Annotated in this window: 49 protein-coding genes (1 of these 49 cut by a window edge); 30 read left to right on the top strand and 19 right to left on the bottom strand. The window is 63.0% G+C overall.

Annotated features, from left to right (window positions below):
* The first annotated feature begins 624 nt into the window (after positions 1–624).
* The 10 genes from AC6CH8_RS12275 (at position 625) to AC6CH8_RS12230 (ending at position 9,044) form a co-directional block, all read left to right on the top strand.
* A complete protein-coding gene (locus AC6CH8_RS12275) occupies positions 625–1,080 on the top strand; it encodes a hypothetical protein (protein ID WP_498190813.1) in 456 nt (151 codons plus the stop codon).
* A gap of 90 nt (positions 1,081–1,170) precedes the next feature.
* Positions 1,171–2,037, top strand: coding sequence for a COG1470 family protein (locus AC6CH8_RS12270; RefSeq protein ID WP_498190811.1), 867 nt, complete (start codon positions 1,171–1,173; stop codon positions 2,035–2,037).
* Between the two features lies 1 nt (position 2,038).
* Entirely contained in the window at positions 2,039–2,554 is a 516-nt protein-coding gene (locus AC6CH8_RS12265) for a hypothetical protein (RefSeq protein WP_498190809.1), read from the top strand.
* Positions 2,551–3,804: a hypothetical protein gene (locus AC6CH8_RS12260; protein ID WP_498190807.1), complete on the top strand. Its 1,254-nt coding sequence runs from the start codon at positions 2,551–2,553 to the stop codon at positions 3,802–3,804. The genes AC6CH8_RS12265 and AC6CH8_RS12260 overlap by 4 nt, the downstream gene beginning before the upstream one ends.
* A gap of 159 nt (positions 3,805–3,963) precedes the next feature.
* On the top strand, positions 3,964–5,028 hold the full coding sequence (locus tag AC6CH8_RS12255; protein ID WP_498190805.1) for an FUSC family protein: 1,065 nt from the start codon (positions 3,964–3,966) through the stop codon (positions 5,026–5,028).
* Between the two features lie 97 nt (positions 5,029–5,125).
* The gene (locus AC6CH8_RS12250; protein WP_498190803.1) at positions 5,126–5,623 is read left to right on the top strand and encodes a MarR family winged helix-turn-helix transcriptional regulator; all 498 of its coding nucleotides are present in this window, start codon (positions 5,126–5,128) and stop codon (positions 5,621–5,623) included.
* Between the two features lie 79 nt (positions 5,624–5,702).
* Complete coding sequence (locus AC6CH8_RS12245) at positions 5,703–6,104, top strand: hypothetical protein (RefSeq protein WP_420179392.1); 402 nt, start codon at positions 5,703–5,705, stop codon at positions 6,102–6,104.
* Positions 6,101–7,063, top strand: a complete 963-nt coding sequence (locus AC6CH8_RS12240; RefSeq protein ID WP_498190801.1) for a serine/threonine-protein kinase — start codon at positions 6,101–6,103, stop codon at positions 7,061–7,063. Before AC6CH8_RS12245 ends, AC6CH8_RS12240 begins: the two co-directional genes overlap by 4 nt.
* A 73-nt stretch (positions 7,064–7,136) precedes the next feature.
* Positions 7,137–7,397, top strand: a complete 261-nt coding sequence (locus AC6CH8_RS12235) for a GlsB/YeaQ/YmgE family stress response membrane protein (protein ID WP_091463889.1) — start codon at positions 7,137–7,139, stop codon at positions 7,395–7,397.
* Between the two features lie 393 nt (positions 7,398–7,790).
* Positions 7,791–9,044 (top strand): hypothetical protein, encoded by a 1,254-nt coding sequence (locus AC6CH8_RS12230; protein ID WP_498190799.1) that lies wholly within the window; start codon positions 7,791–7,793, stop codon positions 9,042–9,044.
* 45 nt (positions 9,045–9,089) lie between these two features.
* On the opposite strand, the gene AC6CH8_RS12225 is transcribed toward AC6CH8_RS12230, so the two are convergent.
* Positions 9,090–9,845, bottom strand: coding sequence for a ZIP family metal transporter (locus AC6CH8_RS12225; RefSeq protein WP_498190797.1), 756 nt, complete (start codon positions 9,843–9,845; stop codon positions 9,090–9,092).
* Between the two features lie 208 nt (positions 9,846–10,053).
* Here AC6CH8_RS12225 and AC6CH8_RS12220 point away from each other — a divergent pair, with 208 nt between their 5' ends.
* The 3 genes from AC6CH8_RS12220 (at position 10,054) to AC6CH8_RS12210 (ending at position 11,925) form a co-directional block, all read left to right on the top strand.
* Positions 10,054–10,662: a TasA family protein gene (locus tag AC6CH8_RS12220; RefSeq protein ID WP_364307671.1), complete on the top strand. Its 609-nt coding sequence runs from the start codon at positions 10,054–10,056 to the stop codon at positions 10,660–10,662.
* A 101-nt stretch (positions 10,663–10,763) separates the two neighbouring features.
* Positions 10,764–11,519: a signal peptidase I gene (locus AC6CH8_RS12215; RefSeq protein ID WP_498190794.1), complete on the top strand. Its 756-nt coding sequence runs from the start codon at positions 10,764–10,766 to the stop codon at positions 11,517–11,519.
* The gene (locus AC6CH8_RS12210; protein ID WP_420179386.1) at positions 11,512–11,925 is read left to right on the top strand and encodes an Hpt domain-containing protein; all 414 of its coding nucleotides are present in this window, start codon (positions 11,512–11,514) and stop codon (positions 11,923–11,925) included. The genes AC6CH8_RS12215 and AC6CH8_RS12210 overlap by 8 nt, the downstream gene beginning before the upstream one ends.
* Before the next feature lie 15 nt (positions 11,926–11,940).
* On the opposite strand, the gene AC6CH8_RS12205 is transcribed toward AC6CH8_RS12210, so the two are convergent.
* The gene (locus AC6CH8_RS12205; protein ID WP_429330822.1) at positions 11,941–13,239 is read right to left on the bottom strand and encodes an MFS transporter; all 1,299 of its coding nucleotides are present in this window, start codon (positions 13,237–13,239) and stop codon (positions 11,941–11,943) included.
* A gap of 212 nt (positions 13,240–13,451) precedes the next feature.
* Between AC6CH8_RS12205 and AC6CH8_RS12200 the strand changes: the two genes are divergently transcribed.
* Both AC6CH8_RS12200 and AC6CH8_RS12195 read left to right on the top strand, forming a co-directional pair.
* Positions 13,452–14,192, top strand: coding sequence for an IclR family transcriptional regulator (locus tag AC6CH8_RS12200; protein WP_476117650.1), 741 nt, complete (start codon positions 13,452–13,454; stop codon positions 14,190–14,192).
* 117 nt (positions 14,193–14,309) lie between these two features.
* Positions 14,310–15,497: a 4-hydroxybenzoate 3-monooxygenase gene (locus AC6CH8_RS12195; RefSeq protein ID WP_498190791.1), complete on the top strand. Its 1,188-nt coding sequence runs from the start codon at positions 14,310–14,312 to the stop codon at positions 15,495–15,497.
* 132 nt (positions 15,498–15,629) lie between these two features.
* On the opposite strand, the gene AC6CH8_RS12190 is transcribed toward AC6CH8_RS12195, so the two are convergent.
* On the bottom strand, positions 15,630–17,528 hold the full coding sequence (locus AC6CH8_RS12190) for an HNH endonuclease signature motif containing protein (RefSeq protein ID WP_498190789.1): 1,899 nt from the start codon (positions 17,526–17,528) through the stop codon (positions 15,630–15,632).
* Positions 17,529–17,645: 117 nt separating this feature from the next.
* Here AC6CH8_RS12190 and AC6CH8_RS12185 point away from each other — a divergent pair, with 117 nt between their 5' ends.
* Positions 17,646–18,104 (top strand): VOC family protein, encoded by a 459-nt coding sequence (locus AC6CH8_RS12185; protein ID WP_420179381.1) that lies wholly within the window; start codon positions 17,646–17,648, stop codon positions 18,102–18,104.
* Between the two features lie 42 nt (positions 18,105–18,146).
* Here AC6CH8_RS12185 and AC6CH8_RS12180 read toward each other — a convergent pair whose 3' ends face one another.
* Both AC6CH8_RS12180 and AC6CH8_RS12175 read right to left on the bottom strand, forming a co-directional pair.
* Entirely contained in the window at positions 18,147–18,767 is a 621-nt protein-coding gene (locus AC6CH8_RS12180; RefSeq protein ID WP_091463864.1) for a hypothetical protein, read from the bottom strand.
* Positions 18,768–18,857: 90 nt separating this feature from the next.
* Positions 18,858–19,742 (bottom strand): helix-turn-helix domain-containing protein, encoded by an 885-nt coding sequence (locus AC6CH8_RS12175; RefSeq protein WP_498190787.1) that lies wholly within the window; start codon positions 19,740–19,742, stop codon positions 18,858–18,860.
* A 199-nt stretch (positions 19,743–19,941) separates the two neighbouring features.
* Here AC6CH8_RS12175 and AC6CH8_RS12170 point away from each other — a divergent pair, with 199 nt between their 5' ends.
* A complete protein-coding gene (locus AC6CH8_RS12170) occupies positions 19,942–21,333 on the top strand; it encodes an MFS transporter (protein WP_498190785.1) in 1,392 nt (463 codons plus the stop codon).
* 95 nt (positions 21,334–21,428) lie between these two features.
* Here AC6CH8_RS12170 and AC6CH8_RS12165 read toward each other — a convergent pair whose 3' ends face one another.
* Together AC6CH8_RS12165 and gad are read right to left on the bottom strand one after the other, a co-directional pair.
* Entirely contained in the window at positions 21,429–22,286 is an 858-nt protein-coding gene (locus tag AC6CH8_RS12165; RefSeq protein ID WP_498190783.1) for a class II glutamine amidotransferase, read from the bottom strand.
* 21 nt (positions 22,287–22,307) lie between these two features.
* The gene (gad, locus tag AC6CH8_RS12160; RefSeq protein WP_498190781.1) at positions 22,308–23,708 is read right to left on the bottom strand and encodes a glutamate decarboxylase; all 1,401 of its coding nucleotides are present in this window, start codon (positions 23,706–23,708) and stop codon (positions 22,308–22,310) included.
* Between the two features lie 444 nt (positions 23,709–24,152).
* Here gad and AC6CH8_RS12155 point away from each other — a divergent pair, with 444 nt between their 5' ends.
* Together AC6CH8_RS12155 and AC6CH8_RS12150 are read left to right on the top strand one after the other, a co-directional pair.
* Positions 24,153–24,986: a PRC and DUF2382 domain-containing protein gene (locus tag AC6CH8_RS12155; protein ID WP_498190779.1), complete on the top strand. Its 834-nt coding sequence runs from the start codon at positions 24,153–24,155 to the stop codon at positions 24,984–24,986.
* A 113-nt stretch (positions 24,987–25,099) separates the two neighbouring features.
* Entirely contained in the window at positions 25,100–25,300 is a 201-nt protein-coding gene (locus AC6CH8_RS12150; RefSeq protein WP_420179374.1) for a hypothetical protein, read from the top strand.
* Here the strand turns inward: AC6CH8_RS12150 and AC6CH8_RS12145 are convergent.
* Positions 25,269–27,128 carry a glycoside hydrolase family 15 protein gene (locus AC6CH8_RS12145; RefSeq protein ID WP_498190777.1) on the bottom strand — a complete coding sequence of 620 codons (1,860 nt, stop codon included), beginning with the start codon at positions 27,126–27,128 and terminating at the stop codon, positions 25,269–25,271. The two genes, AC6CH8_RS12150 and AC6CH8_RS12145, sit on opposite strands and share 32 nt — an antisense overlap.
* 98 nt (positions 27,129–27,226) lie before the next feature.
* Positions 27,227–27,892 (bottom strand): TetR/AcrR family transcriptional regulator, encoded by a 666-nt coding sequence (locus AC6CH8_RS12140; RefSeq protein ID WP_498190776.1) that lies wholly within the window; start codon positions 27,890–27,892, stop codon positions 27,227–27,229.
* Positions 27,893–27,985: 93 nt separating this feature from the next.
* Between AC6CH8_RS12140 and AC6CH8_RS12135 the strand changes: the two genes are divergently transcribed.
* The 3 genes from AC6CH8_RS12135 to AC6CH8_RS12125 all read left to right on the top strand — a co-directional run bounded on the left by AC6CH8_RS12135 (position 27,986) and on the right by AC6CH8_RS12125 (position 30,383).
* Positions 27,986–29,029, top strand: coding sequence for an NAD(P)-dependent alcohol dehydrogenase (locus AC6CH8_RS12135; protein WP_498190774.1), 1,044 nt, complete (start codon positions 27,986–27,988; stop codon positions 29,027–29,029).
* 89 nt (positions 29,030–29,118) lie between these two features.
* Complete coding sequence (locus tag AC6CH8_RS12130; protein WP_498190773.1) at positions 29,119–30,015, top strand: SDR family oxidoreductase; 897 nt, start codon at positions 29,119–29,121, stop codon at positions 30,013–30,015.
* A gap of 107 nt (positions 30,016–30,122) precedes the next feature.
* Positions 30,123–30,383 carry a DUF6458 family protein gene (locus AC6CH8_RS12125; protein WP_091463835.1) on the top strand — a complete coding sequence of 87 codons (261 nt, stop codon included), beginning with the start codon at positions 30,123–30,125 and terminating at the stop codon, positions 30,381–30,383.
* Positions 30,384–30,474: 91 nt separating this feature from the next.
* Here AC6CH8_RS12125 and AC6CH8_RS12120 read toward each other — a convergent pair whose 3' ends face one another.
* The 3 genes from AC6CH8_RS12120 to AC6CH8_RS12110 form a co-directional block, all read right to left on the bottom strand.
* Complete coding sequence (locus AC6CH8_RS12120; protein WP_498190771.1) at positions 30,475–31,272, bottom strand: ZIP family metal transporter; 798 nt, start codon at positions 31,270–31,272, stop codon at positions 30,475–30,477.
* Between the two features lie 102 nt (positions 31,273–31,374).
* Positions 31,375–32,280: a carbon-nitrogen hydrolase family protein gene (locus tag AC6CH8_RS12115; protein ID WP_498190769.1), complete on the bottom strand. Its 906-nt coding sequence runs from the start codon at positions 32,278–32,280 to the stop codon at positions 31,375–31,377.
* On the bottom strand, positions 32,231–33,874 hold the full coding sequence (locus AC6CH8_RS12110; RefSeq protein WP_498190767.1) for an APC family permease: 1,644 nt from the start codon (positions 33,872–33,874) through the stop codon (positions 32,231–32,233). The genes AC6CH8_RS12115 and AC6CH8_RS12110 overlap by 50 nt, the downstream gene beginning before the upstream one ends.
* A gap of 133 nt (positions 33,875–34,007) precedes the next feature.
* Here AC6CH8_RS12110 and AC6CH8_RS12105 point away from each other — a divergent pair, with 133 nt between their 5' ends.
* Complete coding sequence (locus tag AC6CH8_RS12105; protein ID WP_498190765.1) at positions 34,008–34,652, top strand: TetR family transcriptional regulator; 645 nt, start codon at positions 34,008–34,010, stop codon at positions 34,650–34,652.
* Here the strand turns inward: AC6CH8_RS12105 and AC6CH8_RS12100 are convergent.
* The 4 genes from AC6CH8_RS12100 to AC6CH8_RS12085 form a co-directional block, all read right to left on the bottom strand.
* Positions 34,645–35,238, bottom strand: coding sequence for a histidine phosphatase family protein (locus AC6CH8_RS12100; protein WP_498190763.1), 594 nt, complete (start codon positions 35,236–35,238; stop codon positions 34,645–34,647). The two genes, AC6CH8_RS12105 and AC6CH8_RS12100, sit on opposite strands and share 8 nt — an antisense overlap.
* Positions 35,239–35,348: 110 nt before the next feature.
* The gene (locus tag AC6CH8_RS12095) at positions 35,349–36,977 is read right to left on the bottom strand and encodes an amidohydrolase (protein ID WP_498190761.1); all 1,629 of its coding nucleotides are present in this window, start codon (positions 36,975–36,977) and stop codon (positions 35,349–35,351) included.
* On the bottom strand, positions 36,974–38,197 hold the full coding sequence (locus AC6CH8_RS12090) for a serine hydrolase domain-containing protein (RefSeq protein ID WP_498190759.1): 1,224 nt from the start codon (positions 38,195–38,197) through the stop codon (positions 36,974–36,976). The genes AC6CH8_RS12095 and AC6CH8_RS12090 overlap by 4 nt, the downstream gene beginning before the upstream one ends.
* Entirely contained in the window at positions 38,194–39,654 is a 1,461-nt protein-coding gene (locus AC6CH8_RS12085) for a purine-cytosine permease family protein (RefSeq protein ID WP_498190757.1), read from the bottom strand. The genes AC6CH8_RS12090 and AC6CH8_RS12085 overlap by 4 nt, the downstream gene beginning before the upstream one ends.
* A gap of 111 nt (positions 39,655–39,765) precedes the next feature.
* Between AC6CH8_RS12085 and AC6CH8_RS12080 the strand changes: the two genes are divergently transcribed.
* From AC6CH8_RS12080 to AC6CH8_RS12065, 4 genes are all read left to right on the top strand, one after another.
* On the top strand, positions 39,766–40,404 hold the full coding sequence (locus AC6CH8_RS12080; protein ID WP_498190755.1) for a TetR/AcrR family transcriptional regulator: 639 nt from the start codon (positions 39,766–39,768) through the stop codon (positions 40,402–40,404).
* A gap of 37 nt (positions 40,405–40,441) precedes the next feature.
* Entirely contained in the window at positions 40,442–40,648 is a 207-nt protein-coding gene (locus AC6CH8_RS12075; protein ID WP_498190753.1) for a ribbon-helix-helix protein, CopG family, read from the top strand.
* The gene (locus AC6CH8_RS12070) at positions 40,645–41,019 is read left to right on the top strand and encodes a type II toxin-antitoxin system death-on-curing family toxin (RefSeq protein WP_498190752.1); all 375 of its coding nucleotides are present in this window, start codon (positions 40,645–40,647) and stop codon (positions 41,017–41,019) included. Before AC6CH8_RS12075 ends, AC6CH8_RS12070 begins: the two co-directional genes overlap by 4 nt.
* A 210-nt stretch (positions 41,020–41,229) precedes the next feature.
* Positions 41,230–42,627, top strand: a complete 1,398-nt coding sequence (locus AC6CH8_RS12065) for a serine/threonine-protein kinase (protein WP_498190750.1) — start codon at positions 41,230–41,232, stop codon at positions 42,625–42,627.
* Between the two features lie 80 nt (positions 42,628–42,707).
* Here AC6CH8_RS12065 and AC6CH8_RS12060 read toward each other — a convergent pair whose 3' ends face one another.
* Positions 42,708–44,186, bottom strand: coding sequence for a polysaccharide deacetylase family protein (locus AC6CH8_RS12060; protein ID WP_498190749.1), 1,479 nt, complete (start codon positions 44,184–44,186; stop codon positions 42,708–42,710).
* Between the two features lie 109 nt (positions 44,187–44,295).
* Positions 44,296–45,525 carry a GAF domain-containing sensor histidine kinase gene (locus tag AC6CH8_RS12055; protein ID WP_498190747.1) on the bottom strand — a complete coding sequence of 410 codons (1,230 nt, stop codon included), beginning with the start codon at positions 45,523–45,525 and terminating at the stop codon, positions 44,296–44,298.
* Positions 45,526–45,603: 78 nt separating this feature from the next.
* Between AC6CH8_RS12055 and AC6CH8_RS12050 the strand changes: the two genes are divergently transcribed.
* On the top strand, positions 45,604–47,019 hold the full coding sequence (locus tag AC6CH8_RS12050) for an MFS transporter (protein WP_498190745.1): 1,416 nt from the start codon (positions 45,604–45,606) through the stop codon (positions 47,017–47,019).
* Between the two features lie 22 nt (positions 47,020–47,041).
* Here the strand turns inward: AC6CH8_RS12050 and AC6CH8_RS12045 are convergent, their stop codons facing one another.
* On the bottom strand, positions 47,042–47,680 hold the full coding sequence (locus AC6CH8_RS12045) for an isochorismatase family protein (protein WP_498190743.1): 639 nt from the start codon (positions 47,678–47,680) through the stop codon (positions 47,042–47,044).
* A 133-nt stretch (positions 47,681–47,813) separates the two neighbouring features.
* Here AC6CH8_RS12045 and AC6CH8_RS12040 point away from each other — a divergent pair, with 133 nt between their 5' ends.
* On the top strand, positions 47,814–48,755 hold the full coding sequence (locus AC6CH8_RS12040) for a GlxA family transcriptional regulator (protein ID WP_420179356.1): 942 nt from the start codon (positions 47,814–47,816) through the stop codon (positions 48,753–48,755).
* Positions 48,756–48,891: 136 nt separating this feature from the next.
* Positions 48,892–48,952 carry the 5' portion of a DUF7793 family protein gene (locus tag AC6CH8_RS12035; protein WP_498190741.1) on the top strand. The gene runs 347 nt beyond the window's last position, so only the first 61 of its 408 coding nucleotides appear in the window; it begins with the start codon at positions 48,892–48,894; the stop codon falls past the right edge of the window.

Here is a 48,952-nt window from a genome sequence, read left to right as displayed (position 1 = left end):
ACTGGCCCACATCGAGTCCTCCGGCACCACCCGCCAGGAAGCCTCCACCATCCTCGCCGCCCACGGCTAAGCACCACGCACAGCATCACCAAGAAGCATAAGGACTCCTCATGCTCCCCACGCGTGGTGAAATCGTCCCTACCGGCGGCATTGGGGCAGTAGTACGACGGCGGTTGGTTGCCTCTCTGAGGTGACTGGCCGCCGTCGGGGGTTAAGTGCCGCAGCGTTAGGTAATGAAACCGAAGCAATCGAACGCCAGCGCAGTTTTTGCTCAAGACAGGCACAATGTTCGCGCAGTGCACCAGGAGAGCCGGTCATGTCCGGCTCTTTTGGCTCCGCAAGCGCCCTGAAGCCGCCTCTCCGAAACTGAGTACACACGGCCTGTCCTGACTGCGGAAACTGGTCGGCACCCAAGTAGACCCCTGCCGAAAACTGAGTACTCGCCTGTGGGATGAGCGTATTCCCGACCCCTCGGTCGGGCGGAAAAGTGGGGTACATCCGAGAGTAGCCACAGCTCCGCGCTTGGTTGAACTATTGGGGCATCGCTTCATCCGACAACACCGATCGGATGCTGGGGGTTGCGATGCGGCTCCCCGGGACGTAGATCAACCAAGGAGTCTTATCATGCGCAAGCTTTCCAAGAAGAGCCGGATCACAGCAGCAGTCGCCGGCGTGGCACTGGTGGCAGTTGGCGGCGGAGCTGCCTACGCCTACTGGACCACCACGGGTTCGGGCAGCGGCGAGGCCACCAATGCGGCTGGCGGCGGAACCGTCACCCTCCACGCTGCGTTTGACGGCGGGCTCGCTCCGGGCAACCAGGTGAATGTGGCCTACTCGGCAGACAACGCCACAACCTCCAGCACGGTAGTGGGCGATCTCAGCGCCAACGTCACCACCAACGTGGCTGGTTGCCTTCCTGCTTGGTTCGAGGTCACTGCTGTCACCACCAACACCCCCGTGGCAGCAAATTCCACCGGGACCTCCGTGGGCAGCGGCGTGCTGAAGTTCAACGACAGCACCACGGCCAACCAGGACGCCTGCAAGGGCGCAGTGGTGACGGTCAACGTCACCAGCCTGTAGCACCTGCCGAGCCGGGGACCACCTTGCGAGTGGAGGTCCCCAGCCCGGCCGTCCCCGTTGCCTGCACGTCATCGCCTGAAAAGAGCCTCCATGGACCCCCGACCAAAGAGCGCCGCGTCACCGCACCTGACCGGGCCGTTGCACAGCGCCGGCCTTCCACTACGGGCGTTGTTCCTGGTGCTGGTGGTGGCGCTCATGCCCATGGTGACGCTGGCCGCTAGCGGCGGGCAGGACAACGCCGTGGCGAATGCAGCCAACGTATCCAAAGGGATCACGGTGACGCTGTCTCCCTCCAGCCGCACCGTGGACCAGGGGCAATCTGCCAACTACACGGTGGCTGCCTCATCGGTCGGAGGCTTCACCGGTCAGGTGACTTTCTCCGTCGTCGGCCTTCCAACAGGAACGGCGGCCGCGTGGCAACCGTCGTCGGTGGTCCTCTCCTCCGGCAGCACAGCCCAGGCGACCCTGACCGTGACCACGGCCCCTAACACCCCTGCAGGAAAGACTGGCTTCACGCTGAAGGCAACAAGCGGAACAACCCAGGCGTCATCGCAGGCGCAACTGCACGTGCTGGAAGCCAAACGGACTTTCGATGTTTCCGGCTCGGTTGACGGCATGCTGGCTCCCGGAGTCTCCAGGCCTCTGGACCTGCAGATTTCCAACCGGAGCAACAAAAGCATCGCGGTAACCAACCTGACCGTGGTTATCAGCCAAGTGGTCAGAACCCCCACCGCAGTCGCTGCCAACCTGCCCTGCAGCACTGCGGACTACAAACTCAGCCAATACTCCGGCCAGTATCCGTTGACCGTGGTGCCGGGCACCCGCTCATTGTCGGCCCTGGGTGTTTCCCAATCGGCGTGGCCCCGAATCCAGATGCTCGACACCGCCCAGCTCCAAGACGGTTGCAAAGGCGCGACCCTCAAGCTCACGTACTCAGGCACGGGACAGGCGAACTGACATGACTGCGACAGTCCGAACTCCCCGCATTCCCGGCAATGGACGGCTGGCCCGAACAGCCGCCGCCACCGTTGCCCTCTGCGTCCTGGGCGGCGCAGGGACCGCTTACGCGTACTGGGCTTCGACGGGCACCGGAAGCGGATCAGCAACGAATGGCACCATGCAGGCCGTCACGGTGGACGCCCTGGTCCCGGGCGATACCCTGCAAACCAGCTTGGTCCCCGGCGGAACTGCCGATGTCATTCTCCGTGCCACCAATCTCAACGCCCACGCCGTCACCATCTACGGCATTGCGGCGAATGGTCCCGTGACTGCCGATGCCGCACACCCCGGGTGCACCACCACCGGGGTGACGTTTACGCCCCCGCCAACACCGTTGACGCCACCGGTAACCATCCAGGCGAATACGTCCATCCTTTTGACGCTCCAAGGGACGGCCAGTATGAGCGCGGGTTCGCTATCTGTCTGCCAGGGCGCCCAGTTCAACGTTCCCGTGACGCTGGAGGTTCGGAAGTGAGCAAGCATCGCCGGTCAAAGGGCCCAGGGACCACTTTTGGCCTCTGGAACAGAATTGCCGTGATCGTGGCAGGTATTCTCCTCGTCTCATGGGGAGGGCCGGCCGCCACCGCCTTCTGGGGCTCGATCAGCGGGGGCCCCGGAGCCGCCAAGGCCGACACCGTAGCCCAAGGCTCCAAACCCGTCACCACTGTTTCCGGGGGCAACGTGACGGTCACCTGGGCAGCCAGTACGACGGCGGCAGGACGGTCCGTGACCGGCTACAGCATCGCCCGCTACGCCACGGCGACGGCGGGTACCAGGATCGCTGCGGCAGGCACGTGTACTGGAACAGTCGCCGCTCTTATTTGCGCGGACAGCAATGTTCCTACCGGCACCTGGTACTACACGGTCACGCCGTTGCTATCGTCATGGCAAGGCGCGGAAAGCACGCGGAGCGCCGCGACGGCCGTGGACGCCACAGCGCCTGGAGCTCCTGTTATCACTGCTCCTGTTTACGTTTATTCCAGCAATGTGGACAACGTTCCCGTCAGCGGCACCGCCGAACCCGGTTCAACCGTGGTGCTCACGGTCACTGGTGCCGGGGCCCAGCCTTTGACGGCAACCATGACGGCTAATGGGTCCGGAAACTGGACGGCACCACTCCTGAACATGAGCGCCTTCAACGAAGGAAATATCAATTACTCAGCCCGTGCAACGGATGCAGCCGGCAACACCAGCCCTGCAGGTACGGCAGATTCCACGAAGGACGTGACTGCACCGACGGTGACCGGGGTTCGGTTGAACAACGGCGGAGCCACGGCCGGCAAGGTTGAGGCAGGCGATTACGTAACGCTGACATTCTCCGAGCCGCTCAAGGCCAGCACCATCTGCAGTACCTGGACCAGCCCCGCCAGCACCCAAACTGTGAGCGGCAACGGGAACAACCGGGTTGTGGTGAATGTCAGTGCCAACGACGCTCTCACCGTGACCACCAATAGCTGCCCGGTGCTCAGAGTAGGCTCGGTTGCCCTCGGAGGAGACTACACATCGAGCAATTTGAGCTTCAATACAGCTAACAGCGGCGGCATTTTGCACTGGAGCTCGACATCCCAAACACTCACCGTCACTTTGGGTGGAGGGAACGCTGGAGGGGCGACCCTTACTTCGACCACTATCTTCCCGACTTACACCCCGGCCTCCGGCCTGACTGACGTCGCCGGCAACCAGCTTGGCACCTCGTCGGTACCAGGAACCCCGTCCGGCTTCTGATCTCAGGAATTTGTCCGGAGATAGTGCCCCTCGCACACGTGATGAGGGGCACTATCTGTACCTAATACCGGGGCAGCCCTAAAACCCGGGCGTAACCTTGAAGCGGACGCCAGCGCCGCCGTCGTACGTTTGATCCTGCGACGAAAGGCGAGCTGCCACTTGAAGGCTGTAGCGGAAATGTTCACGATGGGTCCTGGGAACAAGGACCACCATCCCGCACTCCGCTGCGCAGTAGGTGTGTTTGTTCCGCTGATTACCTTGACCCTGCTGGGTCGACTGGACCTGGCAGTGTTCGCCTCCTTCGGTGCGTTCACGGGGATTTATGGCCGGAACGAACCCCACAGCGTGCGTTTCCGGAGCCAGTTGCGCGCCGGCGGTTTCATGCTTTTGATCGTTCTTCTGGCCACACTCATGGCCCGTTTTGCGCAGGCCGCGGGCATGGAAGGTGCAGCTTATTCCTGGCTCCTGACGGCTGCCACCACTGTGGTGGCCGGTGTCTGCTCCGTGGTGGTGGCCGCTTGGCGGCTCCGGCCCGGCGGCTCGCTCTTTCACATTTTTGCCTTCGCTGCCATTGCCTCCATCGCCGCGCAACCTCCCCTCTGGGAAGCAATGCTGGTGGCGGTGGGGACCACAGTCTTTTGCTTGCTCATCGGCATGTCTTCGCGCGTGCTCAGAAGCCACCGGACACCGTGGAAACGGCCTCCGCGCATCCGTCACACCGCAGCTGAGCGCCGGGCGATCTGGCTTGAGGGCGGTGGTTATCTCGTTGCAGCAGGCCTGGCGGGGACCATCGCAACGTTGGTTGGGGAGCGACTCGGGTTCGGGCACACCTACTGGGCCATGGTGGCGGCCGTGGTTCCGTTGGTGGGCCACTCGACGCGTCACAGGGTCAGTCGTGGCATCCAAAGGATCGCGGGAACCGTGATCGGACTGGCGCTGCTGGCCGGCATTCTCTGGCTCAACCCTGCACCGTGGGCCATGGTCCTGGTCATTGCTGCGTGCCAGTTCGGGGCGGAGATGTTCATCGCGCGCCAGTATCTGGTGGCGCAGGTTTTCGTGACGCCGCTGGCCTTGATTGCCACGCTGTTGGCCGCGCCGGTTGATCCGGCTTTGCTGCTCCGTGACCGCATCATCGAAACCGTCATTGGTGCCGCCGTCGGAGTGGCGGTCGTAGTGGCACCTGCTGTTTGGCGGCGTCTGCGGGCGAGTGGCCCGGGTGCATAAGCTCTGATGCCCAGAGGTTCGGTCCGCATCGCCTCGTCATATCACCTAGGATCAATTGGTTAGACAATCGAGATACATGTCTACCAGAGGATTGTTGATGAGCGATAAAAGTGAACGACAGGGCTATTGGTACGGCTTGGAGAGCCGCAAGCAGATGGGTGCCGTGGACGTCCTGAATGCACTCAGGGACTACCGATCGGCCGAAGCCGACATGCGGCGCCGAACCCAGGCTTCCATGGGGATGGGCGAAACGGACCTCATGGCGCTCCGCTATTTGCTGGAGGCCGAGCGCGCAGGCCGGGATGTGGGGCCCAAGGAATTGACTGTCCGCTTGGGGATTACTTCCGCTTCCATGACCTCGCTGGTGGACCGGTTGGTCAGGTCGGGCTATGTCACCCGGGAGCCAAATCCTGCCGATCGACGAGCGCTCATTCTCCGACCAACTCCAGGATCGGACCAGGAGGTCCGCAGCACTCTGGGCGATATGCACGGGCGAATGATGGAGGTTGCGGGCACCCTGAACGCTGAGGAATCAGCGGTGGTGGTGGACTTTCTTAGGCGTATGCGAGAAGCGATTGACGCCGTTGCCACCTGATCTCGACTGGACTTAAGTAGTAAGTACACATATAACTAGATAGCCAAGCTACTTACTAGGGAATGTGTGGGAGAGAACGATGACAGTCGCGCTGCGTGAACCAAGCTCCACACCAGTGGCTGAAAATACCGTGGACATTGTCACGGAACAGGCTATCCCCCAGGGACCCGTGCACTGCGGTTCCCATATGGCTATCTCCGCCGGACCATCCTACGACTCCATGCAGTGGGTTTCTGTAGAGCCGATCTGGCCGGAGTGGGCCTGCGGTTGCGGCTTTCGCATGGATATTGACGCACTGGACCCCGTCAGCGGTGTCTGGATCGCGGCTCTCCGCCGGCAGAGCCTGCAGCATGAGCTCGCCGTGGCCCAGAACACCCTCGAGCTGGCGTTCAAAAAGGCGGTCGACGGCGGTGTCGATCCTCGCGCTCTGGCCGACCTGACCGGAGTGCCTGCCACCGAAGTCGAATCCCTCCTTCAGTGACGCTCCTTGAACGGGCGGCTGTCCGCGCTGATCGCGGGGCCGCTGGAATTGATCGTCAGGGCGCCGGAGCTGATCGTGGGACAGTAGCTGACCACCACGCAGTAGCTGCCAACCAGGTGCACCCCGAGGTGGTGCTTGGAGGACGCTACCGACTCGGCGCCCAGCTGGGTGGAGGTTCGGAAGCGTATGTCAACGAGGCCCGGGACCTGCTCTCAGGCAAATCGGTAGCGGTGAAAATCTTCAGGTCAACGGACTCCATGGACAACGCGCCCTTTCGGCGGGAGCTGGAAATCCATGGACGGTTGCGGCACAGGAATATCGTCAAGGTCCTCGACTCCGGCGACACGACAGGAACCGGGGACACGCCAGACGCCGGGGGCGTCGGCAGCCAGAAAGGCCGCAGCTTCGTCGTGATGGAGCTGGTAGGCGGCAAGGACCTGCGTGGGTTCCTGCAGGATAATCCCGCCTCCCCGGAGCAAACGGCGGCCTGGATGACCGATATTGCCCGCGCCCTGGCCCATGTCCATCGCAGGGGAATCGTCCACAACGACATCAAGCCCGGCAACATCCTGGTGGACTTCGCGTCCGACCCGCGCGGTCTTGGAATCGCGAAACTGGCGGACTTCGGAATTGCCCTCAACGGACGCCACGCTGCGCCCAACTCTTCCTCGGGCACACCGCATTACCTCAGTCCCGAAGAGGTATGCGGCGGAACGTCCACAACCGCCAGCGACATTTACTCGCTGGGCCTGGTTGCACTCGAATGCCTGACCGGAACCAAAGCGTTCCCAGGCCCTCCCCTCGAGTCCATGGTGGCAAGGACTCTGGGGGAACCCCGAATTCCCGGCACGGTGCGGCGGCGCTGGTCCATGGTGCTTCATGCCATGACAGACCCCGACCCTGCCGGCAGGCCGTCTGCCAGCCAAGCTGTCGGCATGCTCCGACGGCTCAGCTGGTAGCCAACAATCAGGCAGATAGCGGCATGCGTCCTTATGCCGAACTGGGGCCTCCTTATGAAAGAGAGAATGAAAAATGGGAATCATCGGTTGGATTATTTTGGGTTTGATTGCCGGCGCCATTGCAAAGGCCATCATGCCCGGTAAGCAGGGTGGCGGCTGGATCACCACGATCCTCCTCGGCGTCGTGGGCGCCGTTCTGGGTGGTTGGATCGGCAGCGCGCTCTTCAAGGTGGGCATCAACGAGTTCTGGTCGCTGTCCACCTGGCTGCTCGCGATCGGCGGCGCACTGCTGGTCCTCATTATCTGGGGACTGGTCACGCGCAAGAAGGCATAACTGCCTGAACACTAAGAGGCCCCGACGCTGCTGCAGTTTCTGCAGGGTCGGGGCCTTTTCGCTGCGTTTTAGAGGGCTATCCGGCCGAGTAGCCGAGTGCTTGGTCGATGAACAGGCGGGCCTCCAATCCCGTGGCACCCTTGGGGTGCTCCCCTTAGAGTGAGTGATGGGCGGGGCCTCACGTTCCCTGGGAGCAGCCGGGGGACCGCGGTACGGGTGAGTGCGTGCTTTTAGGACTCGACGACGGGTGGCCCGCAATGCGGTCACTGGTCAGAACCCGGCGTGCACCAGCCCGTCGGTCACAATTCTCCCGTAGCTGGACGACTGCAGATGACATCCAGGGGTCGGTTACGCTGCTCAAAGCCACGCCACTCCGCACGCATAGGGCCACCAATGACGCACTCTTTTGCAGCTGACCACGCCACCCCGCAGAAGGGAAGTTCGCCCAAACCTTCGCCCGAACCCAGCGTCGAACCCAGCGTCGAACACAGCGCCGCCGGCACCGCCTTGGGAGCCTTCGGAATGGTGGCCGTCGTCGGTGTATTCGCGCTTCTCCTTCACACGCTGGCTCAGCATTCGCCGCGGAGTGGTCCCGGCTACGCGGGATGGTCGCAAGACGCCGTTGACACCCCGTTGGGCGCCGTGCGCTGGTTCCTGGGCGACATGACAGAGCCACTGTTCTACAAGTCCGATCTCGCAGCGCTCGGATTTCTCGCGGGCGCCGCGGTCGCGTGGTGGGTTGGCCGACGAGGTGCGAAATGGGCGGGCTCGCTTGGCTATGGGACGGGCCTTTGGCCTTGGGTCCTGGTATCCGCGTCCATGAGTTTGATTCTGTCCAACCTGGTGTTCGGCTGGATGCTCGACGACGGATGGCAGCCAACGTTCGTGCCTTTCGTTTGCGTCGCGCCCGCCCTGGTCCTGATGTACGGAGCGGGTTGGCGGGCCTGCATCACCGGCGCGGTCCTGGGGGCGGCCACCACCACACCCTTGGCGTTGTTGTTCATAGTTACCGTCTCAGAACCGCTCGGCCTGCCACCCGTGGTTGGGAGTGTCCTCGCAATGTCGGTGGGTTCGGTCATCTCGTTCCTGGCCGCCCGGCGGATGCCGTGGCTTGTCCTGCGGGAGCCGCGACCGGCTACGCAACCAGAGTTGCCGCCGTCGAGCTTCAACCGAAACTTGGCTGGCGACGCCGCCTGGGCTGCGCGCAGGGTGCTCAAGGACTTCACTGAAACGCATTTTTTCGCCAACGAGCTCGCCGCCGCCTGTTTGATCCTGGCTGTGGCGGCGGCATTTGTCCTGAACCCGGCGCTGCCGTCGTACGGGACGGGCCTGCTCCCTCACATACTGTTTGCCCAAGCGTTGACCTCGGCCATCGGCGTCACGCTGTGGCGGGGCTGGTACCGCGACGGCGGGTGGGCGGCCACCTACGCGTCCGTGGTGTCAGTGGCTCCTGCGGCAGTCCTCGCGTATGGCGGCTCCTGGACGGGAATGGTGGGCGGCGCCGTGGTGGGTGCGGTCCTCGCACCGCCTCTGGCCAGGGCAATTTCCGCGCGGTTGCCGGCCGGCTTCCATCCGGTCATCGGCAATACAGCGGCCATGGCCGTCTCGACGGCGATTGCCTTACCCGTGATTGGGCTGCTGCCCTAGTTTGCCCGCGACAGTTCGCTCGTCCGGCTGCCTCTTTCGGACAGCTCAGCCGCCGACGTGGTGAATTGTAAAGGCGCTCAGGAATCCGACGGCGGCCGTCAGTCCCGTCAGGTTGTGGTGCTCCTCAAAGGCCTCGGGAATCATGGTGTCGGCAAGCATGGCCAGGATTCCGCCTGCAGCGATGGCGGTGATGAACGCGATGACGGTCTCCGGAGCGTTTTCCAGAGCGGTGTACCCCAGGAGCGCGGCAAGCCCGCTGAACACCGCGATGCCGGCCCACGTGCCAAAGACGTATGCGGGGCTGCGTCCGGCCTTCTTCATTCCTGCTGTGCTGGACAGGCCCTCCGGAACATTCGAAATGAAGACTGCGGCGAGCATGGCCGGACTAACTGCCCCTCCGGCGAGGAGGCCGACCCCCAGAACCACCGATTCCGGAATGCCGTCAATGAGTGCACCTACTGCGATGGCAGTGCCGCTCCCAGGGGAGTCCTTTTCTGAGGGCTGAGCTCCGCCGGAGCGCTTGCGATGCTTGGCCCCGGCGCGGGCAAGCAGGGCATTGGAGCCCACAAAGATCAGTGCGCCCAGGAGAAAGCCCAGGACCGTGGGGAGCAGCCCGCCGCCTTCCCCGGCCTCGTCCACCAGTTCGAAAGCCAACGCAGAGATCAATACCCCGGCGCCGAAGGCCATCACTGTGGACACGATTTTGGGCGGCACTCTCCATACCCATGCGATACCCGCCCCGAGGACCAGCGCACCGCCGGCCAGAGTTCCCCACATCAAGGCCTGTAACCACATTGGCATTCGTCTTGCCCTCCCATCAGCCGTTCGTGTGCATCAAGAAGTGTTGCACATGAGGTCTGTGTGGCTGCTGAAAGTCTTGATGATTTCCTGAGGAAGAGCAGGATTTGTTCTTGATCCGGGCCCTGCACAGTAGTTCTTGTCAGCCAGAGAGGCTGGAAAACGAACGGCCGGCCGGACCACGGTGGCCTCCCGAAAGGACCATACTCAGATGGCCATCAGCCTCAAGACCACCTCCGGTAAGATCCTCGCGTCCGTCGCACTGGTCGGCACCGCAGCCGCAGTGGCAGGCATGGGCACCTACGGCGCCTTCACCTCCTCCACCTCCGCCTCCCAGGCAGTCACCGCCGGCACCGTCACCATCGCCCTCGGAACACCCGGCCCGGCCAACACCCTCAACGTCCCCGTCGCAGGCCTGCTCCCCGGCGACAAGGTCGAAAAGCTCGTCACCCTGGCCAACACCGGCAACTCGGACCTGAACAACGTCACCCTCACCACCTCCGCCGGGACCACCGCGTCCCTGCTCACCACCGATGTCACCAACGGCCTGCAGCTCACCATCGAAAACTGCTCCGTAGCCTGGACCGGCGCCGCAGCCCCCTACAACTGCACCGGCACCAAAACCACCGTGGTGGCCCCTTCACCGGTGATCGCCGCGAACAAGGTCCTGAACAACCTCACCTCCCTGACCTCGGCCAAAACCGACAACCTCAAAGTCACCACCGCGTTCCCCACCACCGCGAACAACGACTTCCAAGGCGCCACCTCCACCATCGCCTTCGCCTTCACCGGCACCCAACGCACCGAAACCACCAAATAGACACAGCAACACAACAGCCCCGCCGGGCCTGGTCGGGCGCCCCCCTGCCCGATCAGGTCCGCCGGTAAAGCCCTACCCAACAACGAAAGGAACGCCAGGCAATGAGCACCATCACCAGCATCAACGAACCCGCAGTCCAGGGCCGGCGTTCCGCCGCGCAGGCCATTGAAACCGCAGCACCAGTTTCTGAGGCGGATACCGCGGTGACGCCCGCCTCCGCGACCCGGCCCAACGCCGTCGTGATTCCACCGGAACCTGCCGCCACAACTACGGTCAGCGGCAAGCCGAGTGGTCTTCGACGGGTTGCCGGCAAGGTGGTTAGGGGAATCGGCGTGGGCATGCTGGTCCTTGCTGCCGTGGTGTTCCTCTTCCTGGCCATCGGGCCGCGGGTCTTCGGTTACCAGACCTCAACCATGCTGACCGGGTCCATGGCCCCGCTTATCAACCCGGGAGACGTCGTCGTGACCGTCCCCACGCCCGTCTCGGACATCAAAGTAGGCGACGTCATCACCTACCACATCCCCGTCGAAGACCAGCGTGTGGAAACCCACCGCATTACAGAGATCACCACCACCGCAGACGGCGGCTTCGCGGTGCAAACCAAGGGCGATGCCAATAACGGCATCGACCCCTGGATCGCCACCCTCCAAGGCAAAACCGTGGACAAGCAGATCGCCACGATCCCGCACGTCGGCAACGCCATCCGCGCCCTCCGCGAGCCGATCGTCATGAACACCCTCATGTACGGCGCACCCGCCATCCTGGTCATCGGAATGCTCGGCTCCATCTGGACTAAAGAGCCCACCAAGTCATCGCCGGAAGACGCCGCAGCACCTCAGGCAGCAAGCGGTGAGTGAGGACCCGGTCCCCACGCCGGCGCCGATGACACTGGAACCGTGCAGGCTGCAGGCGCTGGCTGACGAGTTGGGAGATTCCACGCCAGTGCTCCGCTTTCTCTCTACGTACCTGTCCATGCTGCCTGACCGGATTCGCAGTATCTCCAGCGGCCTGTCCACGCACGACGTCAACGCGAGCATGGACGCCATCCTGAGCCTCAAGATCGCCTCGGGCATGGTTGGCGCCCTGGAAACAGAGGGCCAGTGCCGAGCCATGGAAATGATGATCCGCGAAGACCACTTTGATTCCGCCGTTCAGGCGTTCACGGCGCTTCAAAACTCGACGGACCGCTGTTTTGCTGCAGGACCGCAGTTGCTGGGGAAGGCGCGGGAGTCGCTCTGCTCCACGCCCCGGACTAGCTTTTAGCGCTCAAGGTGCCGTTCAGCGCTCAGCCAGGACGCCGGTGTCGGCGGTCCGGACCTCATGCGGCACGAGGAACAGCGCGGCCACGGCCAACACACCGGCGGCAGCGAACACGTAGAAACCGGCAGGGTAGGCAATGTTCGCAGCGACCAGGGTTCCCGTAACTGCAGGTCCAACGATCGCGCCGAGCCGGCCCACTCCTGCGGCGAATCCCAGCGCGGTTCCGCGGAGCCGGGGTGGGAACAGCTGGCTGACCCAGGCGTAGACCAGCACCTGCGAGCTGAAGACAAAAACGCCGGTGACAAACACGGCAGCGTTGAGGAGGAACTCATTCGGGATCTTGACGCTCAAAATTGCCAGGAACACCGCGGACAACCCGAACCACATCAGCACGATCTTCTTTGTCCCGTGTTTGTCGGCCAGGATTCCGGCAACGAACAGGCCCGCGACGGCACCGAGGTTCAGGACAAGCAGCAGCGTCAGGCCAGTGCTCACGGGGTATCCGGCGGCCGCCATCAGCTGCGGCAGCCACGTGTTTAGGCCGTAAACCAGCAGCAGCCCCATGAATGATGCGATGCCAATGCCCACGGCAACCATGGGATAGGGCTTCTGCAGGAGGTCGCGGAAGCCGGTCTTTGGTTTTGTGCCCGTTGAATGCTCGACGGCGGTTGTTGTGTTCGCGGGTTCACGCGCCTTCAGTTCGCTGGACTTGGCGGGGCCGGTCTTGGCGGAGGCTGCTTCGGGGAGCGATTCCGGCAGCTTGACCCACAGGAAGGGCAGGAGCAGCAGCCCGGCTACACCGCCGATGATAAACATGAGTCGCCAGTTCGGAACGATAAAAATGGCCAGGAGTGCCGTTGCCACAGCGCCAACATGGTATCCGGTCATGGTCCGGGTGGTGGACTTGCCGGCGGACCCGGCTGGAGCGTAGTCATTGATGTATGCCAGGGCCGCGGGGAGGCAGGCGCCCAAGCCCAGCCCTGCCAGCATACGAAGCAGCGAGAAGACGGCGACGTTCGGGGCGAAGGCAACTCCGATGGTGAACAGCGAGAAGCTTGCGACGCAGGCGATCAGCAGTTTACGGCGTCCGAATTTGTCTGAGAGCGGCGCGATGAAGAGAGCGCCAAGGCCCACACCCACCAAGGAGATGGTGGCGGCGAAAGTGGCTCCGACTGCGTCGAAGCCCAGCTCGCCGGTCTTGATGAGTGTCGGGATGACGGTGCCCAGGACCACCAGGTCGAAGCCGTCCAGCACCATGGCCAGCCAACAGAGCCAGACAGGCCATTGGGAGCGGCGGGCAGATGACATCGTTGGCATAGCGTCCTCGGTACTTCTTGGTGGTTGGTGCCGACCACAGAACGTTCGGTCAGTCATGAGAGTTGTATCACCGCATCATGTTGCCTGGCACACGTTCTACCATTGAATGGAAGACAGCTCAGGGGTACATGTCACTGAGTGACCAAGTAGCAGTGGTCAGGCGTGCCCGAGAACTATGACCCAGAACGCTGACCGATAAACCAGGAGTCCATGTGGCCAACTCAGCATCCGGCGATTCCGTGGTGGACCGTGTTGTGCGGGTCATGGAAGCTTTCCCGGAAGGGGTGACCTCCCTTCAATTGAGCGAACTGGCCGACCGCGCCGGACTCCCGCTGTCGTCAGCTCATCGGCTGGTCCGGCAACTTTCCGAGCATGGACTGCTGGATCTTGGTGCCGGCGGGACTGTTCGCTTGGGACTGCGTTTGTGGGAGCTCGTCAACCGGAATTCGCCCACGCTGGCTCTGCGACAGGCAGCCATGCCCTTCATGGAAGACATTCAGCAAGTCCTCAACCAGAACGTGAATCTGGCTGTGCTTGACGGATGGGAAGCCCTTTTTGTGGAGCGGCTTTCCCGGCGGGGGTCGGTAGCCAACCGGGCGCGTATCGCCGGACGGATGCCGGTCCACATTTCCTCTGCGGGTCTTGCCCTGATGTCCCACCAGCCGCGTGAACTGCAGGCGGAGTACCTCGAGCAGTTCGCAGATCCGGCTGGAAAGGTGAGCGCCGACGTCGTGCGTCATTTCCTGGCCGAAGCAGCCCAACAGGGGTACGCGCAACTGGCTGGCGTGGTGGACCCGGACACGTGGGGCATTGCCGTGCCGGTGATCAATGCCAAGCGTCGAACCGTGGCGGCGCTCGGAGTAGTGGTGCCCCTTGCGGAGATGCGGCTGCAGGCTCTGGTGCCCGCGCTCCAGACAGCGGCCCGGGGGATTGGCCGCCAATTGGGGGACTAGCCCTTCCTTCCGTTCAACGGAATTGTTGTAACGCCAATCACGCCATGCGGGCCACACTGATTCCAGATTCATCCCGCTTCCGAGTAAGCCGGGATCCGCAACGAAGCGAGGAAAACCATGGCACGTACACCAATCACGACCCAAGTCGCCATCATGGGCGCAGGTCCCGCGGGCCTCATGCTCTCGCACTTGCTGGCCAAGCAGGGCATCGAATCCGTGGTGGTGGAGATCCGCAGCCGTAAGGAAATTCAGGAGACTGTCCGCGCTGGAATTCTCGAGCACGGCACCGTTAAGCTGCTGGTCGATTCCGGCGTTTCGGACCGCGTGTTGCGCGAAGGTGACCGGCACGACGGCATTGAACTGCGCTTCAACGGTGAAAGCCATCGCATCAATTTCAAGGAACTCGTGGGTGAGTCCGTGTGGTTGTACCCGCAGACGGACGTGTTCATGGACCTCGCCGCGAAGCGCGAGGCCGACGGCGGCGACGTCCGATACAGCGTCACCGACACCACTGTGCACAACCTCGAAGGCAAGCCGAAAGTCTGGTTCACCGACGCCGACGGTCAGGATTTCGAAATCCAGGCCGACTTCCTGGTAGGTGCCGATGGGTCGCGCAGCCACTGCCGCTTCCAGATCCCCGAAGCAAACCGAAAGTGGTACTTCCACGAGTATCCGTTCGCATGGTTCGGAATCCTCGCGGAGGCCCCCCGCAGCGCCGACGAGCTCATCTATGCCAACTCTGCGAACGGCTTCGCCTTGATCAGCCAGCGCACCGAAACTGTCCAGCGCATGTACTTCCAGTGCGACCCCAAGGAAAACGTTGCCGACTGGGACGACGAACGCATCTGGTCCGAGTTCCGCAAGCGCGTCAACGGCAACGGCTTTGAGCTCAAGGAAGGACCTGTCCTGGAAAAGATGGTCCTGCCTTTCCGCAGCTTCGTGCACACCCCCATGCGTCACGGCAACCTTTTCCTCGCAGGCGACGCTGCGCACACCGTCCCACCCACCGGCGCCAAGGGCCTCAATCTGGCCATCCACGACGTCAAGGTGCTCTTCGAAGGCCTCGATTCGTTCTACTCGAACGGTTCGACTGCGCTGCTCGATTCCTACAGCGAGCGGGCCCTGGACCGTGTGTGGAAGGCCCAGCACTTCTCTTACTGGATGACGTCCATGCTTCACACCGTTCCCGGAGCCGACGACTTCGATCGCGCCCGACAGCTTGGCGAGCTTCACTCCGTTGTCACATCTGAGCACGCCAAGGCGTATCTGGCTGAGTCGTACACAGGCTGGCCGACTTCGCGGTAGGTCTGGTCGCTGGTCGCAAGTAGGCGGCACCGGCGCACCCGGGTGAAGCGGGTGGCAGGCAGCACCCGGGTGAGCAGGCAACAGGCAGCATCCGCGCGCACCCCGACTCATGTCAGCCGGGCTACACCACCTTTATGTTCTCTGGGGTGTGTGGTGGTGGTTACGTCGTGGTGTTTGTTGGGGGTCGAGGTGGGGTGGGGGGATGAACCAGGGGACCCCGGTGGTGATGTCGATGCGCCATTGTTCCTTGTGGATGAGGTGGTGGTGGTGGCTGCAGAGCAGGGTGCCGTTGTTGGTTGATGTGGTGCCGCCGTTTGACCAGTAGGTGGTGTGGTGGGCTTCGCACCAGGGTGCGGGGATGGTGCAGTCGGGGAAGGCGCAGCCGCCGTCGCGGGCGGTGATGGCTTTGCGGATGTGGGGTGGGAAGATCCGGGTGGTGCGGCCGATGTCCAGGACGCGGGAGTCGGTTCCGAGGAGGACGGGGATGATGTCGGCGTCGCAGGCGATTTTGCGGATGGTGTTCGGGTGGATCGGGCCGGTGAAGGTTGCTGTGCCGGTGCTGAGTCGTTGGTGGTCGTTGACTTGTTCGAAGAGGTCGCGTTCGTCGATGGTGACGGTGAGTTGGGGTCGGAGTCCGCCGTTGGAGGGCAGTTTCCCGGTGGTCATCGCCAGGGCGCAGGCTCCGACGAGGCCGTCGAGGAGTTTCCGGGCCCGGCTGCGGCGGTCCAGGTCCGGGCCGCTGGGCTTGCTGCCGCTGGGATTGGTGCCGGTGGGATTGTTGCCGGTGGTGAGTCGTGGGTTGGTGGCGGTGTTCATGGCGGTGGTGAGGGTTTCGTATTGTTCGGCGGTGGCGAAGATTTCGAGGTGGTGGAGTCCGTGGCGGCGTCGGCGGCGGAGGAACGCGCCTTGGAGTTGGCGGAGGACTTCTTCGGACGGTTCGGTACCGTCCTGGTCGATCCTGTCGGTCCAGCGTTTGGTCATTTTGGTGACGAAGTCCGGGTCGGATTCCATCGCGGTGGTGGTGAGGGCGTGTTCCATCCGGGTGATGGTGTCCTCATCGGTGAGTTGCCGGACTGTGTCCAGGGCGGTGCTGATGATCGTCGCGGACCGGGACGGTACCAGGGCTGAGGAGAGGGCGTCGGCCAGGACTTCGCGTCGGGCCGGGATCTGTTGCCCGGCGATTCCCGCCTGGGGCAGGACGTCGGGGGCGAGGGCGAGCCTGCGGCGGGCTTCCCCGATGCTGATCCGCAACCGGGCCCGAAGGAACTCAGCGGCATTCCGGTACCCGTCATCCAAAGGGCTCACTGAATCGGCGGCCGCTGTAGCCGCATCTGGGGTACTGCGAACTTCCGAGGACATCGCCGCGTTCACAGAACTTGCCGGGGTTTCGGATGCTGGCTCTGGTTCAGTCCACCCCGTCCGCCACCCCGGCCCGGCCCCGAACGCGGACAGCCCCGGCGACGCTTGCTGTCCTTCCTTCCGGGTCCGTTCCACCGCCTGCGCCGCGACGACCTGCAAGTACTCCAACGACCGGGAGATCTCCTCGACCCTGCCCGCGAAATCGGCAGCCTCAACAAAACCAAACAACCGCGCTTCATCGGCCGCCATTGATCGCAACGCATCCGCTGCGGCAGCACACTCATGGAGCGCCGCTTCCACTACTGGCAAACCCGGCGCCGAGGATTTCGGCCGCAGCAACTCCGGCCGTAGCGGCTCCGGCGCCTGCTCGGGGGCGGAGGCCTTGGGCGAGGGCAACTGCTGGGGCACCTCCTCCTCGCGCGCCGCATTTTCGGGCGTGGAACATTCGCGGGACCTTGGAGGCGCAGATTCCTGGGCAACGGGCGCCGACGCGAGTCGAAGAAGTAGCTCAGGAACCAGTGAGGTTTCCGCGTCGGCGTCTGCCGTCGTCGGGCGCTCACGCGTTGGAAGCGGGGAAAACGTGTCGAGCGGGGAGGGCGAGACGCGCGTGGGCATCTCACTGGCGTCGGACGAACCCGTCCGCCGCGCCAAAACCTGCCCTATGCCTTCCATAACTCAACTCTGTCAGGATGGCGCCACATCTATCAGCCCTCATTGACGCCATGTGGAAAAGTCAGTCCACGGCTCAGGTTGTCGAAAGATCGGGGCTCCAGGACCTACCGTACAAACATGACTATTGATCCAAGTCCAAAATCACCGGTCCGGCAGTTGCGCCTCGTCGTGGAGGCTGAGGACTACGAAGCTGCGGTGGCATTTTTCCGCGATGCCCTGGGCCTCACCGAGCAGGCTGCTTTCGAAGGAGAGGGGGATGCGCGCGTCACTATCCTCGAAGCCGGCCGGGCTACCCTGGAGATTTCCAACCCCGCCCAAGTGCGGCTGATCGACCAGGTAGAGGCCGACGGCCAGCCCAGTGCCAAGATTCGCCTAGCCTTCGAAGTGGATGATTCCGCAGCAACCACTAGAGATTTGGTCGAAGCAGGGGGCACCTTGATTGCTGAACCCAGGGAAACCCCGTGGAAGTCATTGAATTCGCGACTCGAAGCACCCGCAGGTCTCCAGATCACGCTGTTCCAAGAGCTTGAAGCCATCGAAGAACGAAGCTCGAAAGCGGGTTTCAAACGACCTTGAGCCAGTGTCGCGTGTGCCGGCCCCAACTTTGGGCGGCGCCTATCAGACGACTCCGTCTTGGTGATCGATGCCCGCTTGATCGACCTTTCGGTGGAAGCGCATGCCGGCCTTGCCGCCGACGATGGCGCCGAGTAGGGGGATGATCAGGGCGATGACGAGACCGATGATGCCGCTGGTGGTCATCAGGCTTCCGTCGACGGGAATCTGCGGTGCGCCGTTGAGATTGTCGAGAATGTTGAACTGGCTCCCGGCCACCGCCGCGAGGACTGCCACGATAATGGCGATGATGATGCCCCACAGCCACACGGCGAGCCCCTGTTTGGCTCCGTCGAAACGGGCCATGCGGCCAGCGACGTACCCTCCGCAGTAGTAGGCCAGGAACAAGACCACTGCGAGGACGATTCCGCTGACGATGCCCAAGGTTTCCGCATTCTGCTGGGCCTGGTCTGCCGCCTGTTCGGCGCCGGACGGATTCGCTGCTCCTACCCCCACGCCAATGGCCGTGGCTAAGGCGCTGAGCAGGACCGTCATCCCGATGGCCGTCAGCCAGCCAAAGAAAGCCGAGCCCCATTTGATGCCGCCGAAGCGTTCCTTTTCCGCTCGGACGACGTCGTCCCTACGGGCTTCGGGAGTGCTTGAGCCCGCACCATTTTCGTAGACCATGTCAGCTCCTAATCCGGGTGCCTTTGGTTAATCAAGCAAAACACCACCCCCGACAAGAAAGCAAGCATACTTACTAAAGTGCCGCATGCCTTATGAGTCGATTTCCGCCAAACCGCGCGGGACTTTCCGGGTGTCACCTGAAACCTGAAGCAACTGCAGGGCTCCCGCAGCCGCTGATCCCGGGTCTGCGGCGTACAGGAGCACCCGATGCCCCGATTCGTCCGGCGGCGTGAGTACCTCGAAGCTCAGCTCCAGATATCCCACTTCAGGATGGTGCAGGTATTTCACACCGGACATGCAGTTCTCCACCGGGTGTCGGGCCCAGAGCTTCGCAAAATCAGGGCTTTTCAAGGTCAGCTCACCAACCAGGGACGCCAGTTCCTGGTCATCGGCAGATTTTCCCGCCACGAGGCGCAATGACGCGACCGCCCTTCTCGCCTCTTCCGGCCAACGCGTGTACAGCTCCCGTGTGTGATCGTCGAGGAATAACAGTCGGGTCATGTTGGGACGAGTAGAGGGGGCCTCGGGCGCTGCGAAGTCCAGGTGGCCGGCAACGAGCCGGTGTCCCAAGGAGTTCCACGCCAACACTTCACTTCGACGCCCCAGCACCACCGCCGGAGTGCCGGGCATGGACTGGATCAACCGCAGTGTCCCCGGCCGCACTTTGTCCGGCTTTGCCGGCGTGCGGCGTTTCGTCTTTCCCGGACGAGCCAGGTTGAAGAGATGCACGCGTTCGTCTTTGCTGAGGTTCAGGGCACGAGCGATTGCATCGATGACAGCTTCTGAGGCGTTTGTACTCAGGCCCTGCTCCAGCCGTGTGTAATACGTAGTGCTGACTCCGGCCAGCATGGCCAGTTCCTCCCGTCGCAGGCCAGGGACGCGCCGGATGCCGTAATTTAGGACGCCCACGTCCTCGGGCTGCAAGGATGCCCGACGGATGCGAAGGAACTCCCCAAGTTCGCTATGTGTACCCATGCCCCCATTGTTCAGCTAATTGCCGGGGTTGTCCTGTCACTGCCAGTGGTACGCACAGCGGGGTGTGGTTACCGCACACGAAGACGGCCACGCTGAACGCATGCCAACAACCAAACGCATGCCAACAACCACTAGAGCCAGCCATCCCCACATCGAGCCAGCACAAAGCAGGGCCCCACAAGACAAGGCCCCACAAAGCATGACCACCAAACAACGGCTGGCGCTCATCGTCCTCCTGGCAGCGAGTTTCACGCTGGCCGTCGATTTCTCGATCCTCAACGTCGCACTGCCCGCAATCGGCTCCGACGTCGGTTTCTCGCTGGAAAACCTCCAATGGGTCGCAACGGCTTTTGCACTGTGCGCCGCTGGCTTCACGTTGCTGTTCGGCCGAGTGGCGGACTTGGCGGGTCGGCGGAGGATGTTCCTGATCGGTATGGCGCTGCTCGGGGCAGCATCACTGGCTGGTGGCCTGGCCACTGAACCGGCGTTGCTGCTGCTGGCAAGGGTGGGCCAAGGCATCGCAACGGCGATGGTGGTACCGGCGGCCCTGTCACTGCTTCTGGTTTCGTTCCCGGAAGGCCCTCTTCGGGACAAAGCACTCGGGCTCAATGGGTCCCTGATGGCCGCCGGATTCACCACTGGGGCGATCCTGGGTGGGCTGCTGACCGACCTCCTCAGCTGGCGGTGGGCGTTCTTCATCAATGTGCCCGTTGCGGCAGCCGTTCTCCTCATTGCACCCGTTGTACTCGCCGAAAGCCGGGCAACGTCCAAGCTACGGCTCGACGTTCCCGGCGCCGTTACGGTCACCCTTGGCCTGCTCGCACTCGTCTTTGGCCTCACGCATGCCGCCGAACACACTTGGACCCACCCTCTGACGCTCGGTGCGCTTGCGGCCGCCGTCGTCCTCTTTGCGGTGTTTGCCATGGTTGAAAGCCGGGCGCCGAATCCGCTGGTGCCTCTTGCCATCCTCAAGCGTTCGAGCGTGGCGTGGGGCAACGTCGCCGGAGTCCTGGCATTCGTTACCGAGACATCGCTGGTGTTCCTGCTAACCCTGTACCTGCAGCAGGTCCTCGGCTATACGCCGCTCGGTGCGGGTCTTTCCTTCGCCGTCCTGGGCTTGGGCACGGTGCTCGGCGGCATGCTCGGACCCAAAGTCATTGCGAGGGTCGGCAGCAAAAGGGCAATCGTGTACGGGTTCGTGGTTCAGGCAGCGGCCACCGGAGCGCTGGTGTTGCTCAGCTCGGATCCGGGGTCCATCGGGCTCCTCCTGGTGGCGACATTCATTGGGGGTGTCGCCAACCTGGTGGTCATCGTGGGCTTCATGGTGACCGCCACTTCAGGGCTGCCCGACGCAGATCAAGGCATGGCAATCGGGCTGGCAACCATGAGCCAGCAGATCGGCATCACCATGGGGATCCCGGTGATGAGCGCGGTATTCACCGCTCAGCTCCTTGCCCTCGGCGCGAACGACGCACCCGCGGTGCTGAACGGCGTCACGGTAGCCATCGCCGTGAATGCGGCCCTTTGCCTCGCGGCTGCCGCGGCCGTGGCGGTGTTCCTCAAGAAGGAAGCGGCACCAGTCGCTGCCTGACATACCTGACGAGGCGCGTTGGCGGGGAAACGCACGACGGCGGCAGGTCGCCGTCGTGCGTTTCCCGCGTTTGGTGCGGACCGCCGAAGCGGCGATCAAGGCTGCTGCGACGCCGCCGCGGTCGGTTCGAGATCGGCGAGGGTGAGCCGATGCGAAGGAGCTTTCGGCAACGGAACAGTGGAAGTTACGGAGAGATCCGGACCGACATGAACCAGCTCGCCGGACTCCATGGGCCGCCAGCCAGGATTGGAATCCATGGGTTCGGTGGCGAAGAGGACAAGCGGGGAACGGGAGAGCTCGCTACTCTTCGAACGGATCCGATGACTTCGGGCGTCGAGCGGGGCAGATGCAGAGGCCTGCCGTTCAAGCACGTACAACTCGTGGGTGGCCGGGTATCTCAGCGCCCACATGTCCGTTGCGGTGGTCAGGATGAAGTTGAGGCTGAAAACGGGGAGCTCCCGAGCGACCCAGTTGATGGCTCTCACTATGCCGGTCCCTACGTCCCCTCCGGCGAGGCGTGTTTCCGCCGTGATGAGTGCGAAAAGGCGCTCGCTGTCCGACTGTCCCAGCACCAGGTCCATCACGCCGAGCTCATTGAGGCGCTGATCAAGTTGGTCCAAACCGTGGAGAACACCGTTGTGCGCGAACAGCCGCCCGTCCTGCTCGAACGGGTGCGTATTGGCCATGGTGAGCGCGCCGGTGCTGGCGTACCGCACATGGGCCAGGAACGTGGTGCTCTTCAGATCCCTCGCTTCGCGGGCGAAAGAGTGATCCTCCCACGCCGCCAAAGGCTGTTTGGCTACATGCGCCCTGCCTGCCGTATCAAACGTACCTATGCCGGCGCCGTCGGGCTCGCGTCGGCTTTGCACGGAGAGGCTGTCCGGCGCATCCAACAACCAGAAGGTGGCACGCACCGGCCGTGGACCGGCGTGGAGCCCGAAGAGCCGACACATATGGAACTTCCCTTCCCGGAGTTAGTGGTGAAAGCCTTCTGACTGCTTGTCCGTGGGCATCGGCGCCGTGAGGCTATCGAGGTAGTCGATTTCCTTCTTGAGGTCAGCCAGGAAGCTGGAGGCGAGGTCCCGGGTGAAACCGTTGCGGACTACGATCCTTTGGACTGTGACCTCACTCAACCCATCGGGCAACGGGTAGGCCGGAACCAGCCAGCCGTTCATTCTGAGCCGTTCCGAGAGGTGGTGAAGGTCCCAATGCTCCGTGTGGCCATCGCTGAGCTGCCATGCGAATACCGGGATATCCGACCCGTCGCTCCAGAGGGTGAACGCGTCCATCGCCCCGATCTCGCTGGAGAGGTAAAGTGCCACATCCCTGGACGTCGCTTGGACAGACCTGTATCCGGCAAAGCCGAGCCGGAGAAACAGGTAATACTGCAGCAACACCTGGGCGCCGGGCCGGGAGAAGTTCAGCGCAAACGTTGGCATGTCCCCGCCGAGGTAGCTGACGTGGAAGATCAAGTCCTCGGGGAGTGCCGCCGCGTCCCGCCACACCACCCAGCCCAAGCCCGGGTACACCAGTCCGTACTTGTGGCCGGAGGTGTTGATGGAAGCGACGCGGGGGAGCCGGAAATCCCACACGGTTCCGGGTTGCAGGAACGGTGCCACCATGGCTCCGGAAGCACCGTCCACGTGGATGGGGATGTCCAGTCCGCGACGTGCCTGAATCTCGTCCAAGGCCTCGGAGATGAGCTCCACCGGCTCGTACTTGCCGGTGTAGGTGACGCCCAGGATGGCGACGACGCCGATGGTGTTCTCGTCCACATACTTGTCCAGGTCATGGCCGTCCAAGGTGGGATGCTCGGCCGAGACCGGGACGAACCGGGGCTCCACGTCCCAGTAATTGCAGAACTTCTCCCAGCACACCTGGACGGCGGAGCTGAGGATGAGGTTGGGCTTCTCCGTGGACTTGCCGGCAGCGCGCCGGTCATGTTGCCAGCGTCGCTTCAAGGCCAGGCCGCCAAGCATGCAGGCCTCGGAGGACCCGATGGTGGAGGTGCCGATGCTCTTCTCGGGATCCGGCGCATTCCACAGGTCCGCGAGCATCCGCCAGCAGCGCGTCTCGATCAGTGCTGTCTGCGGGTATTCGTCCTTGTCGATCATGTTCTTGTCGAACGTCTCGGCATAAAGCCTGGATGCTTCCGTCTCCATCCATGTCCCGACGAACGTGGCCAGGTTCAGCCGCGAATTGCCGTCCAGCATCGCTTCGTCGTGGACAACCTGGTAAGCCGTGGCCGGCAACGATTCGCCGTCCGGCAGGGTGAAGCGGGGGAAAATGTTGGATTCTCCGGGCCTGCTGAACAAGGGATTGAGTTCGACGGCGGTGTCCGGTTCATGCTGTGACGCTCGGTGGGATCTGCTCATGGGGCAACTCCTTGGGATCGTCCGCTCGCGGCGGGGCGCAACCTGTCCTCGGCTCACGCTACCCGGGACGGGCCGCCCACCCAAGCTTCTGAAGCGCTGCAAAGAGCGTACGACGGCGGTAGCTCGCCGTCGTACGCTCTTTTCGCCCTGGTGGCGGTCAAGTTAGCGCTTGTGAAGTTAGAGCCAGTGAAGTCCAGCGCAAGCTGAGGCTAGTCCGGAATCTCCCTCCGGAACCCGTACTCATCACAGTGAAATCCTGGGCGTGGCAAGCGCCATTGATTCTTCAATTGGGGCTTGCCAAGCAAACACTAAGCATGCTTATTATTTGGTGTTCCTTAAAGCCGACGGGTTGATTCGAGTCCCTGTCGGCGTCCGGAAACCATGCCTGGTGATGCAGCCCGCTTGGCAATCCACAGTAAGAGAACCGCATTCCAAGGAGACATCATGCTCGCGAGGGAAAACATTGACCGTTTGATGGGCCTCAACGGAAACGTCCGCACCACCGAAGGTGACAAGGTCGGCTCCATTGGCACGTTCTACACCGACGACGACACGGGTGAGCCCACCTGGGTGACCGTCAAAACCGGCCTTTTTGGCAGTTCGGAATCGTTCATTCCCCTGCAGGACGCCACGGTGGAAGGTGACGACGTGGTGGTTCCCTTAAGCAAGGACCACATCAAGGATGCCCCGCGTGTGGCCGAAGACGGGCACCTGGATCCGGGCGAGGAGAGCCGCCTGTACAACCACTATGGACTTGAGGGCAGGGACAGCTTCAGTGGCCATGGTGACTATGCCGGCACCACTACCGGCACGGTCGGGACGGCGGGCACTACCGGCACTAGGGATGCTGTGGACACAGACGCCAATTACACGCGGGATAGAGACACCAACCGCGACGACGACGCCATGACCAGGTCGGAAGAACAGTTGAACGTGGGTACCGAACGGCAAGCCACCGGTAGGGCGTGGCTGCGCAAGTACATCACCACGGAAAACGTCACCACCACGGTGCCGGTAGAGCGCGAAGAAGTCCGTTTGGAGCGCGAGCCCATCACGGACGCCAACGCCGGCGACGCCGTGTCCGGTCCGGATCTGACCGAGAGCGAACACGAGGTCACCCTGCACGAGGAACGGCCCGTGGTGGAGAAAGAAACCGTTCCTGTTGAGCGCGTTCGCCTCGAAAAGGACACTGTGAGGGACGACGTCAAGGTTGACGAGGAAGTCCGCAAGGAGCGGATCGAAACAGAAGGAACCGGCACGGGCGAGACCCGCCGCTAAACATACGTTGTGAGGCCCGCTCTGCGCCCCAAAGAGCCGGGAGAGCGTGCAGAGCGGGCCTCGCAACGGCAGTTTTAGCTATCGCTGACGAACTGGTGATGGGACCATGGGGTATGGGCGAACAAGAGCAGGTGCAGCCCGCCGCGCCAATCGGCGCAGCGTGGGAAGATCGGGGCGACCCCACCACGCAGCAGATGCGGACCGTAGGTCAGCGTCGGCGCGAAGCCGAACGTAAGCTGGACCTCCACTTGGAGGAAGCGAGCCACAAGGGCGAACCATCAGCTACCGAAGGCGAGGATCATTCCGAAGGGTAGAGCCACTGGCGCTGTCCGGATGCTTGGGTTTGTGAAGCGGGGTGTCGCTGCTGTGGGCCTCGCCCTGATGAAGTTGCAGGGCGCTGTGAATCAACGGGAAATGGCTGAAGGCCTGCGGGGTGTTGCCGAGGTGCCGCTGCGTCCGCGGATCCCATTCCTCACTGAGCAGGCCCACATCGTTACGCAAGCTAAGAAGTCGCTCAAATAGCTCGGTAGCCTCGCCGGAACGGCCGATTCCCAGCAGCGCATCCACCAGCCAAAACGAACATGCCAGGAACACGCCTTCATCACCCGGGAGTCCGTCGTGTCCGGACTGGGTGCGATACCGAAGGACCAGCCCGTCGTCGGTGAGTCGCTTCTGGATGGCGTCCACAGTTCCAATAACCCGCGGATGCCGGTGAGGCAGGAAGCCTACACGTGGAATCAGGAGCAGGCTCGCATCCAGTTCCTTGCTGCCGTAGGACTGGACGAAGCTGTTGAGTTCATCGTCGAAGCCCTGGGCCATGACATCTGCATGGATTTCGCTACGGAGCGCAGCCCACCTGTCGGCAGGACCTGGGAAGCCCGATGTTCGGACGGCTTTGACCATTCGGTCAGCAGCCACCCACGCCATCACCTTGGAATGGGTGAAGTGCTGCCGTGGTCCGCGCATTTCCCACAGCCCGTTGTCCGGCTGGTCCCATGCCCCTTCCAGGAACTCCATCAGCGCGACTTGAATGTCCCAGGAGCTATCCACAGTGCCATCCGGGGATGCTGCCCGGGTCAGCGAAAGCCCGTCCAGGACTTCGCCCCACACATCCAATTGAAGCTGCGGGGCAGCGGCATTTCCGGTACGGACGGGCAGTGAACCTTCGTAACCCGACAACCAGGGAATGTCCGCCTCCGGAAGTCTCCGGGTGCCGTCGAGCCCGTACACAATCTGAAGTTCCGACGGGTCGCCGGCTATTGCCCGCAGCAGCCAGTCGCGCCAGGCGGCGGCCTCCTCCGTGTAGCCGGCGGCCAGCAGTGATTGCAGGGTCAAGGTGGCGTCGCGCAACCAGCAATACCGATAATCCCAGTTGCGGGTCCCGCCGATTTGCTCGGGCAGGGAGGTTGTGGCGGCGGCCACAATGCCGCCCGTGGGTGCATACGTGAGTGCCTTGAGGGTGATGAGGGACCGCTCCACCGGTTCTTTGTATTTGCCCGTCATCTCGCTGCGGCCGATCCATTCCAGCCAGAACGACTCCGTCGCCTCCAGTGCATGCTTCGGATTGATTCGACGTGGCTCGCGTTCGTGGCTTGGAGCCCAGCGCAGCACGAAGGGAACGCGTTCGCCCGCGCGGACGGTGAATTCGCTGAAGGTGCGCTTGTCCCGGCCCTCCAGGGGAGCGGGTGTGGTGAGGTAGGCGCTGTCGGGGCCGGCCACCGCGCTGATGCCGTGCTCGCCATGACGGACCCACGGCACCACCCGGCCGTAATCAAAGCGCAGGACCAGTTCCATCTGCATGGTGACCTCGCCCGACACTCCTTCGACGATCCGAACCAGATCCACGGCGTCGTCACGGACGGGCATGAAATCGAGGACCCGCACGGATCCGCCGTCAACTTCCCATTCCGTTTCCAGGATGAGAGTGTCCTCACGGTATTGGCGTCGCGTGCAGTCGCCGCCGTCCGCTGTCCCGGCGGGCGCCAGCAGCCAGCGGCCGGCGTCGGGGGTGTGCAGCAGTGCGGCGAAGCAGGCGGGGGAGTCGAAGCGCGGCAGGCACATCCAGTCGATGGAACCGCTGCGACCCACCAAGGCGGCAGTGTTCAGGTCTCCGATGATCGCATAGTCCTCGATCCTGGCCATGAACTCAGCTCCCTCATTCGGCGTCGTCAGCTATGCCTGACCGTACCCCGTTGGCCTGAGCGCCTTCAATGAGACTCGCGCGTCCAGCCGAAAGGCACTTATTCCCCGCCGGATTTCAGCCGGTTGAGACCTTCAAGGATCAGGTCCAGGCCGAACCCAAACTCGTCGCCAAAGTCGTAGCCGGGTTTGAGGACGTGCTCGACGGCGATCTCCACCATGCGCGGGTACTCACCTGTGGCGAAGCGCTCCATGATGGGGTTGGTGATCTCGGCCGCGGTGTCCCTGCCCTCGAATGGGAGTGCGGCTTCCTGAATGGCGAAGCCGTAGATGTAGCTGTCCAGCAGGGCGTAGGCGTGGGCCGTCAACTGGACGGAGAAGCCTGCCTCCCTCAGTGTTGCCAGCGTTGCTTCATGGTGCCGGAGCGTGGCCGGTCCCGGTGCGGACCGGCTTTCCAGCAGCCCGACTGCCCACGGGTGGCGCCTGAGCGCTGATCGCACTCCGTGAGCCCTCCGCCGCATTTCCGCGCGCCAATCTCCCCCCGGTTCCGGCGGTTGGATTTCGCTGAAGACCATATCCACGATCCCATCAAGGATCTCTTCCTTGTTGGCTACGTAGTAGTAGAGCGACATGGGCTTGGTTCCCATGCTCTGGGCCAGCGTGCGGATGGTCAGCGCCGCCAGCCCGGATTCGTCAGCGATCGCAACTGCGCACTCCAGTACTCGTTCCCTGCTGAGGGGCAGGCGCTGGGATGCTGCGGTGGGCACGTGGACTCCTTGCGTTGAGTGTCAGGCTCTAGCGGTTTAGTACAGTGTACGGTAGCGTGCTTGGTACAGCGTACGAAAAGAAAGGTCCGGCCCATGACCACTGGTCAGCCATCCAAGGAAACACGCAAGGAGCAGGCGTCCCCCGCAACCATGCGGGCCATCGTCCAAGAGGCATACGGCTCCGCCGATGTGCTTCACGAGGCGCAGGTTCCTCGTCCGGCCATCAAGGAAAACGAGGTTCTGGTGAAGGTCCGGGCAGCCGGGCTCGATCGCGGTACGTGGCACGTCACCACAGGTTTGCCGTTTGCGTTGCGCCTGGCTTACGGCTTCCGCGCGCCAAGGAACCCCCTGCCCGGGCTCGACCTCGCGGGCACTGTGGAGGCTGTCGGGGCTAAAGTCACGCGGTTTGCCGTGGGCGATCAGGTTTTCGGGTCAGGGAAAGGATCATTCGCGGAGTACGCCGCTGCCCGCGAGAACCAGCTTGCCCACAAGCCGGCGGGCATCAGCTTCGAGCAAGCAGCCGCGGTTCCCGTGTCCGCGTGCACGGCCTTGATCGCGTTGCGTGCGGGAGGTATCGATCCGGGCAAAGGCCCTGTAGCGAAGGAACTCAAGGTCCTGATTACTGGCGCCTCGGGCGGTGTGGGCAGTTACGCGGTGCAGATCGCCAAGGCGGCCGGTGCGGAGATAACCGCGGTGGCCAGTGCCGCCAAGGCGGACTTGGTTCGGGAACTCGGCGCTGACCATGTCATCGACTACGCCTCGCGGGACTTCGCTGATGGCAGCGAACGCTACGACGTCATTATCGACATAGCCGGCAACCCTTCGGTTTCCCGTCTTCGCCGGGCGCTTACTTCTTCGGGAACAGCAGTGATCACCGGTGGTGAGGAAGGTGGGTCCTGGACGGGCAGCTTGGATCGCCAGTTCCGGGCCGTGGTGCTCTCTCCCTTCATCCGCCAGCGGCTCACCATGATCGTGGGCACGCAAACCGCAGCGGATCTGGAATACCTTGCAGGCATCCTCGAAGCGGGAACCATTACCCCGGCAATAGACCGAAGTTATCCTCTGGCCCAGGTCCCTGATGCCATGCGGTATTTCGACGCCGGTAAAGCCCGCGGGAAGGTTGTCATCACCATTTGAGTTTTAGTGTGTAGCTGAAACGCCCCCTAGCCCCAAGCTCCGGCCTCGTGCTACCACTGACCCTAGGAACAAACCCCTGAGGAGAAACAGTGGCCGAAGACCTGCCTGTCCTTGTTGTTGGCGCCACTGGTTTCTTGGGTGCACAAGTGGTGGACGAACTGCTCAAGCGCGGAAAGAAAGTTCGGGCCCTGGTCCGGCCCAAGTCCAATGCCGCCAAGCTTGAGGCCAAAGGTGTTGAGATCGCCCGCGGAGACATGTTGGACACCGCCTCTTTGATCACCGCAATGACCGGCGTTTCCGCGGCAATATCGACGGCGGCTGGATATACGCGGAATGACAAGAACGCCAAGGCCATCGACACCTTCGGCAACAGCAATCTGGCCGTCGCGGCCAAACACGCCGGAGTGCCGCGTTTTGTGTTGATCAGTATCGTCACCAGCGATCAAACTCCCCAGATTCCCCACTTCTGGAACAAGAAGCTGGCCGAGGACAAATTCGAGGAGCTCGGCGTTCCCTTTGTGGCCCTCCGGCCAGGCGCCTTCTTTGACCAAGCGGTGGGCATGGGTGGTGATCCCTTCGCTAAAGGCCGCTTCGTCTGGCTCGGTTCCAAAGACGCCAGGCTCACGTTCGTCCTGGCGAGCGATGTTGCCGCCTATCTTGCCGAGGCAGTTGACGCGGACATTGTTGAGGGAGAGCGCATCGATATTGGCTGGAGTCGGCCCCTGAGTATCCACGAAGCCGCGGAAATTGCCGGACGCCGGGCCGGCAAACAGATCAAGGTGATGTCCATACCCGCCGGCGCCATCGCGGGACTCGGCAAGGTGACTGCGAAAATCCTTCCGTTGGTGGGCGATATGGCAAGCATGGTGGCGTGGTTCGAGACCGGAAAATACGTTGCGGACGTCACCCGCCAGGAGCAGGTCTTCGGCCCCGCGCCGACCCCCGAGGACGCCATTGCCAGGGTGGCGGCACGCTACGGCCACTGACAATGGCGCCGGGTTGATGCTGGTCGGCGAGGTGGAACGTAAGTATCCTGATGATACGGATTCGGCTGCAGGCCCTGACTGCGTCGAAAAAACATGAGGAGCACGTTATGAGAATTGGTTCTTCCATCGCCCTGATTGCCATCGGAGCTATTCTGGCTTTCGCGCTCGCCCCCGGAATCATCCCCTTCCTCGACCAGGTCCTGGTCGGCTACATTCTGATCGGGGTCGGCATCGTCGGTCTCATCATTTCCATCGCCATGTCCAACCGGACCCGTCGCACAGTTGTTGAGCGCCGCGGCGATCCCCACACCGTCGTTGAGCGCCGCGATGAACCCCACACGATTGTCGAGCGGCGCCCCGAGGTCTAGCAACTCAAGCTGCGGAAGAAGCGCACGACGGCGGATACTCGCCGTCGTGCGCTTTCCTTCGTCAGTGCCTCTGAGGTTAAAGCCCAGCGGCTCAGGCGAGCGAGAGGGTGAACGACAAAACAAATCCTGCTGCCGTGCTCAGCGCAACGGCCGGGCCACCGTGTTCGTAAGCCTCTGGCATAAGAGTGTCCGCTAGCGATGCGATCACGGCGCCCGCTGCAAATGCCAAGGGGAGGGAGATCGTCTCGGGCTGGGCTGAGGAGAGCGGCCCCGCTCCGAGGACGACGGCGGCAACCAGCAACACAGCGCATACGCTCCAGAGCAGCATGATCCGCCCAGCCTTGCGACCCTGGCTGCGCATGGACGAAGCTCCCACCAAAGCCTCGGGCAGGTTGGAAACGAAGATGGCCGCAAGCAGTGCCAGGCCGCCGGATCCCTCTCCCAGCGAGATGCCCAAGGCGACATTCTCCGGCACGCCGTCCAAGGTGACCGCAGCCAAGAGGGCCATGCCGGCGGCGCCTCGTGTTGAGGCGGAGGTGGCGGCTTTATCGGACGCGGCGGCGTCGGTGTCCAGCTTGGGGCTGCCCTGTATTTCGTCCGCGGGTTTGGATTTCGAGGTTCTCCCGGGTTGGGCCCAGCGGTCCAACAGGGCGCTCAACGCCGTAAACACGATGGCCCCGGCAAGGAGCCCCACCGCTGCGCGCACGATTCCGCCTTGTTCGTACGCGTCCTCGAACAGTTCGAAGGCCAAAGCCGTGATGAGTGAGCCGGCCGCGAAGGACAGCAGGATGGCCAGGAGCCGTTTTGGCAGTTCGAAACGCACGCCGATCATTGCGCCTATGACCAGGGCGCTGGAGGCAATCAATCCGAACCATAGTGATGCCATCACAACGCCAGTATAGAAGTAAGTAATCTGATCTTCTCTAGGGTGAGGTGAAAACGTTCGACGGCGGCAGCCCGCCGTCGAACGCTCCTCAGGTTGGGCGTGTGGTCAGGCCCGTCCGTTGCCGCTGCCCTGCCGTGCTGAAGTGGAATCGCCACTCCACTCCGGCGATTGGAAGTGAGCTCCGCCGAACATCGGGAAGCGCAGCAGGCCTTCCTGGTCCCGGAGCTGGGCCCAAGGGCGGTTGATGCCGTGAGTTCCATAGCGGCGGAGCTGGGTGACGCGGTCCAAGTCCAGGACGGCGAACAGGATCTCCTCACCGCCCCGGGCGTGCTGCATGATGGTGCCCTCGGGGTCGACGATGACGCTCTCTCCCACGCCGGAGGGGGATGCTCCGTTGACGTTCACCACGTACACCTGGTTAGCGAAGGCGTTGGCCTGGGACATGACGATTTCCATGGCGCGGTCCCGCGTGGTGGTGAGTGTGGGCTGGATGATGACCTCTGCGCCGAGCCATGCCAATTGGCGGGCGACTTCGGGGAAGCTGCCGTCGAAGCAGATGGCCAGGCCGATGCGTCCACAGCCGGGGATGTCGAAAGTGACGAAGGAATCGCCGGGAGTGGTGGTTTCGAACGGTCGCCACGGGAAGAGCTTCCTGTAGCGCGCCACAATTTCTCCTTGCGGGGAGACAGCAATGGCGGTGTTGTACGTGTTCCCGTTGTCCGTTTCCAGCAGTGAGCCGGGCACGAGCCACACGTTCAGCCTGCGGGCCAGCGCGGAGATGCGGTGGGTGAGTGGGCTCGGGATGGGCGCGGCGGAACGGGTTTCGCCGTCGGGGTCCGGGAGCAGGAACTCGCCCGGCGCGGAAAGCAGCAGTTCCGGAACCACGATGACGTCCACATCCGGGCCCAGCTTCTTGGCTGATTCGGCTTGGGCCTCGAACCGGGCCCACGTGGCCTCGAGATCATTGGGGACGGGGTTGGTCTGAATGGCTGCGATGGACAGGATGCGCATTTATGCCTCGGTTTCGTTGTGATGAGTGTCGTTGCTGAGGATGGACGGAAGTTGGTGGCGGGTGGTGATGTTTCCGCGGGGGATGGATTCGCCTGAGAAGAAACGGCGCAGCCTGGTCCTCAGGATCGCGGTGACCAGCAGGCCCAGGATCAGCGCACCGATGCCTATCCAGCACAGAGCCGATGCCGAGCCACGACAGCCCGACGTACTCGGGGGACAGCATGTCGACGGCGCTGTATGCGAACGCTCCGATCATGAGGAGTGCTCCGAGGCCGGGAAGGATGCCCTTCAGGATCAGGGTCGATGCAGAGGTGCGCATCAGCGGGGCGAAGTACACCACCGAGGCCAAGGCTGTCGCGGCGTAATAGGCCGCTATCATCAGGCCCACCGAAAGGATACCCAGCCCGATGAAGTCCGGGCTGATTGCCGTCAACCCCAACGTTATGGCCATGGTGATGATTGCCCACCAGGCGATGGAGGTGGTGGGCGTTCCCCTCTTGGGATGCATCTTCGTGGTCGGCTTGGGCAGCGCGCCGTACGTGCCCATGCTGAGCCAGGTCCGCGGCGTGCTGACAGCAACAGTCATCAGTGCTGCCAACGCCGAAAGTCCCACTGCCAGGATGATGACCTGGCCAAACACTTCTCCGGTCGCCTGCGGCCCGAGGACTGAAAGGACATCCGAGACGGTTTCAGGGTTGGTGATGCTTGCAGTTCCGGCGTATCCGACGGCGGCCGTAGCGGTCACTACATAGAAGAACAAGAGGATGACCGTGGTGATGACTACCGCCTTACCGGGCGTTCCCTTGCGGTCCGTGGTTTCCTCGTTCACGGCGATCAGTGCATCCCAGCCCCAGTAGATGAACAGGCACAGGATGACGCCGGACACGAGTCCGGACATGTCGCCTGATGCAAAGGGGTTGAACCATTCCAGACCCGGCTTTTCGGCGCCGTCTGTGGCGTTGCCCGTGGCCATGGCAGTGAAGGCGGCGACACAGAATCCCCCCAGTGCCACGAGCTGGAGGCCAATCAGCGCGTACTGTACCCAGGCGGAGAGTTCGATTCCCCTCGCCGCGATCCATGCACTCAAGGCGATCAGCCCGCATGCGATGGCAGCTACGGCGATCGGTTCCGCGGCGATCCAGGCCAGACCAAAAAAGTTGAGCAGATAAGTGGTGGCCACTTGGGCGAGTGCGGCGCTCGCAATGAACGTGGCCACTTGTGGCACCCATCCGCCAAGGAACCAGCCAGCGGTGGGCCCGAAAACGCGGGTGATCCAGACGAACACGCCACCGCAGTCGGGCATTTCCTTGTTGAGGTCCCTGAACGCGAGGGCAGTGAACAGAATGGGGACGAAGCCCAGCAGGAATGCGGCAGGGGTGCTCGCTCCCACGGCAAGGACCACGAAGCCGAGCGTCACGGCCAGGCTATAGGCCGGAGCGACGGCGGCCAGCCCGAGGGCCACGGTCGGTCCGATGCCGATGGAGCCTGCTTTCAGGCCCTTGGACGTCGGCTCGCTTGGTGCCGGGCTCTTTGATGGTGCGTCTTTTGGGGTTGGGCCGCTAGCGAGTGGGGTGGGGGACGGGGGATGTGACACGGAGACTCCTCGTTGAATCAGTAAGTCGTATCTGGAATCAGTAATTTGAATCACATTCAAATTTGAATGCCATTCAATACCGGTCTAGAGTCAATGTCAACAGGAATCTTCAAGCGTCCACGGGGGAGCGGTAGTGGCCAAGGTAGACAAGAAGGACATTCGGCGGCAGGAAATCGTTGCGGCAGCACAGGCCGTGGCAGCCCGCGACGGCGCTGAGGGCGCCACGCTCCGCGCCATTGCCGCCGAGGCAGGCATGGCCGCCAACGCAGTGCTCTACTACTTCGGCAGCCATGCCGACATCATCGCTGCCGCCGTGCAGGCTTCCTCCGGCAGATTTCTGGAGAAGCTCGCCGAAGCCGCTGACCTGAACATGACTCCCACCGCCAGGCTCGCCGCCGTCATCAGCGCCGGCACTACTGCAGGACTGGACGACGACGTCTCCCGGATTCTGTACGAGTACTGGCCCCACATGCTCCGCGACGCCGAGCAACGCCGGATCCAGGAAGACCTCACCAGCGCACAGGAACGCGTCTACCGGGAAATCATCGACGCCGGAACCAGCTCAGGTGAGTTCTCTCCGCTGCTGGATCCAGCCAAAATTGCCCGGACCCTTGTTGCCCAGGAAGACGGCCTTGTCATGGATGTGCTCGCCGGGAGCGCCACCAGCGAGTATGTGCTTGATTTGGTGGGAAACCTTGCAGCCGCCCTTCTTGGGCTCAAGGCAGAGGCCCTGCTTGAGCTCATCGCTGTCCGGGACGTCTCAGCGCCTGCTAGCTAACGGCGTCGGCCGTGACGCGCTCGCCGTTGAAGTACTCCAGTTGCCAGCCGTCAGTGACGTGGTGATGGGCCAGATTGAGCACTGCATTCTGCACGCTGTCCAAAGTGCGCCCGATAGCCCGGCTCAACGTCAGCCGGATCAAAGTGCCGTGCGCCACCACCAGGACGCGCTTGCCGGCAAACTCTCCGGCCAGCTCTTCCAAGGCAGCCATGCCACGGTCAGCCGCTGCCTCGTCGGATTCGCCTCCGCGGAAACCTCCCGGAATGCGGAGTGCCTCCAGTTCGGGGCCGGCCTGCAGCCCTTCGGCGGGTCCGAAGCTGCGTTCCGTCAGCTCAGGAACCAGCCGCGCAACCTTGAGGCCTAGTCCTTCGGCGATGATCTCCGCAGTTTCGGCGGCACGGCCCAGCGGCGAGGACACCACTGCGTCCCACGGCTGGTCCGACAGGAAGGCGACGGCGTCGCGCGCCTGGCCGCGGCCGACGTCGTTCAGCGGGATGTCAGTGGACCCCTGCAACCGGCGCTCCGCGTTCCAATCGGTCTGGCCATGGCGGACGAGGGCGAAAGTTGTGAGGGTCATGCTTTCCATTGTGCCTTGCGGGTGCGCCGGCCCGCAGTTTCCTGCGTCACGTACGACCGTTACGTCACGTAATGAAGCGCCCGACGGCGGTAGGTCGCCGTCGGGCGCTTTGCTTGTGGCTAGTGCTTCTTGGCCTGGTCCATTTCGTACACAGTCCGCCCGCCCACCACCGTCTGCAGGACCTTCGCTTCCAGCAGCGAGGCCGGGCTCCTGGACGCAAGCACATCGGTGTCCAGGACCACGAAGTCCGCGTACAGGCCAGCAGCCAGCCGACCAATTTGGTGCTCCGCCCCGCAGGTCCACGCGGAATCGCGCGTTGCATGTTCGATCGACTCGGCGAGGGGCAGGGCGAAGCCGGGGACATTGGTTCCAGCGGAAGCGTCCAAGGCCGAAGCCCGGGTGGTGGCTACGTACATGTTGGGCAACGGCGCGTGCGGGGACGTGGGGGAGTCCGTGCCAAAGGCCAGCCGCGCTCCCGCCTCAGTAATCCATGGCCACGGGAAGCCGCGCTCCACGCGGTCATCACCCAATTTGGCAGCCCAGTTTTCGCTGATGGCAGGATCGGCGTGGACCGGTTGCATGCTTGCGGTGATGCCCAGTGCAGCGAGGCGATCGACGTCGGCCCTGTCCACCAACTCGAGATGCTCGATGCGGTGGCGGCGTTCGCGGGGCCCGTTCTCTGCCACGGCGTGTTCCACAGCTCCGATGGCGATCCGCACCGATTCGTCGCCGATGGCATGCATGGCAACCTTCAAACCGGCGGCATCGGCAGCGGCAACCACTGGCGCGAGTTCCTCCAGGCTCCAGATCGGTTCCGCGTTCGAACCATCGGCGTACGGCATTCCGAGGGTGGCCGTGCACCCGTCGATGGTGCCATCAATGATGACCTTGATTCCCACCACGCGAAGGAACGGCGATTCATGCTCGACGGCGAGCGCCGCCGCCCGCTGGACCTGGGCGATGTTTTCCTCCGTCGATCCAGCGTTGTTGATGCGCCAGTAGGCGATGAGCCGGCTGGTTAGTGTGCCGTCTTTGTCGGCACGCTTAAAGCCTTCGAGGTCAGTCTCGTTGAACCCCATATCGCACGCGGTGGTCACGCCGGTCTCGCGGTAGGCCTGCTGGACGGCGGCGATGCTGGCCTCGTGCTCCTCCTTGCCTACTTGGGCATCGAGGTAGGGGAGCACCATGTCGTAGAACGCGTTCTCGTCGATGTAGCCGGTGGCGTGGCCGTCTGCGGCGCGCTTGATGGTGCCGCCGTGCGGGTCCTTCGTGTGGTCGTCGATCCCCAGTTCAGCCAGCGCCGCCGAGTTCACCCACACGGAGTGGAAGTCGTAGGCGAAGGCGTAGACCGGCTTGTCCTGGACCACGGCATCGAGCATCGCCGCGTCGGGGACACCGCCCGGAATTGCGCCATGCAGCCAGCCGGTGGCAAGGATTCGCTCAGCATCCGGGCGTTCGGTTGCCCTTGCCCTGATTCGTTGCTGGATCTCCTCCACTGACTTGGCACCCCACAGGCTGACCTGCCCCAAGGCTTCGCCAGTACCGACTACGTGGGCATGGCCGTCGACGAAGCCGGGGACAACCAAGCGACCCTCAAGATCAATCCGCTCGGCGTTCGGTCGAAGGCGTTCCGCGGTGTCGGTGTCCCCGACGTAGAGGATGCGCTCGCCTTGAACGAGCAGCGCTTCAGCCCAGCGGCGGGTATCGGAGGTGAAGATGCGGGCATTGGTGTAGAGCTGGGTGGTCACGCTGCGTTTTCCTTGCTTTCCGGGGCTGTTGCTTCTGCTGGGACTTCTCTTGTTGCTACTGGCTCATCCAGGGAACGGCTGACATCGAGGAGCAGTTGGTTCTGAAGCCCATGCAGGTGCTCGCTGTCCGGTTCCGGCCAGGTGGACATCTTCACGATCACGGTATCGGTGGCGGGGTCGAGCCAGAGGTATTGGCCGTAGATCCCGATCCCGGTGACATTGCCGCGCTCATTACCGGTGCACCACCACTGCCGGGTGTACGAGCCGTGGGGGTGAAGGGCGGTGAAGGAGGAGTCGGCCATGGCTTCGGGGTCTCCGCCCGCGAGGATGCTGCCGACCCACCCCTCGGAGACCACCCGGCCTGACGGACCTACGCCGCCGTCGAGCATTAACCGGCCCACCCTCGCGAGGTCGCGGGCGGTGCAGGAGACCCCGCCGTTCGCGAAGCCGAACCCGGCGGAATCGACGGTGATGGTGGCGTCCCGATCTGCATCGAGCTTGGACCACAGGTACTTGGAGAGTGCGTCCGAATACCGGAGCCCGGTCACGCGCTCGATGATCCATGCCAGCACGTCCGTGTTCGCGGAGCAGTACTGGAACGTGCCCGCAGTGCCGTTGCCCGTGAGGGCGGTGAGGAAGGTGTACGTGTCCTCCGGGTCGCCGGCTTGCCGGGTGCGCCAGCCTGCGGAGCGGTCGTGAGTCTGGACTTCTGAGGCCGGATCCAGGTAATCCTCGCTGTAGTTGAGGTGGAGAGCCATATCGAGGACGTGCTGCACGGTGGGGCCGTCGTAGGCTGATCCTGCGAGTTCGGGAATGTAGTCACACACGCGGGCGGACGTCACGATGTCCCCTGAGTCCACCAAAGCCCCCACCACTAAGCCGCACATGGATTTGGAAACGCTCATGACCAGGTGAAGATCGTCCGGGGCAAAGCCTGGGCGGTAGTACTCTGCGATCACCTCGTTGCGGTGCAGGACCAGGAAGGCGTCGGTGTATGTCTCCTCCAGCCGTTGCATTAAGTGGGGAACGGCCAAGGAGCTCAAGCGCTCAGTAGCCCCAGCCGGGGCGGTCGGGAAACGGCGGGTGACTGACGCCGTCGGCAGCAATTCGCCCAAGTGCGCGAAGGTCCAGCGGTTGTGCGGTCCCTCCTGCCAGGTGTCGAGGGTTGGCTGCTCGGCGGCGCCGGTGTAGCGGGCGGGGTGCGGTCCGGTGGTGGTCATGCGTGGGCTCCTTCGACGGAGGGGATTGCGATAGGGCGGCGTTTCGCGGCCAGGCGCGTCAGGACGATGTACACCCCGGCAGTAACCACCATGGACACCGGAACCGAGAGATCGAGGTAGCCCATGGCCGCTGCAATGGGGCCTGTCCACACGGCGCTGGTGAGGAAGAGGGATGCCACGGCCGCGCCGACGACGATGGCGAGCAACCCGGGGACGTGCCAGCCGCCGGTGTACCAGAAGGGGCTGCCGGGCTTTTCGTCGAAGAGCTCTTGTCCGCTGTAGCGGTTGCGGCGGGCAATGACGTCCGTGGCAAAGACCGTCATGGTGGGTCCGGATATAAGGACCAGCACCTGCAGCATCAGGTTGACGGCGTCCAGGAGGCTGGTGGACATCACCAAATAGATAGTCAGCGCAGTGCCGATCGCTCCAACCACCACTGCCGAGGGAATACGCCGGATGGGAACGCCGATGGACTGGAACGCCATGCTGGCCGTGTATGTGGTCATGCCGTTGAGCGAGATGGTGTTGATGATGACGCCCGCCACGAAGATAGGTCCAAGCCAGGCCGGGAGCAGGGCGAGGAGCGCCGATTCGATGCCCAGATCCATCGCTGCGGCATCAATTCCCGTGGCGAGCAGCGCACCTACTGCTGTGAAGAACATGGAGGGCAGGGCGCCACCAAACGCTGTGGCAGCGATGATGTGCGAACGCTTGGTGGACTTCGGGAGGTAGCGGGCCAGGTCCGGGCTGTTCGAGTAGGACAGGGGAGTGGAGGCGAGGATGGCGAAACCGATGGTCATCGCAGACCACAGTGGCGCACCTTCCAAGGGCGCGGGTGCAGAGTAACCCCACTGCACGTGAGGCAGGATGAACGCCGTAACCAGCAGGAAGATTGCCAACAACACGGAGGCCACCACGGGGTAGCTGCGCAGGATCAGGCTGTGGCCGAACACCGCCACCAGAACGGTGATCGCGGCAACCAGGACGGTGACGAATACCGGAACCAGGACAGGATCCGTGAAACCAAGCTGTGCCAGGAGTTCAGCGCCCATGAACGAGGATGCGAGCCAGTTCAGGGCCAGGAAGACTGCGGAGATAAACCATCCAAAGAAGGCGACCACAACTCTGTTGCCGCGGATTCCGTAGATGGCCCGAGTGATGACGGAGCCTGACGTCCCCGCTGCCGGACCACTGGTGGCGACGATGCCGGTGAGGATCCAAGGGAGGCTTCCGGCGATGATGACAACGAAGGCCTGCCAGAGTTGCATGCCGAGCAGGATGAGTGAGGCGCCAACCGTGAAGTTCAGGATGCTGACGTTTGGGGCCGCCCAGACCGGGAAGAGGTCCCGCGCGCGGCCGTGTCGTTCGGAGGCTTCGATGAGTTCGATGCCGCGGGTTTCTGGGTGGGCAAGCGGTTCGGGGTAGCTGACCGGATCGGTCACATGGGGCTGGGACAACGCTGTTCCTCTCGGGCAAGGTCCGGTTCGCAACGCTGGGAACCGGCCCGTCGACACTATTGGTCGCACGACCAATGAGCTATTGGTCACTAATCCAATAGACTGAGCGGCATGGTGTCAAGCCCCGCATCCCAACGCGTCCGAAAGTTACCCGATGAGCGCCGCGCCGAAATTCTGGTCGAAGCTGCTTCGATTGCCCTGAATGAGGGACTGGAGCGGATCACGCTCCGCGCCGTAGCTGACCGGCTGGGGGTGCGTCCCGGACTGATCAGCCACTACTACCCGGCCGCCGAGGATCTGGTGATCGCCGCCTTTGTGCGCGCCGTTTCGGAGGAGCGGGAAGAACTGTTTCCCGACGACGGGACTCCCCTTGAGCGAATGGCCCACCTCGTCTCGCGCATCGAGGGAAATGGCGCATTTGAGCTCACCAGGTTGTGGCTCAATGCCCGGCATCTATCCCGCTTCAGTCCGGCTTTGTCCGAGGCGTTGCTGGCGCAGGAATACTTGGATAGGACGCGGCTGACCCTCCTTATTGAGGGTGGTGTTAGCTCCGGTGACTTCGCGGTGGCTGATCCGTTCGCAGCCTGCATCCGGATCTGGGTGGCTATCGACGGCGTGGGCTCCTACGTCAACAACGCCGGATCCTTTGATTACGAGGCGTTCACGCGGTTCGTCACCGACGTCGCTGAATGGTCGCTGGGCGTTCAGGCGGGCGAACTTCGCGCGGCTGTGGACCGACTGCAAGCTTGAGCAGACGGTGGTCGGTACCGTTTTGGTACCATGGACCATGGCTATGAATCTCCGCGTTCCAGAGGACCTCGATCGTCGTTTAGAGCAGTTGGCTGCCGAGGAGCACACCTCGAAGTCTGCGCTTCTGCTGCAGGGCGCTGAGCTGGTCCTTCAGCGACACCAGCGCCGCCGCGAAATTAATGAAGGCTTGGACTTTGTGATGTCTCATGACGCCCAATTGCTGACGCGTCTTGAAGACGCATGACCCGCTACCTCGACGTAGAGGACGCATTGCAGGTAGTTGACAGGTACGGGTTCCATATCCGGGACGTCGGATTGCTCGCGTCCGCCTTGGCGCGTCCGGCAACGACGGTCATGGGATTGGATGCCTATCCGGACCTGTCGTCGAAGGCGGCTGCCTTGCTGGATTCGGTGGCACGCTTCCATCCACTCCTGGATGGCAACAAGCGGACAGCGTGGACCCTGATGGTGCTGCAGCTTTGGATTAACGGCTACCGTCATGATTTCACTACTGAGGAGGGGTTTGACCTGGTTGTAGGTGTAGCCGCAGGTGAAATCACCTTGGAGCAGAGCGGAAAGCTGATCTCCAAACGCATGCGTGCTCGCAGTCGCTGAGCCTTCACATTGCCCTTCCCGCGATTTAATCAGTATCCTGATAACTGATCTGGTGAAACCGGATGATGCTGTTTGGGCTCATTGCCTGGGCCGCTCGTGGCTGAAGCAGTCGGTCGCGCGGCCATCGTGAAAGTTTGATTGACGGCATTGCTTGGTGACGCAGGGACAGTGGTTCCGCGGCTCCAGGTATGCCTGAAGGACGTGACATTCGTGGGCAACAATGACGAGGCCGTGGACCCCCAACTCCCCGCCTCCAGCGAAACCGCAGGAACAGGCGATGAAGGAATAGACGCCGCTGAAACACTTGATGGCCGCTACCAGCTGGGCTCTTTGCTGGGCAGGGGTGCCATGTCTGCCGTCTACCAAGCGACGGACATGCTCCTTGGCCGCGAGGTAGCCATCAAGATTTTCCTGCCCGGTTCAGGCGATGAGTCGTTCCGTGCCCGCCAGGAAAATGAAATGCGGCTCCTGGCCGCCTTTGATCACCCAGGGTTGGTGGCCGCCTTTGACGCCGGCGTCGATACGCGCAACGACGAAGAGCGCGCGTATCTGGTCATGGAGCTGGCAGATGGCCGGGATTTGCGCGCCATACTGGCTGACGGACCACTCACTGTTCCCGAGACCGCGCGCATCGGGATCCGGCTCGCCGGGGCCCTGTCCCAGGTTCATGAGCACGGAGTTATCCACCGCGACATCAAGCCGGCCAACATCCTGGTATCCGACGACGACGGCGTGGGACAGTCTGTGAAGTTGGCGGACTTTGGCGTCGCTCTGGTCATGAACGACAACCGCCTCACCGCAACAGGCTTTACCGTGGGGACCGCCCAATACCTCAGCCCGGAACAGGCGCAGGGCATGGCGCTGACTCCCGCGAGCGACATCTACTCGCTGGGCCTGGTACTCCTCGAATGCCTCACCGGAAAGGCTGAATACCCGGGCACGCCTATTGAAACGGCATCAGCCCGCCTCCACCGCGCGCCGCAGGTCCCCTTGGAATTGCCTGGTCCGCTGCGGGAGCTCCTTGAAGCCATGACGGACATGGATCCCGAAAAGCGCCCAACGGCACAACACGTCGAGCAGGCGCTCGGGGATGAAGGGATCCAGTCCGGGCGCAGGACTGCCCTGCTGCCGGCCGTGCCGTCGAGGCCACCACTCCGCACGCCAACCAAGCGGCAGGCTGCCGTCACCAGCCTTAGGGACTTCAATAAGCGGCGACCCAGGACCGTTAGGGGCGTGGCCGCAGCAGCGGTAACCATTCCGCTCGCTTTGCTGATCCTCTCCCAGGGGCTCACGCCCACGGGCAACACAACGGACCCCTCCCACCCCGCGGACATCGGGGTTTCCCAGGCTGAGCCGCAGCCGACGACGCCGGTGGTGCCCGCCCTTCCTGTCGCGCCGGCGACTGCCGAAGCCGTGCCTGCCGAAGCTGTCCCCGCGGATGACCAGCCCGCTGAGGTGATCAATCTTCAGGAGCCAGCACCCGCGCCGGTACAGGCACCGGCGCCAGCACCCGCAGCGGAGCCGGGCACGGATATCGCCAAGGAAAAGAGCGACGGCAAGAGCGATAAAAAGCCTGAGAAAGCCAAAGGAAACGGGGAGGGCAAGTAGCCCTGCCGACGTGAATTAGCGCTCGACGGCGACCTGCCGCCGTCGTGCGTTGAGTTCCGCCAGGTCAGCGTTCTGGGCCGTCAGCGTCCGGCAACGCATCCCGGTGCGGTTCCGCGGCACTTGTATGACGCGCCGGGCATCAGGTCGATGCCCGCGAAAAGCTGCGGGAGCGTGACCAGATAGAAGCCCCTGCCTTTGAGTTGGGCAATGAGCTCCACCTGGCCATCCACGGTGGAAGCGTGGACGTCGTGTTGGAGGATGATGGATCCTGGCTTGACCAGGCTCATGATCCGGGGGAGGAACACGGATTTGTTCTTGGATTGCCAATCCATGGAGTCGACGTCCCAGATAATTTGGGGCAACCCCACAGAAGCGGAAACCGTCTTATTAGTTGCTCCGTACGGTGGCCGCAGGTAAGCGGGCACCACACCTGTTGCCATTTCTATGGCGCCTTGGGCCCGCTGAACTTCGCTCTCGATGCTCGACGGCGACAATTTCGTCAGGTATGGATGGCTCATGGTGTGGTTTGCGATGGTGTGGCCCGCAGCTGCCACGGCTTTCGCCACCGCCGGATTGGCCTTGACGTATCCGCCCTGTTGGAAGAACGTGGCGAACACTCTGTGCTTTTCGAGTATCGCCAGAAGACGGGTGGTTTGCGCGTTGGGCCCGTCATCGTAGGTGAGGGCAGCGCAGGCCACCAGGTCGCAGTTGATCGGAGCCAGCCCATCGGGTGCGGGCTGGGGGGCCTTGAACGGAGCCCCAGTGATGACCGCGGCGCGAAGGACCTGTCCTGCAGGCGAAATCACCTCGCCCGTTGCTGCGGCGTTCAAAGTAACGGTGACGGGGCCGGACAACGCGGCGCCTGCTCCGGGGTCTCGATGGATGGTGACGCTGAGATTCCCGGCAGAGGTAAAGGCGACGGCGGTGAGCAACTCGGCGTCGGAAACGGAGTCTGTTGGCGAAGCCCGGTCCGGACCCGGAGCCTGCGTCGGGGACGACGCACCGATGGCGTCTCCGAGTATTGTCCGTAAGGTGCTGGTCATGGCCGGGTTGATCAAGCTGGCACTGCCGGTAACAACGCCAGTGCTGAGGTCCTCGTAGGTGATCTCCTCGCTGCGGGCGGCGCGGACGCCTCCGTCCATGGTTGTTTGCACGAACCTGGATCCAACAACGCTTGCTGTAGCCAGGACAATTTCATGGGTGACCGAAACGCCGTCGGCCAGCAACGCGGCGGGGGTAGCCGGCAGTGCCGCCGGTTCGTGGCGACCGCCGGCCCGGGCATCGAAGATGCTGAGCAGCCGGGCATCGAGCTGACTGTTGAAGGTCTGGGCACCGCTGATGTATTGCCACGTGGCAACGGTGGGCGCTGTGCCGGCTGTGCGCGTGGTCATGTCCACGATTGACGGTTGGAGGGCGATCCTGGACGGAGGCGTCCCGATGACCGCGGTTGGTGCGTGCGGTGCCGGTTGCGTGGTCATGGGGACGCAGGCCGCCATGAAGAGCACGATGACTATGAGCGGGATCGTGAACGGTGAGCGGACGGGGGCGGGCCGCTGCATGGTTTCCTCTACCGGAAGTACGAGGTGGTCATGCCTCGAATGATGGCAGGCACAACGCCAAAGACCCCGGAGACACCCCGGAGCGGCTAGAGACCGGCTGGAAAACTAACTACAGGCCGGCTGGAAAACTAACCGTAACGGTGGTTCCGCCGTCGGGAGCTTCAGCCAGGGTGAGGTCGCCACCGTGGGCTTTCGCGATGCTGCTGCACGTGGCCAGGCCGAGCCCGGAGCCGGGACCGTCGCCTTGCCGACGCAGGCGCACCAACGGTTCCAAGGCCTTGGCACGGTCCTCGGGTTTGATGCCCTTACCGTTGTCCGCCACGAAGATCGTGGCTCCGTGATAGTTGGAAACCCCGCTGATCTTGACAAGCAGATCACGGTCGGGACTGCGGTAGTTCATGGCGTTGGAGAGCAGGTTTTGCAACAGCGTGCGGAGCTGTCCGCGGTCGGCGTGAAGCGTGAGGTCCTGGACTTCAACCACGCCGTCATTCTCGACTCCCAGGTCACGGGCAACTTCTTCGGTGACCTCGCGCAGGGACACCTGGGCCGGCTGGATCGCGCCGCCCACCCGGGAGTAGCTCAGCACATCCTCGAGCATTCCCAGCATCCGCCGTCCACTGGAGCCAATTCGGTCCAGATAGCGCGCGGCGGTGCTATTCGGTTCTACGTCGGGATCGTCTTCCACCAGTTCCACATAGCCCAGGATGGTGGTGAGGGGAATGCGGAGATCGTGGCTGACGCGGCCGGCGAATGCGGCGAGTTTTGCGTTGCTGTGCCTCAACTCGGCATAGGTGCGGTCAAGCTGTACCGTGCGGTGCTGAAGCTCCAGAAGCTCAACAACCTGCTTGGCCAGGACTTCGAGCATGCTCAGCTGTTCCGGACTCAGCTCGTTGGCTTTATCCGAGAAGACGCACAGCGTTCCCGGGACGAACCCCGATTCTGTCTGCAGCGGGACCGATGCATAAAAACGGACGTTCCCGATTTCACCGGTGACAAAGGGATTGTCTGCGAATCGGGGATCCTGTGACGCATCGGCAACCACGGTCCTTTCACGGGAAAGGAACACCTTGGCGCACATGGAATCCTCGCGGGAACAGACTCCGGGGTCCACGCCCCAAGCCCCGATTTGGTGCTGGTATTCCGCGCTGATGATATTGACCACGCCAAACGGAGCGCCACAAAGCTCCGTTGCCAGCCGCATGAGGTTCTGCAGTGCGCTCATGACGGCGGCATTGGGAAGGAGAGTGGAATCCACTGCCGGGTCCAGGCCATATTCCTGAAATTCCAGATCCCGGCTGATGTCATCGGTGAAGGACAGATGCCCTTGAACTTCCGTCATGTTATTACTCCCCCAAGCGTCTTTAGGATTCCTTGCCGATACTACCGGGACCGTGGCGGCGGTGGTTTACTGGGACGCATGACCGAGCAGGAACCGGCCTCCGCCGCGTCTACTGACAGTATCGATCTCTCCCTACGCACTCCCGCGCAAAGATCCCGGACTTTTACGGGGATCCTGGTGAACACTGCCCTCGCGAACATCACCACAAGCTATCTTTGGTACGCCCTGACGTTCTGGGTGTACTTGGAGACGCGCAATGTCATCGCCACTGGGGTGATCGGCGGTGCGTACATGCTCCTGATCGCCCTCTCCAGCATCAGTTTCGGAACCTTCGTGGACCGTTACCGCAAACTGACGGTGATGCGCTTCGCCGGGGCCTTCACCCTGGTGATGTTCGTCTTGTCCGGAGTCATGTTCCTGCTGACGCCGGAGCAGGCACTGCTCGACCTGACACAGCCTTGGTTCTGGATCTTCACTATGATCATCCTGATCGGCGCGGTGGTGGAGAACATGCGCAACATAGCTCTTTCAACCACAGTCACCATCCTGATCGAACCCGACCGGCGTGCCAACGCCAACGGGCTTGTGGGCATGGTGCAAGGGCTCATGTTCGTGGTCACTTCGGTCCTTTCCGGACTGTCGGTAGGACTGCTGGGCATGGGGTGGACGGTAGTTGTCGCCTTGGTGCTGACCTCGTTGGCTTTCGGGCACTTGCTGATGCTGCGCCTGCCCGAGGAAGTGCGGGCAGCTGCTTCTGACGCGCAAGGCGGATTCGACTTGCGGGGGTCGTGGGCTGCCGTCATGGCAGTATCCGGCCTCTTTGCGCTAATTCTTTTCTCCACCTTCAACAACTTCATTGGCGGTGTCTACATGGCGTTGATGGACCCGTACGGCCTGGAGATGTTCTCCGTGGAGATGTGGGGAGTTGTCTTCGCCATTGGCGCCACGGGGTTCATTGTTGGAGGTGCGCTGATCGGCAAGTTCGGCCTCGGGTCCAATCCCTTGCGGACCATGCTCATTGCCGTGCTGTTGATGGGGTTCATCGGTGCGGTGTTTACGGTCCGCGAGTGGGCTTGGCTTTACATCGTGGGAATATGGCTCTACATGGCGCTGGTCCCTGTGGTTGAAGCCGCTGAACAGACCGTCATCCAAAAGGTGGTGCCACTACCGCGGCAGGGCAGGGTGTTTGGTTTCGCCATGGCGTTCGAGTCCGCGGCGGCGCCCATCACCGCCTTCCTCATCGCACCGATCGCCCAATTCTGGATCATCCCCTACGCCCGATCCGAGGAAGGGGCGGCCAGCCTTGCTCCCCTGCTGGGCGAAGGAATTTCCCGTGGCATCGCCTTGGTGTTCCTGGCCGCCGGCATCATCATGATCGTCGTCGCCTTGATCGCTTTCCTGACTCCCGTCTACCGCCGCGTATCTGCCTCGTATGCGCAGACAGCGGCGGAAGAACGGGAAAGCCAGGAGGCGGAGTCGCCGTCGTCGCATTGATCCAATCCGGTCAGGAAGCTTTTCAGGACGCTGCGTGCAACGCGGCCCCTGCCATGGCAGAACTGCCCAGATCGCTCTTTTCCAGCGACTGCCCGGACTCGACGGCCTTGGCCCATGCTTCGGTGGGAGCAACGGCGGCCCAGTTGGAATTCAACAACGCCATCAACGTGGTGTGAACGGTCTTGGCGTCCACGGTTCCGGCGTTGTTGCTGAGGTTGATGGCTCCCGTGGCATCTGAGAGTACTTCAGTGGCGAAGCCGAGGAATTCTGCTTCAACGGCTGAGGCCAGGATGCAGTTGTTTGTCATGTAACCCACCAAGGTGACGGTGTCGACGTCGTGCTCCCGCAGCCATGCGGCGACATCCGTGCCGGCGTAGACCGAACCGTACTGCTTGACCACCTTTTTCCATGAACCGGTTCGGCGGGCTTCCACCTCGGGGTGCAGCTCGTATTCCGCTGTGCCCGGGGCGAAGACGGGTGCGCCTTCACCTTCGCTGTGCTGGATTGCCGCAATGGGGATGCCGGCTGCAGTTGCGGCCTCGATGGCCTTCACGATCATCGGAAGAGACTCTTGGTGCTGCGGGTACTGAATTTCCAGCGGGCCGCTGAAGTACTGCTGCTGGAAATCGACGAGGACGAGGGCGCGGCGGGGTGTGCTCATGGTGTTCTCCCGTAGTGGTTGCTGGGGCGACATTCGGTTGTCCCTTTCATCATTCGTCCCTTGCCCGCCGGGCACCAGTGGCACGAATGCCCATATACGATTGATTCGGGCCAAAGCGTAAGGGAAGATCAGTATGAAGATCGCGGTGTATGCATTCAACGGCGTCACAATGTTCCATCTGGCCGTGCCGCAAATGGTGTTCGACGAGGTCTCACGCCAGGGCCTGGCCGAGTGGAATACCGTCCTGTTCTCTGACCGCTCGGGCCACATCCAAACGACCGAGGGCTACATGTTGGGGGAGGTCCAAGGCCCCTCGACGGCGGTACACGCCGACGTCGTAGTGGTGCCGTCCTGGTTCGACGACGAACGCGAGCCCGGCGAAGTCCTCAGCAACGTCCTCCGGGAAGCCCATGGCAGGGGCGCAACCATAGTGGGTTTGTGTTTGGGAGCGATCCCCGTTGCCGACGCCGGTCTCCTGAACGGACGATCTGCCGTGACCCACTGGCAAGCCTTTGATTCCCTCGCTGTCCGGCACCCCGATGTCTCCCTCGACCAAACAGTGCTCTACATCGATCACGGCGACGTCCTGACGTCTGCTGGCACAGCGTCCGGACTCGATGCGTGCCTGCACGTTGTGAGAGGCCGTTTGGGAGCGGAAGCAGCCAACCAAGTGGCGCGAAGCCTGGTCATCGCCCCGCACCGTGAAGGTGGGCAGGCCCAGTACATCGAGCATCCCCTTCCGCCGCGAGCTGAGGGGGACCCGATGGCCCGTTTGCTTGAGTGGACGTTGGGTCGGCTGAGAGAGCCGCTCAGCATTGACCGGCTCGCGGCCCAGGCCCACATGAGCCGGCGAACTTTCCTGCGCGCCTTCCGCGCCTCAACCGGGACCACGCCGTCGGCCTGGATACGCACTCGCCGCCTGGATGCGGCCCGCCGCCTGTTGGAAACCACCGATTTGTCTGTTGACCAGGTTGCGGCCGACTGCGGGTTCGGCAGCTCCGTGACCCTCAGGCAGAACTTTGCCAGCGCCTTTGCCACCTCACCCACGGACTACCGGCGCCGGTTTACCGCCTGATCTCTTACACGCCCCGGACCCCCAGCCAAAAATCACTCGTTTCGGGTGAGACGGGGTGAATACTGGGTGGTGCAGGGTGGAGTCAGCCCGTGGTGTGCGGGCAGTCCTGCAATCCTGCAGAGATGGAGACGGTTCCATGGCCGAAGCGGACGACGTCGACTACACCCTTCAGCTCGAGGCGGACAATGTCCTGTTAC

This window comes from Paenarthrobacter sp. GQ52, from assembly GCF_059759005.1.
Note: the sequence above shows the minus strand (reverse complement) of the source record. Positions and strands in the feature narration are given on the sequence as shown.

Coding starts and splice junctions, on each gene's coding strand:
- AC6CH8_RS12270 (WP_498190811.1), top strand. CDS start 1,171: ATGGACCCCCGACCAAAGAGCGCCGCGTCACCGCACCTGACCGGGCCG.
- AC6CH8_RS12060 (WP_498190749.1), bottom strand. CDS start 44,186: ATGCAGCGGCCCGCCCCCGTCCGCTCACCGTTCACGATCCCGCTCATA.
- AC6CH8_RS12055 (WP_498190747.1), bottom strand. CDS start 45,525: ATGACGGAAGTTCAAGGGCATCTGTCCTTCACCGATGACATCAGCCGG.
- AC6CH8_RS12170 (WP_498190785.1), top strand. CDS start 19,942: ATGACCACCAAACAACGGCTGGCGCTCATCGTCCTCCTGGCAGCGAGT.
- AC6CH8_RS12245 (WP_420179392.1), top strand. CDS start 5,703: ATGACAGTCGCGCTGCGTGAACCAAGCTCCACACCAGTGGCTGAAAAT.
- AC6CH8_RS12040 (WP_420179356.1), top strand. CDS start 47,814: ATGAAGATCGCGGTGTATGCATTCAACGGCGTCACAATGTTCCATCTG.
- AC6CH8_RS12230 (WP_498190799.1), top strand. CDS start 7,791: ATGACGCACTCTTTTGCAGCTGACCACGCCACCCCGCAGAAGGGAAGT.
- AC6CH8_RS12235 (WP_091463889.1), top strand. CDS start 7,137: ATGGGAATCATCGGTTGGATTATTTTGGGTTTGATTGCCGGCGCCATT.
- AC6CH8_RS12145 (WP_498190777.1), bottom strand. CDS start 27,128: ATGGCCAGGATCGAGGACTATGCGATCATCGGAGACCTGAACACTGCC.
- AC6CH8_RS12275 (WP_498190813.1), top strand. CDS start 625: ATGCGCAAGCTTTCCAAGAAGAGCCGGATCACAGCAGCAGTCGCCGGC.
- AC6CH8_RS12205 (WP_429330822.1), bottom strand. CDS start 13,239: ATGCCAACGATGTCATCTGCCCGCCGCTCCCAATGGCCTGTCTGGCTC.
- AC6CH8_RS12250 (WP_498190803.1), top strand. CDS start 5,126: ATGAGCGATAAAAGTGAACGACAGGGCTATTGGTACGGCTTGGAGAGC.
- AC6CH8_RS12070 (WP_498190752.1), top strand. CDS start 40,645: ATGACCCGCTACCTCGACGTAGAGGACGCATTGCAGGTAGTTGACAGG.
- AC6CH8_RS12265 (WP_498190809.1), top strand. CDS start 2,039: ATGACTGCGACAGTCCGAACTCCCCGCATTCCCGGCAATGGACGGCTG.
- AC6CH8_RS12195 (WP_498190791.1), top strand. CDS start 14,310: ATGGCACGTACACCAATCACGACCCAAGTCGCCATCATGGGCGCAGGT.
- AC6CH8_RS12045 (WP_498190743.1), bottom strand. CDS start 47,680: ATGAGCACACCCCGCCGCGCCCTCGTCCTCGTCGATTTCCAGCAGCAG.
- AC6CH8_RS12100 (WP_498190763.1), bottom strand. CDS start 35,238: ATGGAAAGCATGACCCTCACAACTTTCGCCCTCGTCCGCCATGGCCAG.
- AC6CH8_RS12125 (WP_091463835.1), top strand. CDS start 30,123: ATGAGAATTGGTTCTTCCATCGCCCTGATTGCCATCGGAGCTATTCTG.
- AC6CH8_RS12115 (WP_498190769.1), bottom strand. CDS start 32,280: ATGCGCATCCTGTCCATCGCAGCCATTCAGACCAACCCCGTCCCCAAT.
- AC6CH8_RS12225 (WP_498190797.1), bottom strand. CDS start 9,845: ATGCCAATGTGGTTACAGGCCTTGATGTGGGGAACTCTGGCCGGCGGT.
- AC6CH8_RS12155 (WP_498190779.1), top strand. CDS start 24,153: ATGCTCGCGAGGGAAAACATTGACCGTTTGATGGGCCTCAACGGAAAC.
- AC6CH8_RS12150 (WP_420179374.1), top strand. CDS start 25,100: ATGGGCGAACAAGAGCAGGTGCAGCCCGCCGCGCCAATCGGCGCAGCG.
- AC6CH8_RS12165 (WP_498190783.1), bottom strand. CDS start 22,286: ATGTGTCGGCTCTTCGGGCTCCACGCCGGTCCACGGCCGGTGCGTGCC.
- AC6CH8_RS12135 (WP_498190774.1), top strand. CDS start 27,986: ATGACCACTGGTCAGCCATCCAAGGAAACACGCAAGGAGCAGGCGTCC.
- AC6CH8_RS12190 (WP_498190789.1), bottom strand. CDS start 17,528: ATGGAAGGCATAGGGCAGGTTTTGGCGCGGCGGACGGGTTCGTCCGAC.
- AC6CH8_RS12215 (WP_498190794.1), top strand. CDS start 10,764: ATGAGCACCATCACCAGCATCAACGAACCCGCAGTCCAGGGCCGGCGT.
- AC6CH8_RS12220 (WP_364307671.1), top strand. CDS start 10,054: ATGGCCATCAGCCTCAAGACCACCTCCGGTAAGATCCTCGCGTCCGTC.
- gad (WP_498190781.1), bottom strand. CDS start 23,708: ATGAGCAGATCCCACCGAGCGTCACAGCATGAACCGGACACCGCCGTC.
- AC6CH8_RS12185 (WP_420179381.1), top strand. CDS start 17,646: ATGACTATTGATCCAAGTCCAAAATCACCGGTCCGGCAGTTGCGCCTC.
- AC6CH8_RS12075 (WP_498190753.1), top strand. CDS start 40,442: ATGGCTATGAATCTCCGCGTTCCAGAGGACCTCGATCGTCGTTTAGAG.
- AC6CH8_RS12090 (WP_498190759.1), bottom strand. CDS start 38,197: ATGACCACCACCGGACCGCACCCCGCCCGCTACACCGGCGCCGCCGAG.
- AC6CH8_RS12050 (WP_498190745.1), top strand. CDS start 45,604: ATGACCGAGCAGGAACCGGCCTCCGCCGCGTCTACTGACAGTATCGAT.
- AC6CH8_RS12180 (WP_091463864.1), bottom strand. CDS start 18,767: ATGGTCTACGAAAATGGTGCGGGCTCAAGCACTCCCGAAGCCCGTAGG.
- AC6CH8_RS12175 (WP_498190787.1), bottom strand. CDS start 19,742: ATGGGTACACATAGCGAACTTGGGGAGTTCCTTCGCATCCGTCGGGCA.
- AC6CH8_RS12080 (WP_498190755.1), top strand. CDS start 39,766: ATGGTGTCAAGCCCCGCATCCCAACGCGTCCGAAAGTTACCCGATGAG.